The following is a 57,671-nucleotide window of genomic DNA, read 5'->3' as shown; positions in this document are numbered from 1 at the left end:
GCGGGCCGGAACGCCGACCGGGAGAACCCGAACGGCTCCACGAGCTGCGCGAACACCTCCAGCGCGTGCGGGTCGATCGGCTCCGCGCCGATCAGCGCCATCTTCCAGCCGGACAGGTCGAGCCCTTCGAGCTGCTCCGGCTTCACCCGGCGCGCGCAGTACGCGTACGCGAACGGCGGCGCCGCCGTGTGCGCGGCCTCCGCGAAGCAGCGGATCCAGCGCGCGGGGTCGCGGATGAAGTGGTCGGGCCGCATCAGCCGCAGCATCCCCTGCCGCGCGATCGGCGTCAGGAACGTCCCGATGAGCCCCATGTCGTGGTAGAGCGGCAGCCAGGACGCGACGACGTCGTCGTCCTCGAACCCGGCCGTCCGCGCGATCAGGTCGCTGTTGGCCTCGAGGTTGTCCCAGGTGACCATCACGCCGCGCGGCGAGCCGCTCGACCCGGACGTGAACTGCAGCAGCGCCAGCTCCCCGGCGGGCTGCACCGCGACGTCGTCGCCCTGCCGGGGCCGCCACGGCGTCCCCTCGATCCCCGCGTCGGCCATCGCGCGTCCCGCGTAGTCCGCGAGGTCGTCGGACGCCACCACCAGCACGGGGCGCGCCTGCCGCAGGATCGCCGCGACGTGCGCCACGTAGTCGTCGCCGTCCTGGAACAGCGGCGGGGTGATGAGGCACACGGTGGCCCCGGCCGCCCACACCCCGTAGTAGGTCTCGACGCAGGTGAAGTCGGTGGGCAGGATCAAGCACACCACGTCGCCGGGCCGCACGCCCTCCTCGATCAGCGCCCCGGCGGTGCGCCGCGCGGCGGCCGCCAGCGCGCCGTAGTCGCGGAAGTCCCACCCGCCGTCGTCGGTCGCCAGGTGAACGCCGCGTCCGGGGTTCGGCTTGTCCAGCCAAGCGCGCAGCGCAGATGCCATCGTGTCCCTTTCGACATGCCGAGATCGGTCACCCACGTGACTCGTGGGTAACTTCACCAGCGCCCGGCAGTCCGCGTCAACCGGGAGGAATCACTAAAAAGACCGCCCGGTCATTTGGCGGCGGCGACCTTCCGCGCCCGCAGCCGCGCGACCCCGCGCCAGCCGAGCATCGTCGCCCCGAGGAAGATCAGCGACACGATCACGAAGGCGAGCGCCGTCCCCTGCCCGGACACCGCCCGCAGCAGCATCCCGACGGCGACCGTCGACGCCCACACGACCACCCCGGCGGGCACGACCGCCTCGGGCCGCCGCCACACCCGCCCGATCGCCCATCCGGCCGCGCCGCCGACGACGAACGGCCAGAGCGTCGTGGCGAACCCGCTCAGCCCGCCGGACCCGTCATGCTCGGCCCGCCCGATCACCACGAAGGCCACCACGCAGACGACGTCCGCGAGACCGGCCAGAACACTGCGCTGCATGCCCATCACGCTATCCGGCCGACCACCGTGGTCGAGGCCCCACCGGAGCACGGCTCCGAGGGCGGGCCGTCCTCGCTCGGGGCGGAAAGCAGAAGGTCCTCCGGCCGTCTGGCCGGAGGACCTTCTCTTGGTAGCGGGGGCAGGATTTGAACCTGCGACCTCTGGGTTATGAGCCCAGCGAGCTACCGAACTGCTCCACCCCGCGTCGCGTTGATGTCTTAACTCTATGGGGGGGCCGGTGGCTTGCGCAAATTGATTAAGGACGTGGCGTTGCGGCGGCGTTAACGGGGGCCTGCAAGGCGGCCGTGAGCATGGCGGTGAGGTCGGCGACGAAGGCGTCGTGCCCGAGGAGGGAGCCGTCGTCGCCGCGGACGGCGCGGTCGGCGAGGGCGGTCGTGAGGAAGCCGATGACGTTCGCGATCCGTTCGAGGGCGAGGGGTTCGGGGAGGGCTGCGCGGCACGCGGCCTCGAGGAGGTCGAGCTGGCGGGCCAGCCTCGTGCCGTGCAGGAGGGCGGGGAGGCTGTGGTCGCGGACGCCCGCGCGGCTCGCGAGCTGGGCGATGACGCGCAGGAAGTCGCGGCCGTGGTCGGTGCGGAGCTCGTCGGCGGTGGGCCCGACGACGGCGGCGACGATGCCGGGGAGGTCGGCGGGGTCGAGGTCGGTGGCGCGGGCGGGCTCCATCCGCTCGACGCCGGCGCGCAGGATCGCCTCGAGGAGCCCGGCGCGGGAGCCGAAGTGGTAGGTGATCGCGGAGTCGTTGCCCTGCCCGGCGAGGGCGACGATGTCGCGGGTGCGGGCGGCGTCGATGCCGTCGGCGGCGAAGCGCCGGGCGCCGGCGCGCAGCAGTCGGTCGCGGGTGGCCCTTGCGTCTCTCGGCACGCGGATGATACTAACAGGAGGCGTTAATAACGGCGGTCGTTACAACCTCGGGAGGGCCGCGATGGCGGACGTCTACGACCCGTTCGATCCCGCGTTCCAGGCCGACCCCTATCCCGCGTACCGGCGGCTCCGCGACGACGAGCCCGTCCACCGGCACGCCGATCCCCCGTTCTGGACGCTCTCGCGGTTCGACGACGTCTGGGACGCGACGCGGGACCCGCGGACGTTCTCGTCCGCGCAGGGCCTCACGTTCTACCCCGACGAGATCGGCACGCTCGGCCTCGCGCCGACGATCGTGATGCTCGACCCGCCCCGCCACACGGCGCTGCGGCGGCTGGTCGCGCACGGGTTCACGCCGCGCCGGACGGCCGCGCTCGAAGGGACGCTCCGGGAGTTCGTCCGGGCGCGCATCGCGGACATGGAACGCAAGGCCGCCGACGGCGCGACCCCCGACCTGCACCGCGACTTCTCCTCGCCGCTCCCCACGTTCGCGCTCGCGCACCTGCTGGGCGTCCCGGAGGCCGACCGGGCGCGGTTCGACCCGTGGGTGCGGGCGCTGACGACGCTGCAGGACGACGGGTTCGCGCTGACGTCCACGGCCGGGGACGCGGTGAACGCGGTCGCGGAGATGTTCGCGTACTTCTCCGACGTGATCGCGGCCCGCCGCGCGGCGCCGTCCGACGACCTGATCAGCGCGCTCACGGCCGCCGAGGTGGACGGCGAGCGGCTGACCGACTGGGACGTCCTCGGCTTCTGCTTCGTGATGGTCGCGGGCGGCAACGACACGACCGGGAACCTGATCTCGCACGGGGTGGCGCTGCTGGACGGCGACCACGCGCAGCGGGAGCGGCTCGCGGCGGACCCGGCGCTGATCCCGAACGCGCTGCTGGAGTTCCTGCGCCTCGAAGGCTCCGTGCAGGCCCTCGGCCGGACGACGACGCGTCCGGTGACGCTGCACGGCACGGAGATCCCGGCGGGCGAGAAGGTGATGATGCTGTTCGGGGCGGCGAACCGGGACGAGCGCGAGTTCGGGCCGTCCGCGGACCGGCTCGACGTGACCCGGGAGATCCCCCGCCACCTGGGCTTCTCCAGCGGCGTCCACTTCTGCATCGGCTCCCACCTGGCGAAACTGCAGGCCAGGGTGGCGCTGGAGGAGCTGCTCGCGGCCCACCCGCACGTCGGCGTCGACCTGGAGAACGCGGAACGGATCGCGTCGCCGTTCACCCGCGGCTGGGTGTCGCTCCCGGCGACGGGCGTCGGCTGACCGGCGTCCGGTCCGGGAGGCGGGTCAGGAGGCGGGCTCCTGGTACTGGCAGCTCACACTGGCGAACTGCCCCTCGGACGAGCGCCGCTGCACCACCTCGCCGTCCACGCCGATGGCGCACCGAAGCGTCCCGGACCCCGCCCCGCCGTTCGCGCTGACGCCGAGGATGACGAAGCTCTCGACCTCGTACTTCCCGGTCCACGGCAGCTTCACCGTCCGCGTGGACGTGCCGCCGTCCGGGTGGAAGACCTGCACCTGGGCCTCCGGCAGGCTCCCCGTCACCGTGTAGACGATCTTGCGGACGGCCGGCGCGGTCGGGGACGCCGAGGCCGGTCCGGGCGTCGTGGGCGTCGTGGACGGCGGCCGGACGTCCGCGGCGGTCGCCCGCCGGTCCGGTGCGCGGTCGACGATGACGAAGGCGGCGACGCCGAGCAGGACGGCCGCGACCGCGAGCACCGCGCACACCGCGACGATCGCCCGCGCGGACGGCCCGCCCCCGCCGTGCGGGCGCACCGGGGGCGGCGGGAGCGTCGCTGGCGGGAAGCCCGGCGGCGGCCCGGCGGGCGGGGGCGCGACGGGCGGCGGCGCGACGGGCGGGGGCGGGGCGCCCAGCCGGCCCGTCTCGCGCAGGAGGGACGCGACGGCCTCGGCGCTCGCGGGACGCTCGTCCACCGCCTTGGCCAGGAGGTCCCGGACGAGCCGCTCCAGCCGCGGCGGCACGTCCGGACGGGCGGCCGAGACCGGCGGCGGGACCTCGTTCAGGTGCGCGTACATCAGCCGGGGCAGCCCGGAGGCGGCGCGGAACGGCGGGGCGCCGGTGAGGAGTTCGTGGAGGACGCAGCCGAGGGCGTACAGGTCCGACCGGGCGTCGGCGGCTCCGCCGCTGAACTGCTCGGGCGCCATGTAGAGGGGCGTGCCGACGGTCCCGCCGTCCCGGGTGAGGCGGGTGGCGGCGTCGGCGAGGCCCGCGATGCCGAAGTCGCACAGCTTGAGGCGTCCGCCGGGGAGGACGAACAGGTTCGCGGGCTTGATGTCGCGGTGCACGATGCCGCGCGCGTGGGCGGCGGCGAGGGCGTCCGCGAGCTGGACGCCGAAGCCGACGGCCTCCGCCACCGGCAGGCCGGACGGGTGCCGGCGCACGACCGCCCGCAGGTCCTCGCCCTCGAGGAGCTCCATCACCAGGTACGCGAGGCCGCCGGTGCGGCCGACGTCGAACACGACCGTGATGCCGGGATGCTGGAGCGCGGCGGCGGCCTCGGCCTCCCGCTCGAACCGCTCCATCGCGCCCGGGACGTCCGCCAGCTCGGCGGGCAGCACCTTCACCGCGACCGGGCGGCGCAGCCGCAGGTCGACCGCGCGCCAGACCTCGCCCATGCCGCCGCGGCCCAGCACGCCCTCCAGGCGGTACCGGCCGTCGAGTTCGGTCCCGGCGGCGAGGCCCGGCCCGTCCGTCACGCCCGCCCCCGCACGGCCCTCGGCCGGTCGGCCCTCGGCCGGTCGGGCGTCGGCGAACGGTCGGCGCGGCGACATGTCGTGAACACGACCAAAGATTACAACCTGCACGAATTCGTTCTGCTGGATCGAGCACGACGCCCGCGACCGGGGGCCTCGGGGGCCCCCGGTCGCGGGCGTCGGGCACGGGCGTCGCGCGGGCGCGTCAGCCCATGTGCGGGTAGCGGTAGTCCGTCGGCGGGACGAACGTCTCCTTGATCGAGCGCGGGGACGTCCACCGCAGCAGGTTGAACACCGACCCGGCCTTGTCGTTCGTGCCGGACGCCCGCGCGCCGCCGAACGGCTGCTGGCCGACGACCGCGCCGGTGGGCTTGTCGTTGACGTAGAAGTTGCCCGCGGCGAACCGCAGCACCTCGGCAGTGTGCGCGACGGCGGCCCGGTCGGTCGCGATGACGGCGCCGGTCAGGGCATAGTCCGACACCGACTCCATCTGCGCGAGCATCTCGTCGTACCGGTCGTCCTCGTACACCAGGACGCCCAGGACCGGCCCGAAGTACTCGGTGCGGAAGATCTCGTTCTCGGGGTCGTCCGACACGAGCACGGTCGGGCGCACGAAGTACCCGACGGAGTCGTCGTAGGTCCCGCCCGCGACGATCTCGACCGTCGGGTCGTCCTCGGCCCGGTCGATCGCGGCCTTGTTCTTCGCGAACGCCCGCTCGTCGATGACGGCGCCCATGAAGTTCGACAGGTCGGTGACGTCGCCCATCGTCAGCCCGTCGACCTCCTCGGCGAGCCGCTCGCGGAACCCGCTCTCCCAGATCGACCGGGGGACGTACGCGCGCGACGCCGCCGAGCACTTCTGCCCCTGGTACTCGAACGCGCCCCGCACGAGCGCCGTCCTGAGGACGTCCGGGTCGGCGGACGGGTGCGCGACGACGAAGTCCTTGCCGCCCGTCTCACCGACGAGCCGCGGGTAGGACCGGTACTTGTCGATGTTCGCGCCGACCGTCTTCCACAGGTGCTTGAACGTCGCCGTCGAGCCGGTGAAGTGGATCCCGGCCAGCTCGGGGTGCTCCAGCGCGACGTCGGAAACCTCGATCCCGTCGCCGGTCACCAGGTTGATGACGCCCGGCGGCAGCCCGGCCTCCTCCAGGAGCCGCATGGTGAGGACGGCCGCGTACGTCTGGGTCGGGGACGGCTTCCAGACCACCACGTTCCCCATCATCGCGGGCGCGGTCGGCAGGTTCGCCGCGATCGCCGTGAAGTTGAACGGGGTGATCGCGTAGACGAAGCCCTCCAGCGGACGCAGGTCCGACCGGTTCCACACGCCCGGAGAGCTGATCGGCTGCTCGGCGATGAGGTTCCGCGCGAAGTGGACGTTGAACCGCCAGAAGTCCGCCAGCTCGCACGGGCTGTCGATCTCGCCCTGCTGGACGGTCTTGGACTGCCCGAGCATCGTCGCGGCGAGGATCGTCTCCCGCCACGGGCCCGACAGCAGGTCGGCGGCCCGCAGGAAGATCGCGGCGCGGTCGTCGAACGACATCGCGCGCCACGCCGGCGCGGCGTCCAGCGCCGCGGCGATCGCGTCCCGCGCGTCGTCCCGCGTGGCCGTGCCGTACGTCCCGAGCACCGCCGCGTGCCGGTGCGGCTGCACGACGGCGACCTTCGGGCCGGCGCCGAGCCGCCGCTCGCCGCCGATCGTCATCGGCAGGTCCACCGGCGCGGCGCCGCCGAGCTCGGCGAGCTTCGCCTCCAGCCGGGCCCGCTCGGCGCTGCCGGGGGCGTAACCCCGCACCGGCTCGTTCACCGGCGTCGGGACGTTGGTGACGGCGTCCATGAATGTGCCTCCTGGTCAGCGTGAGACGAACGAACGGAGAAAGAAGACGAGGTTGGCGGGACGCTCGGCCAGGCGCCGCATGAAGTAGCCGTACCAGTCGGCGCCGTACGGCACGTAGACCCGCATCGTGTGGTCCTCGGCCAGCCGGCGCTGCTCACCGGCGCGGATGCCGTAGAGCATCTGGAACTCGTACGAGTCGGGCTTGCGGTCGTTCTCGGCGGCCAGCGCCAGCGCGATGTCGATCATCCGCGGGTCGTGGCTGCCCACCATCGGGCGTCCGTCGCCCGCCATCAGCAGCTTCAGGCCCCGCACGTAGGCGCGGTCGACCTCGTGCCTGCCCTGGTACGCGACCGACGACGGCTCGGCGTAGGCGCCCTTGACGAGCCGCACCCGCGACCCCTCCCCCACGAGGTCGCGCAGGTCGCCCTCGGTCCGCCGCAGCATCGACTGGATCGCGACGCCGACCCACGGGAAGTCGGCCCGCAGCTCCCGCAGCACGCCGAGGGTCGAGTCGACCGTCGTGTGGTCCTCCATGTCGAGCGTGACCGTCATCCCGGCCCGCCCCGCCGCGGCACAGATCGTCCGCGCGTTGTCCAGCGCCAGCCGGTCGTCCAGCGCCTGCCCCAGCGCCGACAGCTTCAGCGACGCGTCCGCCCCCGGCGCGGACTCCCCCAGCGCCTCGAACAGCGCCAGGTACGCGTCCCGCGTCGCCTCCGCCTGCGCCCGGTCGAGCGTGTCCTCGCCCAGGTGGTCGAGCGTGACCTGCAGGCCGTCCCGGTTCAGCTCCCGCACCGCCCGCACGGCCGCGGCGAGATCCTCGCCCGCCACGAACCGGTCGACGACGCCCCGCGTGACGGGTACGGCGGTCACGAGACCGCGCGCACGCTTACTGCGCGCGGCCGCCAGAAGGAGCGGACTCAACATCAGGGCCTCCGAACTGCGATGGACACTCCGAACGTAAACCGGCCCTGCCCGACCGCGTATAGTCAGATGCCACTTTCGGAAGCCGAACTCTTCATACAAATGTCACAGGAGCCATGGACCTTCAAGAGATCGTCGAACTGTCCGCGGACCTGCTCGGCGCGCCCGCCACCCTGGAGGACCGCGACTTCCACCTCGTCGCCTACGCCGCGCACGGCGACACGATCGACCCCATCCGGATGGAGTCGATCCTGCACCGCCGCGCCACCGAGGCCGTCCGGACCCGCTTCGAACGGCACGGCATCGCCCGCGCCACCGGCCCCGTTCGCATCCCCGCCGACGCCGCCCTCGGCCAGCTCGGCCGCCTCTGCCTGCCCGTCCGCTGGAACGACGTCACCTACGGCTACCTGTGGCTCCTCGACGACGAGGAGAAGATCAGCGCCGCCGAGGCCGCCCGCGCCATGCCGCTCTGCGAACGCGCCGGGCTCCTCATGGCCCGCCGCGCCCGCGAACGCGACGACCTCGGCTGGCGCGTCGCCGACCTGCTGTCCTCGCAGCCCGACGTCCGCGCCCAGGCCGCGGCCGAACTCGCCGAGTCCGCCGCCCCCGAACCGCCCCTCGCCGTCGCCGTCCTGCGCACCGACGCGCCCGTCCCGCTGAACCCCTGGATGCTCCCGCACTCCGTGCTGCCCACGCTCTGGCAGCGCGACCACGTCCTGCTGATCCCGTCCGGCGTCGCGCCCCGCCCCGTCATCGACCGCGCCCGCCGGCTCCTCGAGGAGCGGGGCGCGCCCGTCCGCGCGGGCCTGCACACCGGATCGTCCGCCCTCGACGCCGTCCACGAGGGCTGGCTCCGCGCCCGCGTCGCCGCACGCGTCGCGGCCCCCGGCGAGACCCGCACCTGGACGTCCCTCGGCGCCCTGCGGCTCCTCCGCACCGCCCCCGACGACGCGCTCGCCGAGGCCGTCCGCGTCCCCGGCACCCTGCACGACCACCCCGACCTCGAGGCGACCGCCCGCACCTACCTCGACCACGCGGGCAACGTCCAGGCCACCGCCCGCGCGCTGAACGTCCACCGGCAGACGCTCTACCACCGGCTGCGGCGCATCGAGGAACTGACGTCCCTATCCCTCGCCGACGGCCAGGACCGCCTCACCCTCCACCTGTCCCTGACCCTGGCCCCCCACCTGGACTACTCCTGAGCCAGGGACGCGTGCGCCGCGCGCAGTTCGCGCTTGAGGATCTTCCCGCTCGGGTTCTTCGGCAGCGCCTCGGCGATCACCACGTACTTCGGCCGCTTGTAGGGCGCGAGCCGCTCCCGGGCGTGCGCGTTCACGTCGTCGGCACCGAGGGACGCCCCCGCCTTCGGCACCACCACCGCCGTGACGGCCTCGATCCAATGCGGGTGACTGATCCCGAACACCGCCACCTCGGCGACGCCCTCCAGCTCGTAGATCGCCTCCTCGACCTCGCGGCTCGCGACGTTCTCGCCACCGGTCTTGATCATGTCCTTCTTCCGGTCGACCACCGACAGGTAGCCGTCCGCGGTCATGATCCCGAGGTCGCCCGAGTGGAACCACCCGCCGCGGAACGCCTCGGCGGTCTTCTCCTCGTCGCGGTAGTAGCCCAGCGCCGCATGCGGGCTGCGGTGGACGATCTCGCCGATCTCCCCCGGGGCCACCGGGTTCCCGTCGTCGTCCACCAGCATCGTCTCGACGTTGATCGCCGCGCGCCCGGCGCTCCCCGCCCGCTCCAACTGCTCGTCCGGCCGCAGGATCGTGGCGAGCGGCGCCATCTCGGTCTGCCCGTAGAAGTTCCACAGCCGCACGTCCGGCAGCCGCCGCTGCAGCTCCCGGAGAACCTCCACGGGCATCGGCGACGCACCGTAGTAGCCCTTCCGCAGGCTCGACAGGTCACGGGTGTCGAAGTCGGGGTGCCGCAGCAGCGAGATCCACACGGTCGGCGGGCAGAACAGCTTCGTGACCTTCTCCCGCTCGATCGTCTCCAGCAGCAGCGCGGGATCGGGCCCCGGCAGGATGATGCTCGTCGCCCCCAGGTACACGTCGACGCTGAAGAAGCAGTCGAGCTGCGCGCAGTGGTACATCGGCAGCGCGTGCACCTCGACGTCGTCGTCGCTCATCTCCCCGTCGACGATGCAGCTCACGTACTGGCTGATCAGCGACCGGCTCGTCAGCATGACGCCCTTCGGCCGCGACTCCGTGCCCGACGTGTACATCAGCCGCAGCGGATCGTCGTCCTCCACCAGCACGTCCGGCGCCTCGTCGGGGCCCTCCGCGGCCCACCCGTCGACGTCCTCCCACCCGTCCACCGGCGCGCCGATCACCCCGCGGACCCCGCCCTCGACCCCCGCGATCGCGAGCGCCTTTTCGGCCGCGGGCACCAGCACGTCCTCGGCGACGATCCCGGACGCCCCGGAATGCCCGACGATGTAGCCGATCTCGTCCGCGTTGAGCATGAAGTTCACCGGGACGAGCACCACACCGAGCCTCGCCGTCGCGAACGCCAGCACCGCGTACTGCCTGCAGTTGTGACTCACCAGCGCGAGCCGGTCACCCTTCCCGAACCCCCGCGCGGCGAGCGCGTGCGCCGTCCGGTTCACCGCCGCGTCGAACTCCGCGAACGTCCACCGCACGTCCCCGTCGACGATCGCCGCCTTCCCGGGGCGCCGCCGAGCCGTCCGATGCAGCAGATCACCGTACGAGTGCTGCCGGGCACGAGCGACCGATCCGGACATGGGCGCCTCCACGAAACCGCTGCTTAGGCCCATTTTCGGCCATTTCGGCGATCATAACCACGCCCCCCGGACGGCCACCAGGGTCAGCCGTCGACCATCCGCTCCATCACCTCGACGGGCAGGGCCGGGTTCGCGGCGGCCGAGGCCGCGGTGCCGGGTTCGTCCAGGAGCACGAGAAGCCGACCGAGCGGCAGCCGGGGTGAACGGGCCATCGCACGCCGCACCCGCATGTCGTCATCGTGACTGAGCCGCTCGACGACCTCCGGCGAGGCGTCGGGGTCCATGGCGACGAAACTCCGCAACCGCGCGTCCGGCGAGTCGGCGAAATACCGCAAGGCGACCCGAGGGAAATTCGGATGCCGCGGCATGTCGTCGACCGTGTAACTCTCGTATTCGAGAACCGACCAGAGCAGGAGCGAACCGGGCGGGTCCGGATGGTTCTCGGCGAGGAACAACCGGACGAGCGGATCCTCGTCGTCCGCGAGCCGCGCGACGACATCGTCCGGAAGGTGCGGGCAGCAGGCGGCACTGCGCCGCAGCGCCGGGTGAGCGGACGCCGCACATTCCCGCATGGCCCGAACGTCGTCGCACAAAGCCCGCACCCAATCCAGCGGACGGAATCGCGCGTTCGGGTCGTCGTGGTAGTCGATCGCCGCGCGCTCCCGTTCGGTGAGGCCCGGACGTCGGGAAACCGCCAGCCGCACGGCCGGGTCGGAGTCGACGGCGAGTTCGTCCACGAGGTCGGCCGGAAGACTCGCGTTCGCCGCGGCGGCAGCACGTTTCCGTGCGTCGCCGTCCCGGACGAGGCTCTCGGCGAGCGAACGAGGCAGTATGTCCGCAGCCTTATGGGCCTCCGCCCGCACATTTTCATCGGGGTCGTTGAGGAGCGCGTCCCTGACCTCGCCGGCGAGGAGTTCCCAACGGAACGTGAGCCGGCTCCGCACACTGGGGTTCGGGTCGCCGGCCAGCCGGGCACGAACATGCTCGGGCGTGAAGGGCTGGATGGCGACCTCTTCACGGATCCTGACGTCCGGATCGGCGGCGAGCTTCTCGTAAGCGTGGACGGTCAACGGCAGCCGCTCGGCCGTCCACCCCCCGCGGAAACCGCATTGCTCCACCAAATTGCCGCGCACTCCCGGATCGGGGTCGTCGGCGAGCCGGGATCGTCGTTCAGGCCCGAGTGAGAGATTGAACGTCAGCGCTTTCCGCAAGGACCGGTCCGCATGACCGAGGATCGCATCCAACAACGCGTCCGGCATGTCCACTCGACTGCACAGTGCGACTTGGACGTCCTGGATTCCCGAATCCAGGAGCCTCAAAAGTAGCTTCGCCGGAGCCCTCGGATTCCGCGCCAGCCCCACCAACCGTTCCGCAACCAAGTCACCCGCCACAACCACGATCGTAAAACCGACGAGGAAAAGGGGGTCTAGGGGCGAAGCCCCAGGGGTGGGCGGGCGGGGGAGGCTGGTGGCACGGGGGGTTCGGGGGGTCGCCCCCCGGCAAAACGCGAAGAATCCCCTGGGAGCAGGCGCCAGCCTGCGACCAGGGGATTCCCGATTCGTAGCGGGGGCAGGATTTGAACCTGCGACCTCTGGGTTATGAGCCCAGCGAGCTACCGAACTGCTCCACCCCGCGTCGTTCACCCGTGTTGGCGTGATGTCTTAACTCTATGGGGGTGGGGGGGCTTGTGCAAATTGGTTTCAGCCGGTGGTGCAGGAGGGGACGGTGCCCTTGCCGGTGGTGAGGGCGTCGAGGGCCTGGCGGGCGCTCTTGAGGGTGTCGGCGCGGACGAGGCGGAGGCCGTCGGGGCGGGCCTGGGCGGCGGCGGCGCAGTTGCCCTTGGGGGTGAGGAAGACGGTGGCGCCGGCGTTGCGGGCGGCGATCATCTTCTGTTCGATGCCGCCGATGGGGCCGACCTGGCCGTCGGGGGTGATGGTGCCGGTGCCGGCGATGAACTTGCCGCCGGTGAGGGCGCCGGGGGTGAGCTTGTCGATGATGGCGAGGGAGAAGATGAGGCCGGCGGAGGGGCCGCCGATGTCGCCGATGCTGATGTCGATCTCGAAGGGGAACTTGTAGTCGCCGGCGAGGACGACGCCGACGATGGCGCCGCCGTCGGGGCCCTTCGCGGTGGTGATCCGCTGGTCGGCGTTCTTGCCGTCGCGGCGGACGGTGAGGGTGACGGTCTCGCCGGGCCGCACGCCGTTCATGACGTCGCTGACCTGCTGCACCTTGGTGACGGCGGTGCCGTTGACGGCGGTGATCTCGTCGCCGGCCTTGAGCTTGCCGTCGGCGGGCTGGCCTTTCTGGACGCTGTCGACGACGACGCGGGTGCCGACGGGGATGTCGAGTTCGTGCAGGGCGGCGGCTTCGGCGTCCTGCTGGGAGTCGCGCATCTGCCGGGTGTTCTGCTCGTCGACCTCTTCCGGCGACTCGTCCTCGGGGAAGATCGTCTCCTCGGGGACGACGGCGGTGTCGCCGTCGAGCCAGCCGCGGAGGGCGGTGAGGAGGTCGATGCGGCCGCCGGGGCCGCCGCGGTAGGTGACGGTGGTGAAGTTGAGGTGGCCTTCGGTGGGGTAGGTCTGCCGCCCGTCGATGGCGATGAGGGATTCGCCCTTGGCGTTGTCGGCGAGGGTGTTCTGCGTCGGTCCCGGCATCAGCGTGACGTACGGGACGGGCATGAGGGAGCCGACGAGGGCCAGCACCAGGACGAGCACGCTCGCGACGGTGAGCGTGGCGGCACGACGAGACATGGTCGGAACTCTATGCGGCACGGCGGTGTCAGCAGGCCCCGACCCATTCGTCGCCTCCGTCGGCGAACGTCTGGTGCTTCCAGATGGGGACCTGCGCCTTGAGGTCGTCGATGAGGCGGCGGCACGCCTCGAACGCCTCGGCGCGGTGCGGGCAGGACGCGGCGACGACGACGGCGAGGTCGCCGATCTCGAGGTCGCCGACGCGGTGGACGGCGGCGAGGGCGCGGACGGGGAAGTCGGCGGCGACCTTCTCCATGACGGCGCGCAGTTCGCGTTCGACGGTGGGGTGGGCGCTGTAGGCGAGGGCGCTGACGGCGCGCGCGTGGTCGTGGTCGCGGACGGTGCCGACGAACAGGGCGGTGCCGCCGGCGGCGGGATCTCCGACGGCGCCGAAGACCTCGTCGACGGACAGTGGCGTCTCGCGGACGCCGATGAGCCGGATGACGTCGGGTGCTTCGGCGCTGTCGTCGTTCACGTCTCGCACATTACCTTCAGGACGGATCTTCGGGTTCGTCCGGTTCGAAGGTGCCGGCGAGCGCTTCGGCTAGCGCGGGGACGAGGTCGGGCCCGGCGAGGACCTCGTCGTCGGCGTCGTGGCGGCGGAGCCGGAGGGCGGAGTGCCGGGCGCCGTCCCGGAGCACGCCGACGATCATGCGGACGTCCTCGCGCTGCGGGTGCTGCGCGGCGAACGCGGCGGCTTCGTCCTCGTCGTCGGGGATGTCGTCCTCGACTTCGGGGGGCAGGACGACGCGTTCGATGACGAGGGCGCAGCCGTCGACGGCGTCGGGCCAGGCGATGGCGGCGAGGGCGTCCTCGACGGCGGCTTGTTCGGGGAGGGCGGGCTGTTCGAGGGCGGCGAGCGTGTCGGCGTCGGCGGGGAGGCCGAGCTGGTCGGCGAGCTCGGGTTCGGCGGCGCGCAGTTCGGCGCTGCGGACGAGGGCGTAGAGGCGGGGCGCGGCGTCCCATCCTTCCTGTGCTGTATGGCGTTCGAGGTCCAGGACGACTTCTTCCAGAAGGCTCACGGGCCCATCTTTCCCCCAATCGGTCCGGGGACATGCGGGAACCGTCCCTAAACAGAATGCGGAAGAGGGTCTTGGACCCGCTTCCTGGCGCTGCGCGCGTCCCGAACGGTGTTGGATGCGCTGGTCGCCCGCGTTCTGGTACCCGTCCGGCGGGGTGCAGCGCGTGCACGGTCCGGGCCGGGGTGGCGGGGTCCCTCACGTCCTGGGGTGTCCGGTGGGGCCTGGACGGTCCGATGCCCCGCACGATCGCTCCGGTCGTGCGGGGGCGGTGCCGTCCGTCGCCGGATCGGATGCCCCAGGGCGCGTCGCCCGATCGCGATGCTCGCCGCATCGTGCCGGGAAACCTCACGATCAGGGGTGCACAGCGGCTTCTGCCAGTGCTGGGCACCCCATTTGCTGGTGTATGCGGGGTCGACGGCAACGATCGCCAGCCCCTGCTCGGCCGCCATCGACACCAGGCGGGCCTTCAGCTTTCCGGTGGGAAAGCCGGAGATCAACTGCCGGAACCGTTTACGGCGCCCGTGCTTCTCACGGGTCTTCTCGGCCGTGAAGTCCAGATCCTCGATCGCGATCGCGGCCACACCACGGGATGCGGCCCAGTGCAGCAGACGGGTGACGGCGTGCCGGATCTGCGCGTCACGGTGAGAGGCGGTACCGGTCAGGTCATACCCGAACCGCATGGGGTCCCCGACCGGGTTGCCGTGCCGGTCCAGACACCACGCGGCCAGGTGGTCGGCATTGGCGTCCACCCCGACCACACCCCGCGCGCACGCCGCCCGCAGGGGCATGGTGGGGACGGTGCGGCGCTGCCAGGACGCGGTCAGGTACCAGCGGTCGCGTTCGGGGTCGTGGTGGATGCCGTAGGCCACCGCCCGGCCAGCCTCGACCCGGTCGGCCCACTCGGCCCCCTGATGCTGGAACGCGACGCGGCCGGACAGGACGTACCGGCCGTATGGCGCGTTCGCCAAATGGGTCAGCGGGGCGGGGAATCGGATCGACACCCGGCCGTCGGGGGTGACGCGGATGGTCTCGTTGCCGTATCGCTTCCCGCTCTCGCCGTCTGCGGCCAAGAATGACCGTCCGGCCTCCCATCGTTCACGCCACTGCGCTTCGGTGAGCCCGGCGTGGTCCAGATGGTGGCGGGCGCGGGCAAGCCTCTTGCCGCCGCGCACCACCTGCACCACCCCGGCGTCCCGGTCGGCCCTGGCGGTCACGAGCCGGTCTTTCAGGACACCCAGGCGGCGGGACTTGGCGAACCATTCCCGCCGGGACCGGTACCCGCCCGGCGCACGCCCGGTGCCCTTGGCGCCGATCGGCGGGGACAGCCGATGTTCCAGCGTCCGCACTCCCGCTTCCAAGCCCTCGATGTGGGCGTGCTGGGCGCGGCGGGCCAGCGCCCACTGGTCATGGGTGGCCTTGGTGATCGACCCGGCCCACCGCGCCGACGACTCCCCGGTCAACTCCCGCTTGCGCGCCGCCCACTTGCCCGCGTCATGCTCCAGACCGTCGCGACACCGCGCCCTCAGGTCCCGGGCGGCCAACGACCCCAGATGTGCCCCTACGAGCCGCAGCACCCGCTCGTCCTCAGCAGTGAGGCCCTTGAGGCGGTCGCGCACCGCCACCCCGGACGCGCCCGCCACAACGAACGACGCCGCGATCACACGCACCCCGCCGACCATGGCGCGCGCCTTGCGATCTGGTGAGCCGTGGCGAGTCGGCGTCTCAACAACCTCGCCATCGGCGGCACGTGACACAATGAATACTTTAAGTGACAATATTAGAACATGCAATCGATTTTTGTCGCTCACGCCATGTGACTACGCGTCATCACGGGCATCCCCGGCTGCCCGTACGCTCAGGGACACCCTCCTGCCATCAGACCAAACCCCCGTTCCAGTCGGTAAGTTGCTTACACAGCACCGGCGGGCGGCCGGTGGGCGCGATCTCGATCGGAGTGGGGCCTTGACCTTCCGGACTCCCGGCCTCGGACGCCGAGCCGGCGGTGGGCGGACGCGGCTGTTGCTGCCTGTGCTGGTGGCGCTCGCGGTGTTGCTGGTGGCCTTCGTGGTCTTCACCGCTTTCTATACGGACCTGCTGTGGTATCGGTCGATCGGTTTCGAGACGGTCTTCACGACGCAGTTGCAGGCGCGGGCCGTCCTGTTCTTCGGGGCGGGTCTGCTGATGGCGCTCCTGGTGGGCGCGAACGTCCTGGTGGCCTACCGGCTGCGGCCCGCGTACCGGCCGCTGTCGGTGGAGCAGCAGGGGCTGGAGCGGTACCGGGCGGTGATCGATCCGCGGCGGCGGCTGATCGCCGTCACGATGCTGGGGCTGCTGGGCGTGTTCACGGGCGCGTCGGTGTCGGGGCAGTGGCCGACGTGGCTGGCGTTCATCAACCGGACGTCGTTCGGCGTCGAGGACCCGCAGTTCCACAAGGACGTCTCGTTCTACGTCTTCACGTACCCGTTCATCCGGCTGCTGCTGGGCGTGGTGTTCGCGACGATCATCCTGTCGATCCTCGCCGCGGTGATGGTGCACTACCTGTACGGGGGGCTGCGGCTGCAGGGGCCGGGCGACAAGGCGAGCCCGCCCGCGCGGGCGCACCTGTCGGTGCTCGTGGGGCTGTTCGTCCTGCTGAAGGCCGTCGCGTACTGGTACGACCGGTACGGGCTCGTCCATTCGGAGCGGGGGGTGACGACGGGCGCGTCGTATACGGACGTGAACGCGTTGATGCCCGCGAAGACGATCCTGGCGGTCATCGCGGTGCTGTGCGCGATCATGTTCTTCAGCAACCTGCTGCGCCGCGGGATGATGCTGCCGGGCGTGGGCTTCACGCTGCTGGTGCTGTCGGCGATCCTGCTGGGCGGGATGTACCCGCTGCTGATCCAGCAGTTCCAGGTGAAGCCGGACGAGCTGGCGAAGGAACGCCAGTTCATCGAGCGCAACATCAAGGCGACGCGTCAGGCCTTCGGGGTGGAGGGCGCGCAGCTCATCTCGTACGGCTCGCAGCCGAAGACCGATCAGGCGACGATGCGCGCGGAGGCGGAGAAGCTGGGCGGCGCCCGCATCCTGGACCCGAACGTCGTGGGCGAGACGTTCAAGCAGCAGCAGCGCATCCGGCCGTTCTACAACTTCCCCGACATCCTCGACGTGGACCGGTACGAGATCGACGGCGAGATGGTCGACACGGTGGTCGCGCTCCGCGAGCTGTCGGGTGCGCCGGAGGGCCAGCACAGCTGGATCAAGGACCGGATGGTCTACACGCACGGCTACGGGTTCGTGTCGGCGTACGCGGACCGGCTCGCCGGGGGCGGGGTGCCGGACTACATCACCCGTGACATGCCCGTCTCTGCGAACCAGCGGATCAACGTGACGCGGCCGGAGATCTACTTCGGGGAGCGGACGCCGGCGTACTCGGTGGTCGGCGGGAACGGCCAGGAGGAGCTGAACTACCCCGACAACAGCGAGAACGGCCAGCAGACGAGCAACTACGACGGTGACGGCGGCGTCTCGATCGACTCGTTCTTCCACAAGCTGCTGTACGCGACGAAGTTCCAGGACAAGAACCTGCTGCTGTCGGGCGCGATCAACGACGAGGCGAAGATCCTCTACGACCGGTCGCCGCTGGAGCGCGTCCAGAAGGCCGCGCCGTGGCTGAAGCTGGACGGCGACCCGTACCCGTCGGTGGTGAACGGACGGATCGTCTGGATCGTCGACGGCTACACGGCGTCGAACAGCTACCCGTACTCGGAGGAGATCAGCCTCGGCGAGGCGACCCGGGACACCATCACCGACACCCGGTCGGCGGTGGCGCGGCAGGCGGACGACCACGTCAACTACATGCGCAACTCGGTCAAGGCCACGGTGGACGCCTACGACGGCTCGGTGCGCCTGTACCAGTGGGACGACAAGGACCCGATCCTCAAGACGTGGATGAAGGTCTTCGACGGGACCGTCCAGGCCCGCTCGCAGATCCCTCCGGAGCTCGAGAAGCACTTCCGCTACCCGCAGGACCTGTTCAAGGTGCAGCGGACGATCCTCGCGAAGTACCACGTGACCGACCCGGCCGCCTTCTACAGCGGCGAGGGTTTCTGGGAGGTCCCCGAGGACCCGAGCGCCAAGGGCAAGCGGCAGCCGCCCTACTACCAGAGCCTGCGGATGCCGGGGCAGGACCAGGAGTCGTTCTCGCTGACGACGGTGTTCAACCCGCGCGACAACCAGCAGCTCGCGGCGTTCATGGCGGTGGGCTCCACTCCCGGGCGCGACTACGGGAAGATCAGCGTCCTGCAGATGCCGCGGAACGCGCAGCCGCCGGGTCTCAGCCAGGTGCAGAACGAGTTCGAGACCGACCCTCGGGTCAAGGAGGATCTGAACGCGCTGCGGCTCGGTCAGACCGACACCATCGGCGGCAACCTCCTGACGATCCCGTTCAGCGGCGGGCTGCTGTACGTGGAGCCGATGTACGCGATCCAGGAGAGCGCCAAGCAGCCGTATCCCGTCCTCGGCGCGGTCCTGGCCAGGTACGGCAACACGATCGTCCTGGCGAACACGCTGGAGGAGGCGCTGAACCAGATCGTCGGGGGCAGTCCCGCGCCGGCCGATGAAGGGGACGGCGAGAAGCCGGCGGACGGCGATGCCGGGGCCGGGGGCGCCCTGACCCCGGAGGCGCAGCAGGCGATCAACGATCTGAAGAAGGCCGTCACCGACTACGAGGACGCGCAGAAGAACCTCGACTACGACAAGATGGGCCAGGCCTGGGAGGCGATCAAGAAGGCGCGGGACGCGCTGGCCACCGCCCAGCAGGCCAAGCCGGAGTCGTAGCCGGGGCCGCGAGGACGATCGAGGGCCGCCGCCCGCACCCGGGCGGCGGCCCTCGCCGTGTCGCGGGCGGTCAGACCCGGCGGCGCTTGCGGGCGCGGCGGATCGCGGCGGCGGCGCCGATCGCGGCGACGGTGGCGCCCGCGGCGGTCGCGGCGGCGGCCTCCCGGCCGCCGACGCGGCGGCCGACGACCGCGTGCCGTCCGGCGATCTCGTCCATCAGCCCGCGCAGGGCGGCGGCGTTGTCGTACATGGGTTTCCAGCCGGCGGCGCGCAGCCGGGCGCAGTCGACGACCCACGGGTAGGCGACGTAGCGCAGCTCGGTGGCGGGCGCGGGGGTCATGCCGAGCCGGTGCAGCCGCTGCGCCGTCCCGAAGGTGAGGGCGGCGGGCAGTTCGAAGCCGCGCTTGCCGGTGATCTCGGCGACCTCGTCGGGGCCGATCCAGCCCTCGCAGCCGACGGCGACCGGGCCGGGGACGTGCTCGGTGACGATCAGGTCGAGGGCGGACGCGAGGTCCTCGATGTGGCAGAACTGCCAGCCGGGGGTGCTGCCCTTGACCGACAGCAGCCGCGGCGCCTCGAAGTGGCGGGTGACGAGGGTGTCGACGCCGGGCCCGACGAGCGCGGCCGGACGGACGACGGTGATCTCGAGCCCGGGGTGGGTGAGCGGCGCGGTGGCGGCCAGTTCCTCGATCTCCAGGTGGTCGCCGGCGATGCCGGTGTCGGCCTCGGCGAGCAGCGGCGCGTCCTCGGGGAGCGGGACGTCGTTGCCGGGTTCGGCGCCGTACACCATGGCGCTGGTGACGAGGACGACCCGGCGGACGCGCGCGGCGGCCGCGGCGGTCACGACGGTCTGCGCGCCCCGCACGTTGTGGGTGCGGCGTTCCCGCTGGTCGATCTCGGGCGACTGCTCGACGTCGAGGTGGACGATCACGTCGACGTCCGACAGCCGCCCCGACAGCAGCGGGTCGCGGACGTCCATGACGCGCCATGTGACGCCGGGCACGTCCCCGCGCTGCCCGTCGATGGCCACGACCTTGCGGATCTCCTCGCGCTCGGCGAGCCGGGCGGCCAGCAGCCGCCCCGCCCCGGTGGCCGCGCCGGTGACCGCGACGACCGGGCCCTTGCTACGCCGAGGGCGAACCTTGCCCGTTGCCACGGAGGTGCCCCCTTCCTTTTGTTCGCGACCTTGCCGGGACCGGCTAACGTTGCGGATATGAGCCCATCATGCATCCCAGGGGCGAACCGATATGAGTGACACTCCCTTCGGCTTCAACCGTCCCGGTGACGGAGACGACGACCGGCCCCAGGATCCATTCAAGGCCATGGGCGGCGACATGGCGCAGTTCGCCGACATGCTGCACCGGTTCGCCGACATGATCGGCGGCCAGGGCGCGGCCGGTGCGGGCGGCCCGGGCGGCGGCCCCCTGAACTGGGATCTGGCCAAGAACATCGCCCGGCACGCGGTGGCCGAGAAGGGCGACCCGTCGATCGTGGACGCCGAGCGGCGCCAGGTCGAGGAGGCGCTGCGGCTGGCCGAGCTGTGGCTCGACGAGGGCACGACGCTGCCCGCCGGCATCCGGACGCCGCAGGCGTGGAGCCGGTCGGAGTGGATCGAGCAGACGCTGCCGGTGTGGGCGAAGGTCTGCGACCCGATCGCGGCGCGCATGGTCGAGTCCATGGGCGGCGCGCTCGGCGGCGGCGAGATCCCCGCGGACGTCCAGGCGATGGCCGGGCCGCTGATCGGCATGGTCAAGCAGATGGCCGGTGCGATGGTCGGCGGGCAGGCCGGGCAGGCGCTCGGCGAGCTGGCCCGCGAGGTGACCGGTTCGGCGGACGTCGGGCTGCCGCTGGCGCCGGACGGCGTCGGGGCGCTGCTGCCCGCGGGCGTCGAGGCGTTCGGGTCGGGCCTGGAGGTGTCCGACGACGAGGTGCGGCTGTACCTGGCGCTGCGCGAGGCGGCCCACCAGCGGCTGTTCGCGCACGTCCCGTGGCTGCGGTCGCATCTGCTGGGCGCGGTCGAGGAGTACGCGCGCGGCATCACGGTCGACCTGTCGGGCATCGAGCAGGCCGTGCAGGGCCTCGACCTGAGCAACCCGCAGGCGATCCAGGACGCGCTGGGCGGCGAGATCTCGCTGCAGCCGGAGGAGTCGCCGCGGCAGAAGGCGGCGCTGGCGCGGCTGGAGACGACGCTGGCGCTGGTCGAGGGCTGGGTCGACACGGTCGTGAACCGGGCGGCGGACAACCGGCTGCCCGAGGCCGGGAAGCTGGCCGAGGCGGTGCGGCGGCGCCGCGCGACCGGCGGGCCGGCGGAGCGGACGTTCGCGACGCTGGTGGGGCTGGAGCTGCGGCCCCGGCGGCTGCGCGAGGCGGCGGCGCTGTGGCGGACGCTGACGGACGTGCGGGGCGTGGACGGCCGCGACGCAGTCTGGGACCACCCGGACCTGCTGCCGACCTCGGACGACCTGGACGACCCGGACGGGTTCGTGCACGGCCGCGAGGAGGGCCTGTCGGACCTGGACCTGTCGAAGCTGACCCGCGGCGAGGACGTCAAGGACACCGAGGACGCGCCCGAGGGCGAGGAAGTCAAGGACGCCAAGGGCGAGGACGCCAAGGGCGAGGACGACGGGCCGGACGAGGGGCCCGACGGCGACGCGGGGCCGCGGCGGTGAGCCGGCAGCGGCCGCACCGGGTGAGCGGCTGCCGGTACGAGCCGGGCTCGTCGACCAACGTGATCCGGCGGCGGGTCGCGCGGGCGAGCCTGTGCTGGCAGCGACCCATCGACCAGGAGCGACGGCGGCGCCATCTCGTCAACTCTCGGTATCCGCGCATCGGGCGCGCATGACGGACGACGCGGAACGCGTGCTCGCCACGGTGACGCTCGGCAAGGACGTGACCGACGTGCTGCGCCGCTGGCGCCCGCCGGACGACGCGCAGCGCGAGCTGGCGCTCGGCTTCCTGCGGCACCTGCGCGATCACACGCTGGACGGCCTGTGGCGCGAGTGCGCCGCCGGGCACATCACCGCGAGCACGCTCGTCCTGGACGCGACGCGCACCCGGGTGCTGCTGACCCTGCACTCGAAGATCAAGGCGTGGCTGCAGCTCGGCGGGCACCTGGAGCCGGGCGACGCGACGCTGGCGGACGCGGCGCTGCGGGAGGCGACGGAGGAGTCGGGCATCCCGGGCCTGCGGCTGCTGGGGCGCGGCCCCGTCCAGCTCGACCGGCACGCCGTGCGCTGCCATCCGCAGGGTTCGTGGCACCTGGACGTCCAGTACGCGGCGATCGCGCCGCCGGACGCGCGGCACGTGGCGAGCGACGAGTCCGACGATCTCGCGTGGTTCCCGGTGGACGCGCTGCCCGAGCCGACGGACGACGCGCTGCGCCGTCTCGTCGCGCGGGCCGTCCGGGCCTGACCGGGGCTCAGCCGCGCAGCGGGTGCCCCTCCAGCAGGGCCCGGGTGTTCTCCCAGCCCTCCAGCCCGGGGTCGAGGAACCGCAGGTCGGCGGTGGTGCGGATGCGGTGCCAGCCGGGTCCCTGCGGGACGAGCCCGGGGCGGGGCGCGGCGGCGCGGAGCCGGGCGAGCGCGTCGGGGGTGTCGAGGTCGACGTCGCCGAGGGCGGCGGCGAGCCAGCCGGGCAGCGGGAGCCGGGCGGCGAGCGCGACGAGCCCGTCCGGACGGGCGGCGCACGCGGCCGCCGGGGCCTGCCCGAGCGCCCGGAACAGTTTGCCGATCAGCAGCGGCGGCAGGTCGGGGGCGTCGCCCGCGACCAGCACGGCCTCCGCGGCGCCGGCGGCGTGCAGCGCGGCGAACGCGTCCGGCGGGGTCGCCGCGCGGACGATCAGCGTGCCGGGCCACGTGACGGCCTCGGCGTCCGGCTGGTCGGGCGGGTCCAGCACGAGGGCGGGCGCGACCAGGTCGAGGCCGGCGACGACCTCGCACGCGTCCTCGAGCAGCGCGAGCCGGAACGCCTCGGGGTCGACGCCGGGCGGGGCCGCGCCAGGACTGCTGCGGGCGTGCGACAGCACCGCGGCGTGGCGGGCCGAGCTCAACCGGCGACCCCGTACCGCTCGTCGCGGTGCAGGGCGTCGCCCCGGTGGGCGTCCTTGCCGATGTCGTCGCCGGGCGCGTCCGACTCCATGGGCAGGTGCGCCGCGGCGGCGACGCCCTCGAGGTAGCCGCGGGCGCGGTCGGCCTTCGGGTAGTTGCCGACCAGTTCCCAGAAGTCGGCGCCGTGGCCGGGGATCAGCAGGTGCGCCAGCTCGTGGACGAGGACGTAGTCGACGACCCAGCCGGGCATGCCGCGCAGCCGCGTGGAGAGCCGGATCGTCCCGTCGTCGGGGGTGCACGATCCCCAGCGGGTGCGCTGGTTGTCGACCCAGCGGACGCTCACGGGATCGGCACGGCCGTCCAGGTAACGGCGGGACAGTTCGCGGGCGCGGGACTCAAGGTCGGCGTCGCTGGGACGCCGCTTGCGTTCGCGCTCCTCCAGCCGTTCCAGGATGGTCGCGATCCACTGTTCCTCTTCGGCCTTGCTCAGCCTGGACGGAACCATCACCACCACCTTGTCCCCGTCGCGGTAGGCGGACACCGTCCGCCTGCGGCGGGAGCTGCGGCGGACCTCAACGTTTGGGGGCACGCCAGAACCGTACCCAAAAATTTGCGTCCGCCACAGGGGGTGTTTGACGTTTTCGCAGGTCAGACGCCATGTTTTAACTAGCCCATAGGCGTGCGCACACGTCCGCGCAACCTTGACGGGGCCGTTCGCGGCCGCTACGCCCCCCGATCCGTGGTATTGATCATTCGCCGGTGAAGCGCGGGGCGCGGCGTTCCCGCTGCGCGGTGAGGCCCTCGACCATGTCCGCGGTGGCCATCGTGACGGGCTGCGCGAGCGACTCCCAGCGCAGCGCGGACTCCATGTCGGGGTGGCCGCCTCCGGCCAGCGCGACCTTCGTGAGCCGGGTCGCGACGGGCGCCTGCGCGGCGACGCGTCCGGCGACCTCCAGCGCCTCCGCCAGCACCCGCTCCCGGGGGACGGCACGGTTCACCAGGCCGGACGCCTGGGCCTCGGCCCCGGTGAGGACGCGTCCCGCGAGCAGCATCTCGCGGGCGAGCGGCAGCCCGGCGACCTCGGGGAACAGCCAGGTGGCGGCCATGCCCGGGTGCAGGCCGAGGGCGGTGAACGGGGCGAGGAGCTTGGCGTCCTCGGCGGCGTACCGCAGGTCGCAGGCCAGCGCGAGGCACAGCCCGGCACCGACGGCGTGCCCGTTGACGGCGGCGATCGTCGGGACCTCCAGGTCCCGGACGGCGAGCCACGTCCGGTAGAACTCCAGCATCCGGTCGCGCAGCGCGGGGACGGCCACGGAGTTCGTGTCGGCGAGCCAGGAGAGATCGCCGCCGGAACTGAACGCGCCGCCCGCACCGGTGATCACGACACACCGCACGTCCTGATCGGCGCGCAGATCCGCGACGGCCTTTTTCCAGGCGGCGGTCATGTCATCGGCCATCGCATTGCGGCGGTCCGGGTCGTTCAGCGTGAGAACGGCGATTCCGTCCGGGCGGCGTTCGACGAGCAGCTCTTCGGGCACGGGACGCACCGTACCCTGCGGCCCGCGGGCGCCGCGCGGCGGGGCGCGAGGACGCGTGAGAAAGCGCACACTTACCACATTTCCCCTGGTCATGCGAGTGCGCCGTTTCCGGCCATGTCGATTGTTCATCCGGCACTGTGGCGGAAACGGCGGCCGATCGCGGAGAATGGCCGGGTGAGCGATCTTCCCCGCCGCGCGGTGACGCGGTCAGCAAAGCTGGCGTCCCTCCCCCTCGGCTTCGCGGGGCGTACCGCCCTGGGCGTGGGGAAGCGGACCTTCGGGCGGCCCGCCGAGGTCGTCGCGATGGAGATCCAGACGCGCACCGCCGAGCAGCTGTTCAAGGTGCTCGGTGAACTCAAGGGCGGAGCGATGAAGCTCGGCCAGATGCTGTCGATCTTCGAGGCGGCGCTGCCGCCGGAGATCGCCGGCCCGTACCGCGCCACCCTGACCAAGCTGCAGGAGGCCGCTCCCCCGCTGCCCGCCTCGGCCGTCCACAAGGTCCTCGCCCAGGCGCTCGGGGACGACTGGCGCGACTCGTTCGCCGAGTTCGACGACGAGCCCGCCGCCGCGGCGTCCATCGGGCAGGTGCACAAGGCCGTCTGGCACGACGGCCGCACGGTCGCCGTCAAGGTGCAGTACCCCGGCGCCGGCAAGGCCCTGATCAGCGACTTCAACCAGCTCGCCCGTGTCGGCCGGCTGTTCGGCGTGCTGATGCCCGGCCTCGACGTCAAGACGATGCTCGCGGAGCTGAAGGAGCGCGTCGCCGAGGAGCTCGACTACGAGATCGAGGCCGAGTCGCAGACGATCATCCGCGAGGCCTACCTCGACGACCCCGACTTCTACATCCCCGAGGTGATCGCCCAGTCCGGCGACGTCCTGGTCACCGAGTGGATCGACGGCACCCCGCTCTCGCAGATCATCAGCGAGGGCGACCAGGAGACCCGGAACCACGCCGCGCTCCTGTACTGCCGGTTCCTCCTGTCGGGCCCGAAGCGGTCCGAGCTCCTGCACGGCGACCCGCACCCGGGCAACTTCCGCCTGCTCGAGGACGGGCGCCTCGGCGTCATGGACTTCGGCGCCGTCGACCACATCCCGGGCGGGTTCCAGCAGCGCCTCGGCCTCCTGCTGCGCATCGGCACGATGGCCGACATCGACGAGGTCGAGGAGGCGCTGCGCCGCGAGGACTTCATCCGCGAGGGCGTCGACATCGACGCCGAGTCGCTGCAGGGCTTCCTCGCGCCGATCACCGAGCCGTTCGTCACCGAGACGTTCCGGTTCAACCGGGAGTGGCTGCGCGAGCAGGCCGCCCGCGTCACCGACCTGCGCCCGACGAACGTCGTCCGGCAGCTCAACCTCCCGCCCGAGTACGTGATCATCCACCGCGTCCTGTCGGCGGGCACGGGCGTGCTGTGCCAGCTCGACTGCGAGATCCCGGCCCGCGCCGAGTCGCTCAAGTGGATCCCCGGCTTCGCCGACGACGAGGACGGGGAACTCGTCACCGGCTGAGTGCGCATGGCAAGGCCCGGCCCTAGGCGGCCCGGCCGAGGAACGTGCGAAGGGCCCCGCACGCCGACACGGCGTGCGGGGCCCTTCTCGGTGGCGTCCGGCAGTGGGGGGCCGGACGCCTCCTGGCGGGTCCGCCGGGAGGCGCTCCGCTCTCGCGCCCGGAACAGGGCGCGGACGCGCGGCCGCCTGCGACCTCGCGGACCCCGGGTCAGGCCCGGCCGTGCCTCCGTGGACGGCCGCGCGGGCTCGCGTAGGGGTCGGGTGCCGCCGTCGGGGCGAGCAGGACGCGGCGGACGCGGGACGCGCGGATCTGCGCGTCCCGGCGGGCGCGGCGCAGGGCGCGCACCCGGACGGCCAGGTCGTCGGCGGCGATCGCGGTCGCCGGCTCGGGCTCGGTGCCGAGTCCTTCGGTCATCGTCGTCATCTCGTCCTCCCGGGAGTGAAATGCCTTCCCGGGTGTTATTTCCCCTTTGGGGCCTTTGTGTTTCCATTCGGCGGCGGAGGGCGCGTATCGATTCGGAAACGCGCCCTCCGCCGGCGGTCGGGTCCGGTGAGCGACCCCGGGCACATCACCCGCGGTCGCCGCGCCGATGCTCGTGTGAGCGGCTGCCGCCGTCCGTCCCTCAGACGGTCACGTCCTCCGGGCGCGGGTGCTTGCGCGGGCGGCCGCGGGGCCGCTTGCGGGGCACGATCACGCCGCGGACGAACAGTTCACCGCCCCAGACGCCCCAGGGCTCCTTCCGCTCGAGCGCCCCGGCGAGGCACTGCTTGCGGACGGGGCACTCCTGGCACAGCGCCTTGGCGAGCTCGACGTCGGCGGGGTCCTCGGCGAAGAACAGCTCCGGGTCGGTCCGGCACGGAAGCGTGAGGTCCTCCTCGCTCACTGCGAGAGCCCCCTGCATCACAGTCACCCTTGTTCCTCTCGTTGGATCTCAACGGGCGTGTCGGTGGGTTGTCTGGGCAAAAGAGAAGGCCGCGGATCCGGTGTCTGGATCCGCGGCCTGGGGGCTTGCCGGTGTCTTGCTAGACCGGTCGCCTCCAGGGGTACGGACCCGACACGCCGCCCATCAGGGTGGCGCCCTTGCGGGCCGTGGCCGAAGCCTGGATGGTCACGTCTCCGAGAAGGTGTTCGGAGACACTCCACCCCTGCTCGTCCTGGAATCGCTGCGCACGACGGACGCCGCGCAGATCACAGAGATCGCGCAGGTCACGCGGCTGCTCGCCGAGCTCGGCGCGAAGCCGGACGGCAGGGATCGCCTCGTTGCCGAGGATTGATCCGCTGATCGGCTCATGACCGCCGGTGCCGGCGGACGCGCCGCGCAGTCTGAACTTGCGCGGGACGTCGGCGGACACCGGGGAATAGGCGGTCGAGGAGCCGGGGCATGCGGCATTCCGGGACGGCATGTTCGAGAACATCGTGAAAATCACCGGACTGCACACCACCTCTCTGGCTCCTCGGGCCGGACCGGGCGGATCAAGATCCACCAGGCGGCCGCCTGATTGCTCGCGTACGAGACTACGGGGACATCGGCAAATCGAGCAAGATATTTTTGACCTGCGGTTTTGTGGGTCACTTCACCGCGATCAAGGGGAACCCGAGCCGTTCGGACGGCGTCGAACCTCTCGGGAGAGCCCTGCGGGACGATCAGTCCGAAACGCGGACGAGCCCCTCCTGCATCACCGACACCACCAGCTCCCCGGAACGGGTGAACACCTGCCCCCGGGCGAGCCCGCGCGCGCCCCCGGCGAACGGGGTGTCCTGGTAGTAGAGCAGCCAGTCGTCCGCGCGGAACGGGCGGTGGAACCACATCGCGTGGTCGAGGCTGGCGCCCATCGTCCGCTTGTCGCCCCACGCGAGACCGTGGTTGAGCAGGACGGTGTCGAGGAGCGTCATGTCGGACGCGTACGTCATCAGGCACACGTGCAGCAGCGGGTCGTCCGGGAGCTCCCCGTCGACCTTCAGCCACACCTTCGACTCCGGCGTGGCCAGCGCCGGGTCCTTGGCCGCCTCCCAGGTCAGCGGGGTGGCGTGCCGGATGTCGATGGGCCGCCGGTTCACGAACTCCTCGGCGCCGCGCCGTCCGAACAGGGGCGTCAGCCGGGTGAGGGAGTCGGGGAGGGTCTCCGGGTCGGGCGCGTCCGGCATCGGCGCCTGGTGCGCCGGGCCGTCCTCGACGATCTGGAACGACGCGGACAGCGTGAAGATCGCCTTGCCGTGCTGGACGGCCGTGACGCGGCGCGTGGTGAAGGACCGGCCGTCGCGCACCCGGTCGACCGTGTAGACGATCGGGACGAGCGGGTCGCCCGGCCGCAGGAAGTAGGCGTGCAGCGAGTGCACGGGGCGGTTGACCGGGACGGTGCGGCCGGCGGCGACGAGCGCCTGCCCGGCGACCTGCCCTCCGAAGACGCGTTGCCGCCGCTCGTCCGCCGTGCGGCCGCGGAAGATGTCGTTCTCGATCTGCTCGAGGTCCAGCAGGTCCAGCAGAGCCTTCAGAGTCTCCTTCACGCCCGCCAGTCTCCCCCATCCGGCCGTGTGACCGGCCTCTCACCCCGGGCGGGCCCGCCCCCGGGCGTCCCGAAAGGCCCGCTCAGACGCCGCAGAGGCCGAGGACGGCGTCGCCGTAGCGGTCGAGCTTGACCTTCCCCACACCCGGGATCCGGGCGAGCTCCTCCCGCGACTCGGGCCGGTGCTCGGCGATCGCCTGCAGGGTGGCGTCGGTGAACACGACGTACGCGGGGATCCGCTGCTCGGCCGACACCCCGGCGCGCCAGTCCTTGAGGGCGATGAGCAGCTCCTCGTTCAGCTCGGCCGGGCAGTCCTCGCAGCGGCCCAGCTTGCGCTCGACGGCCGCGGTCAGCGGACGTCCGCACACCCGGCACGGCTGCGGCCCCTTCGCCGGACGCCGCTTCACCGACCGGTCGAGACGGGCCGGGACGTGCGTCGCGGTCTTGCCGGTGAGGCCGTCCAGGAACCGGGACGGGCGCCGCGCCTGCGCCCCGCCCGGCGACCGCGACAGCGCCCACGACAGGTGCAGGTGGACGCGCGCCCGGGTGACGCCCACGTAGAGCAGCCGGCGCTCCTCCTCCACCTGGGCGGGCGTCTTGGCGTAGATGATCGGGACGGTGCCCTCGACGAGCCCCACGAGGAACACCGCGTCCCACTCCAGGCCCTTCGCGGCGTGCAGCGACGCGAGCGTGACGCCCTCCAGCGGCGGCGCGTGCTGCGCGGCGGCGCGCTCCTCCAGTTCGGCGACGAACTCGGGCAGGCCCGCCTGTGGATCGTCGGCGGCCATGTCCTCGGCGAGCTGCGCCAGCGCGGCGAGCGACTCCCACCGCGCGCGCGCCACCCCGGCCCCTTCGGGTGGACGGTCGGAGAACCCCGCGCCCGACAGCACGTGCCGCACCGTCCGGATCAGCCCGGTGCCGTCGGTCTCGGCGTCGGCGCCCGCGCGGGCCGCGCCCCGCAGCCGCACGACCGCCTCGCGCACCTCGGGCCGTTCGAAGAACCGTTCCGCGCCCCGCAGGACGTACGGGACGTTCGCGGCGGCGAGCGCCGACTCGTACGTCTCCGACTGCGCGTTCGTCCGGAACAGGATCGCGATCTCGCGCGCGGGGACGCCCTCGTCGACGAGTTTGCGGACGCGCCGCGCGGTGTCGTCGGCCTCGGCGATCTCGTCGTCGTACTCGTTGAACACCGGCGCGGGCCCGTCCGGGCGCTGCGCCACCAGCTCCAGCGCGTGCCCGGACGCGGGCGCCCGCCCCAGCAGCCCGTTCGCCAGCCCCACCACCTGCGGCGTCGACCGGTAGTCGCGGACGAGCCGGACGACCTTCGCGCCGGGGTGGTCGGCGGTGAAGTTCAGCAGGTGGGCGGCGCTCGCGCCGGTGAACGAGTAGATCGTCTGGTTGGGGTCGCCGACGACGCAGATGTCGTCGCGGTCGCCGAGCCAGGTGTCGAGCAGCATCTTCTGCAGCGGGTTGACGTCCTGGAACTCGTCGACGACGAAGTACCGGTACTGGTCGCGGACCTGCCTGGCGACCTCGTGGTGCTCGGTCAGCACGGCGGCGGTCAGCTCGAGCATCCCCTCGAAGTCGAGCAGGTTGCGCTGCCGCCGCAGCTCCTCGTACATCGCGTACGTCCGGGCCACGTCGGCGATCTCGACGGACGGCCGCCGCGCCGCCCGCGCGGCCGCCGCCGCGTAGTCCTCGGGGCGGTTCTGCGTGACCTTCGCCCACTCGATCTCGCCCGCGACGTCCCGTAGCTCGCCGCCGCCCAGCGACACGCCGATCTCGCGCGCCGCGTCCGCGACCACCCGGATCTTGGACTCCAGGATCTTCGGCGGCTCGCCCCCGACCACGCGCGGCCAGAAGTAGGTGAGCTGCCGCAGCGCCGCCGCGTGGAACGTGCGGGCCTGGACGCCCGGCGCGCCGAGCGCCCGCAGCCGCCCGCGCAGCTCCCCCGCCGCGCGGGTGGTGAACGTCACGGCCAGCACCCGCTGCGGCGCCACCACCCCGGTCCGCACCGCGTACGCGATGCGGTGCGTGATCGCCCGCGTCTTGCCCGTCCCGGCCCCCGCCAGGACGCACACCGGCCCCCGTACCGCCTCCGCGACGGCCCGCTGCTCGGGATCGAGTCCCTCCAGCACCGACTCCAACGACATCCCCCCATGTTCGCAGCAGTCACCGACCGGGTCGGCCCGCCTCACGAATTGTGGACGACCGATGTCCGCACGGAATGCGAATCGGGCATCTAGTGTTCTTCCGTACGCGCGATCACGCGCGACCGTACGAACGACGAGGGAGGACGACGCACCGATGGCGACGCCCACCGCCGACCGGGCCGAGGTGCCCGCCGGGCAGCTCACCATGTACACGACGACCTGGTGCGGCTTCTGCCGGCGCCTCAAGAGCCAGCTCGCCCGGGACGGGATCGAGATGGTCGAGATCGACATCGAGCGCGACCCGAAGGCCGCCGAGTTCGTGATGAGCGTGAACGGCGGGAATCAGACCGTGCCGACCGTCGTCATCGGGGGCACCGACATCGTCCTGACGAACCCCAGCGCGAAGGAAGTCAAGCGCCACCTGGCGGAACTCGCCGCCGACGCCTGATCCCACCGCTCCCCGACGGCCCGCCGCGCCCACGCGGCGGGCCGTCGGCGTGGAGGGAGCCCGTTCAGAACGGGGGCATCTTGGGGAGGTCGCCGCCGTACCAGCGCATGATGAGCTGGGCGGCGATGGACAGGGGGCCGGGCGCGACGATGTCGCCCGCGTCGAGCGCGGCGCGCAGGTCGTCGCGGGTGTACCAGGCGGCGTCCAGGATCTCCTCCGGGTCGGGGCGCAGCGCGGTCTCGTCGGTCACGGCGGTGAAGCCGAGCATGAGGCTCTGCGGCATCGGCCACGGCTGGCTGCCCAGGTAGCGGACGTCCCGGACGTGCAGGCCGACCTCCTCGTGGACCTCGCGGGCGACGGCCTGTTCGAGGGACTCGCCGGGTTCGACGAACCCGGCGAGGATCGAGCGGCGGTCGGCGGGCCACTGGGGCCCGCGGGCGAGCAGGACGCGGTCGTCCGGATCGGTGACGAGCATGATCACCGCCGGGTCGACGCGCGGGAACTGCTGGGCGCCGTCCCGGGGGCAGACCCGGACGTGCCCGCCCTGCGTCACGCGGGTCTCGGCGCCGCAGCGGGGGCAGAACCGGTGCGTGGCGTGCCAGTGCGCGAGCGCGACGGCGTGGGTGAGCAGCCCGGAGTCGCGGTCGCCGAGGACCGCGCCGACGCGGCGCAGGCCGGCGCGTTCGGCGCCCTCGACGGCGACGTCTCCGGCGACCGCGAAGTAGGCGGTGCCGTCGGCGTCGACGCCGAGGAAGAGGCGGTCGCCGGCGGGGGCCTGGGCGGGCGGGACGAAGACGAGCGCGGGCGCGGGCTCGTGGACGACCGGGGCCCGGCCCTCGTGGACCGGCAGCACGCGGGTGCGCGGGTCGTCCCAGGCCGCGGCGAGCCAGGCGTCGTCGCCGCGCCGCTCGGCGGCCCGGTCCAGGGTGCCGCGCGCGAGCGCCAGCCATTCGAGCGGGCCGTCGGTCACCGTCATGTGTCTCCCCCCAGTTCGTGTCGCCGCGGGCGTGTCAGCGCAGGGCGGCGGCGAGTTCTTCCCACAGGTGCGCGGCGGTCTCGGCGCCCTTGAGCAGCAGCGGGATCTCGACCTTCTCGTTCGGCGCGTGGATGCGGTCGTCGTCCAGCCCGACCGCGACGAAGATCAGCGGCGCGTCGAGGACGTCGGCGAGGTCGGCTTCGGGGCCGCTGCCGCCCTCGCGGGTGAACAGCACCTCGCGGCCGAAGGCGCGCTCCATGGCGCGGCGGGCGGCGAGCACGCCGGGCGAGTCGATCGGCGAGAAGCAGGGCCGGACGCCGCCGCCGGGGATCCGGACCTCGGCCTCGACGCCGGGCGGGGTGCGCTCGGCGACCCAGGCGCGGAACGACTCCTGCACCTTGCCGGGGTCCTGGCCGGCGACGAGGCGGAACGAGATCTTGGCGTGCGCGTCGCGGGGGACGATCGTCTTGCCGCCGGCGCCGGTGTGCCCGCCCCACATGCCGTTGATCTCGGCGGTGGGGCGCGCCCAGATCCGTTCGAGGGTCGTGTAGCCCTTCTCGCCGTGCGGGGCGCGGCTGTTCCCGGCGGTGCGGAGCCATTCGGCCTCGTCGAACGGGAGTTTCGCGAACAGGGCGCGCTCGTCGGCGGTGAGCGGGACGACGTCGTCGTAGAAGCCGGGGAGGGTGACGCGCCCGTCGGCGTCGTGCAGGCCGGCGAGGAGCGCCGCCATCGCGTGCAGCGGGTTCGGGACGGCGCCGCCGAACGAGCCGGAGTGCAGGTCGGTGGCGGGGCCGCGGAGGGTGACCTCGGCCTCGGTGAGCCCGCGCATGCCGGTGCACATGGACGGGACGTCGGCGGCCCACATCGTCGTGTCGCTGATGACGATCGCGTCGCAGGCGAGCCGGTCGCGGCGGGCGCGCAGCAGGTCGGCGAAGTGCAGGGAGCCGGACTCCTCCTCGCCCTCGACCAGCAGCTTCACGGTGACGGGCGGGGCCTGCGCGCCGGTCGCGGCGAGCAGGGCGCGGAGCCCGAGGGTGTGGAAGAACACCTGGCCCTTGTCGTCGGACGCGCCGCGCCCGATCAGGCGGTCGCCGTCCTCGACGGGGGCGAACGGGTCGGTGTCCCATTCGCCGAGGGGTTCGACGGGCTGGACGTCGTGGTGCCCGTAGACGACGACGGACGGTGCGTCCGGGTCGGCGGCGGGCCATTCGGCGAACACGGCGGGCAGTCCGGGCGTGTCCCAGATCTCGACGGTGGGCCAGCCCTGGCCGCGCAGGTGGTCGGCGAGCCAGGCGGCGGACCGGCGGACGTCGCCGGCGTGGGCGGGGTCGCCGGAGACGGAGGGGATCGCCAGCCATTCCTTCAGGTCCGCGACGAACCGGTCGCGCTCGCCGCGGATGTATCCGACAACGTCGATGTTCTCGACTGCGTCGTTCACTTCCCATGCCCCTTTGCATGTCGTCGTACTGTCGTGCACAGTACGGGATCGCCGCACTCGCCCACGGGAGGGCCTCTTGATCCTCATCGATCCGCCGCTGTGGCCGGCGCGCGGCCGGGTGTGGTCGCACATGGTCAGCGACGTGTCGTACGCGGAGTTGCACGCGTTCGCCGAGGAACTCGGGATGCCGCCGCGCGCGTTCGACCGCGACCACTACGACGTCCCGTCCGAGTTGTACCAGGCGGCGGTCGCGCAGGGGGCGGTACCGGTGGGTTGCCAGGAGTTGCTGTCGCGTCTGACGCGTGCGGGGCTGCGGCGCCGGAAGGTCGTGCGGGAGTCGCTGCGCGCGCGCACGGCCGTGGCCGATGCGTCAGGTGTTCAGTAGGGCCAGTTCCGTCTGGATGTTGTGCCGGGCGGTCATCTCGAAGCGCGCGCGGGCCGGTGGCGTGTTGAACAGGGACGGCAGCGCGAGCAGGGAGCCGAGCACCTGCGCGCGTCCGGCCCGGTAGAGCTCGTCGGGGACGAACGCGTACTCCTCGCGGACGGCGGCGGCGTAGGCGGCGTACGCGTCGGGTTCGGCGCCGAGGATCGCGAGGTCGGCGTCGCACAGCACCTGGCCGTCGCGGTCGCCGGGGCCGGGCGCGTGCGCGGCGGTCAGCTCGACGAGCCGGACGACCTGCGCGACGTCGTCCGGGGACAGGTCGGTGTCGGTGAGCATGCGGTCGGCGAGGCGGGCGCTGCGCTCCTCGTTGTCGGCGCGCTCGGGGTCGTAGACGGCGTCGTGGAACCAGGCGGCGAGCCGCACGACGTCGGGGGACGCGGCGTGGTCGGCGAGTTCCTCGACGAGGTCGAGGACGGCGGCGAGGTGCTCGCGCGTGTGGTACCGGCGGTGCGGCTCGCCGTAGCGGGCGTCGAGCTCGGCGCCGATGTGGCGGGTGTGGGGCCCGGCCAGCGCGACCCACCGCTCGATGAGATCCATGTCTTCATCTTGGCGGATCAGGGGACGGTGGGAGACACGCGGTGCCATCGTTCTTGCCCGGGGGGTGTCGCGCCGCCACTATGGTTGGCGATCTAGAGTTAGGCAAGGCTTACCTCACTGGAAAGGGCCCCTCGTGGCCGCCTCCCTCTACCTGGTCGCCGGCAAGGCGACCGACTCGGTGACGCACGGGTTCCTGCCCGCCGCCGCGCGCCTGGGGCTGGACGTGGTCCTGCTCACCGACCGCCCCGCCGAGCACGCGGACGTCCCGCCGCCGGTCCGCGCGGTCGTCGAGTGCGACGTCTCCGACTTCCGCGACGTCATCGACCGGATCGACCGGATCGACCGGATCGACGGGACCGCCGCGCGCGGGAGGCCCGCCGGGATCTTCTCCAACAGCGACTTCCTCCAGGCACCGGCCGCCCTGGCCGCCGCGTACTTCGGGCTGCCCGGCAAGGACTGGCGGGCGGCCGCGCGGGCGAAGAACAAGGCGCTGGCCCGCCGCCACCTCGCGCGCCTCGACCCCGTCTTCTCCGCGGACGCCCGCGCCGTCCCGCCGGACGCGCCGTACCCGCTGGTCGTCAAGCCGCGCGAGGGCGTCGCCAGCGAGGACGTCTTCCTGGTGCGGGACGCGGACGAGCTGCGGGCCCGCGTCGCGGAGATCGGCGCGCGCCGCGCTGACCCGCTCGTCGCCGAGGAGTACCTGCCCGGGACGCTGCACACCCTGGAGACCCTCGGGGACGGGCACGAGGTGCGGGTGCTCGGGTCGTTCCGCACGGACGTGTCCCCGCCGCCGCACTTCGTCGAGGAGCGTCTCGAATGGGCGCCTCCCCCGCCGGAGACGCCGCAGGTCCTCGCGCAGCTGGAGGCGCTCGGCGCGGGGTTCGGCGCGTGCCACACCGAGTTCGTCGTCCACGCGGGCCGGGCGCGGATCATCGAGGTGAACTACCGGCTGATCGGCGACCACTGCGACTTCCTGCTCGCCGACCTGCTGGGCGTCCCCCTGCACGAGCAGATCCTGCGGGTGCACCTCGGGGAACGCCTGGCCCCGGCCGTCCCGCGCCCGCGCGGGCACGCCGTCGCCGAGCCGGTCATCGCCGACCGCGCCGGCCGGCTGACCGCCGCGCCCGGACCCGTCGAGCTGGACGACGGCGGCGTGCGGCTCGCGTACCGGCCGCAGCGCACCGTCGGCGACACGATCGCCCTCACCCGTACGAACCGGGACTACCTGGGCACCGTGCGCGCGATCGGGCCGGACCCGGACGGCGTCCGGGCGGCCCTCGCCCGCTTCCGCGCCGCCCGCGAGTGGACGATCGCGTGACCGAGGGCGACGCTGCGTCCATGGACTCCCCCGCCACCGGCCCCGCCGACCCCGCCCGCTCCGCCCGCACCGCCGCCCCCACCGACATCGAGGGGCCGCTCGCCGCGCGCGTCCTGGACGCCCTGCTGCGGGAGGACTACGCGGGCCTGCGGGGGCTCGTCCGGGAGGAGACCCTGCGGCTGCCGGGTCGTCCCGTACGGCTGGTGAAGGCGTGCCCCGCGTTCCTGTCGGACGTCGAAGTGGACCCGGCGCAGGGCCTGAACCTGGAGGACGTCTTCCGCGCCGTTCGGGTCCTCGCCGATCCCACGGACGACGTCACCGCGTTCGAGCGCGAATGCCGGGACGCCCTGGCCGCCGCCAAGCTGCACCTCGACGCGCGCCCCGCCGTGTACCGGCGCCTCGCCCGCATCCCGGACGACCTGCGCACCGGGCCGGGCACGTTCTACGAGACCCTCGCCGCGTACAACGGGCACCCGGTGCATCCGGCGGGCCTCGGCCGGGCGGGCCTGAGCCCGGCCGACCTGAGCCGGTACGCGCCCGAGTTCGGTCCCGTGTTCCCGCTGCGGTGGGCGTCCGTCCGCGGCGCGGTCCTCGCGGGCGACCCGCCGCCGTGGTGGCCCGCGCCGTCCGACGTCGGGCTGCCGCCCGGCGGCGCGCTGTTCCCCGTGCACCCGCTCGCCGTCCCGCACGTCCGCGAGCGGCCCGGCGCCGTCCTCGCACCGGACCCGTACCTGCGGGTCGGGCCGACGCTGTCGATGCGGACGGTCGCCGCGGCGCCGCTCGAGCACGTGAAGGTGCCGCTGCCGACGAGCACGCTCGGGCTGCGCAACCGCCGCACGATCGTGCCGGGCACGCTGCCGGACGGCGCGCTCGTCGAACGGATCCTGCGGCGCGTCCTCGACCGCGAACCGTCCCTGCCCGTCCTGCTGGCGGACGAGCAGACGTACGGGCACGCGCAGAACCCGCTGCTGGGCTACCTCGTCAGGCGATTCCCGCCCGAGACGGCGCGCGCGCACGTCGTTCCCGTCGCGGCGTTACTTGCCGAAGCACCCGAACACGGCCACGTCATCGAACGCTGGGACGTCGAATCCCTCTTCGCCTCCTACCTCGACGCCCTCTTCTCCTGGAACGTCACCCTGTTCCGCTACGGCATCGCCCTCGAAGCGCACCAGCAGAACGTGTCGCTCGTCTTGGGGGACGGCCCGCTGCGCCTCCTGCTCAAGGACAACGACGGCGCGCTCATCGACCCGGCCCGGCTCCGCGAGCGCCTCCCGCCGGTCCCGGACGCCGACCCGCGCGACCTCATCGACCGCCGCATGACGACCGGCGACCCGGACGCCCTCGCCCGCGTCTTCGTCACGATCACGCTGCACCTGTGCGCGGCGGCGCCCGCCGTCGGCCTCGCCGAGCGGGGCCTGCTCCCCTGGCGGACGGGACGCGCGCTCGTCCGCGACCGGCTCGCCGCGGCGCTCGGACCCGGCGACGCGTTCCTGCGCTCGCGCACCCTCGACGCCGCCGCGCTGCCGGGCAAGGCCATGGTCACCGCCGGAACCCTCGTCGCCAAGGCCAGGACCGGCTCCGCCGACATCAACAAGCACTACGGCCCGGCCGGGCCCAACTATCTACGGGACACCACGTGCTGCTGACCGACCCCGCCCTCTCGGCCGACGACGCCACCGCGACGGCACTGCTGAACTGCCTGATCCGGGAGGTGTGCGCGCCCGAGCAGCAGGTCCGCGCGGACGGCCGGCACCTCGTCGTCCGGCTGCCGCGGGTGGGCGTCGTCCTGCGCACCCGGCTGGCCCGGCCGCCCGCCGGCCCCACCTACCGGCTCGAACCGCCCTACGAGGAGCGGCGCGGCGACGCCTGGACGCCCGCGCCGTGGCACCGGCTCGCCGACCTCGTCGCCGGCGAGCTCGAACTCGCGACCGGGCGTGCGAACCCCGAGTTCCTCGCCCAGGTGGACGACAGCCGCACCGCCCTCGCCGCGATCATCGAGGCGCGCGAGGACTCCGCCGCGCGGGACGACCGGTACATCGCGTCCGAACAGTCGCTCGTCGCCGGGCACCGTTTCCACCCGTCCCCCAAGGCGCGGCAGGGCGCACCCGGCGACTGGCTCAAGTACGCGCCGGAGGCCCGCGCGCGCTTCCGGCCGCACTGGCTCGCCGTCCCCGAGGAACTCGTCGCCGAGGAGGGCGACCCGGACGCGTTCGCGACGCTGGAGAAGCACGGCCCGCCCCCGGGCCCCGGCCGCCGCCTGATCCCCGCGCACCCGTGGCAGCTCACCCTGCTCGCCGACCGCCTGCACCGCGCCTTCCAGACCGGACTGCTCACCGACCTGGGGCCGTCCGACACGGAAGCCGTCCCGACCTCGTCCGTCCGGACCGTTTACCTTCCGGACGCAGACGTCTTCTGCAAGTTCAGTCTCGACGTGCGCATCACCAACTGCGTGCGCAAGAACGCCTGGTACGAACTCTCGGGCGCGGTCGCACTGAACGACCTCCTGGCCCCGGTGTTCGCGTCCATGGGCGTGACCCTCCTGACGGAACCCGCCTACCGCACCGTCACGCTCGCGGACCGCCGCCTGTACGAAGGCTTGGGCGTGATCCTCCGCCAAGGCGTGAAGCACCTACCCGGTACACCGCTGCTCGCGGGCGCCCTGGCCGACCCCTACGGCACCCTCCTGCGCTCCTTCCCCGCCCTGTCGACCCCCGAGGGCGCCCTCGCCTGGTGGGACGCCTACGTGGCCGAGGTGGCGCCGCCCGTCCTCCGCGCGTACCTGGAGCACGGGATCGTCCTGGAACCCCACCTGCAGAACGTCTTGATCTGCGTCGACGCCGACGGGACGCCGGTCCGCGCCGCGTTCCGCGACCTTGAGGGCACCAAGCTCGTCCAGGGCCGCCGGGACCTCTCCCACCTCCCGCCCCGCGTCGCCGAGAGCATCACCTACGCGCCCGACCGGGGCTGGAACCGGGTCGTCTACTGCCTGCTGATCAACCACCTCACCGAGATCGCCGCCGCCGTCGCCGACCTGCACCCGGGCATCGACCTGTGGTCCGCCGCCCGGCGCCACTTCGCCGCGCACGACCACCACCCGCAGGTCCGCGCGCTCCTCGCCGGGGTGCCGCTGCCCGCGAAGGCGAACCTGCGCGCCCGCTGGTCCCGCACCGCCGATCGCGGCGCCACCTACGTCCCCGCACCCAACCCGCTGGCGAGGCCCCTGTGAAACTCGACGACGTCCCCGGCACCCTCCCCGCGTACGTCTACGACCTGCGCGGGCTGGCCGGACACGTCGCGTCCGTCCGCGCGGCGCTCGGCCCCACCGAGCTCTACTACGCCGCGAAGGCGAACCCGGACGCGGAGATCCTCCGCGCCGTCGCACCCCACGTGGACGGCATCGAAGTCGCGTCGGGCGGCGAGCTGACGCACGTCCGGGAGACGCTCCCGCACACCCCCCTCGCGTTCGGCGGCCCGGGGAAGACCGACGACGAACTGGCCCTCGCGCTCCGCCTCGGCGTGGACCGCGTCCACGTGGAGAGCCCCCGCGAACTGTCCCGCCTCGCCATGCTCGGATCGGCGGACGTCCTGCTGCGGGCGAACCTCCCGATCCACACGACGGACGCCGCCCTCCGCATGAGCGGCCCCTTCGGCATGGACGAGGACGCGCTCGCCGAGTGCGCCCGCCGCATCCGCTCGACGAACCTCACGCTGCGCGGCGTCCACGCCCATCTCGCCTCCGGCCTGGACGCCCCCGCGATGATCGACCTCGCGACCCGGATCGTCGACTGGGCGGTGCCGTTCCTCAAGGAGCACGGCGTGGACGACCCGGAGATCAACGTCGGCGGCGGCATGGCCGTCGACTACGCCGCCCCCGGCGCCCGCTTCGACTGGGAGACCTACGGCGCGGGCCTCCCGCCCGGCCACCGCCTCCGTGTCGAGCCCGGCCGCGCCCTCACCGCCTACCACGGCTGGTACGTCACGGACGTCCTCGACGTGAAGACGACGCGCGGCGAGACCTACGCCGTCCTGCGCGGCGGCACCCACCACCTGCGAACCCCCGTCACCAAGGGCCACGACCAGCCCTTCGACGTCCTGACCTCGCAGGACGCCCCGGCCACCCGCGCGACGCTCGTGGGCCAGCTCTGCACCCCGAAGGACGTCTTCGCGAGCGATGTCCCCGTCCCGCCCCTGACCCCGGGCGACATCGTCGCCTTCGCGATGGCCGGCGCCTACGCGTGGAACATCTCCCACCACGACTTCCTGATGCACCCGAACCCCACCTTCCACTACCTCCGCTGACCGTCGCGCCGGCCGTGTGCCGGACGGGCGAGTCCGCGCGCCCGCGGTGGGCGGGTCAGCAGGTCTCGGGGAGGTGGGCGGACGGGCCGTAGTTGATCTTCCAGTCGGCGTAGACGCCGGTCAGGCCGTCGGTGGTGCAGCGGAGGCCGATGCTGATCCAGCGGACCTCGCGGTCGGGGTGCAGCGAGAAGCCGACGGCGATCTCGAACTCGGCCTCGCCGCAGCCCGGGCACTCGCACATGTACAGTTCGGCCTCGTCCAGGTAGTCGGCCCCGTCGGCGATGTACGCCGACGTCCGGCACCGGGCGCAGGTGCGCCGGACGACGCCTTCATCGTCGTCCAGGCGCACCTCGAACGCGCGGTGGCCGCACTCGCCGCACACCGGCTGGACGACCTGATCGACGCGGTATCCCTCGGCCTCGAAGGCCCGGACGTACTCGGCGAGGCCCGCGAAGCCGTCCGTATGCGCGGGCTCGTACGCGGGCTCGTGGGCGGTCGTCATCGGGGGGTGCCGTACCAGCGCCATTCGGTGACGCGGGGGTGGCCGGGGAGGTCGGCGCGGCCGGTCGCCCAGAGGAGCGTCCGCCACGGGGGCGTGTCGCGCGGGGCGTCGGGGAACAGGCGGGCCAGCGTGCGGGCGCACACGTCGGCGGGCGGGTCGTACGGGATGTCCAGGCCCTCGATCAGGTCGTGGGTGTGGACGAGCGTCTCCACGACGCCCATCGCCGCGAAGCCCTCGGGGTCGGACGCGCCGTACACGTGGTACGCGCGGACGTGCGGCGGTGTGACGCGCACCTTCGCGACGAGCAGTGCGCTGCACGCCTCGAAGACCTGCAGGAGGCCGTCCGGTCCCGCGGCGGTGTCGGCGCGGAGGATGGTGGAGGGCGCGGCGGGCCTGCGGCCTTCGCGCGCGAACGGCACGTTGCCGTCCATGGGCGGCTGCGCGGGCGCCAGGTTCATGGCGTACAGCGTGAGCGCGTTGCACATGTGCTCGACGGTCTCCCAGCGGGTCCAGTCGAGCGAGGCGGGGTCGCCGTCCCAGGCGGAGGACGGCGCCGCGCGGAGGGCGTCGAGGGCGGTCCGGACGGCGGCGTCGAGGTCGTCCGGGGTGACGGGTTCGGTGTTCGCTGGCATCGACGCCACCCTAGCCTTTGCGCGCCGTTGAACATCTCGTCTAATGGGTATGGCGACCATCCCGACAAAGGAGAGATTTCGGTGCTCGAGCGGGTGCGTTCGTTCGCGAGCCAGGGAGTACGGGCGGCGCGCGCGGTCCGGGACGTCGGCGCGCTGCGCCCGGTCCGTCCGGACCGGGCGGTCCGGATGCCGCTGGCCTACCTGCGCTACGGACCCGTCCCGGCGACGATCGGGGCGATGTCGGCGCTGCGGTGGCCCGACCGGACGGCCATCGTGGACGAGCGCGGCACGCTCACCTACGCGGAGCTGGAGGGACGGGCGGCGGCGCTCGCCACGGCGCTGCGCGACCGGGTGCGGGACGACGACCGCATCGGAATCCTGTGCCGCAACCACCGGGGGTTCGTCGAGGCGGTGCTCGCGGCGACCAGGCTCGGCACCGACGTGGTCCTCCTGAACACCGACTTCTCCGCGAAGCAGCTCGCGGACGTCGCCGGGCGCGAGGGCGTCGGGCTGCTCGTCCACGACGAGGAGTTCGGGCCGGTCGTGGACGACGCCAGGTTCGGCGGCGCGCGGATCCTCGGCTGGACGGACGCGCCCGCCCTCGAGACGATCGACGCGCTGGTCGAGCAGACCGGCGCCGAGCCGCTGAAGCCCGCGCGGACCAGCAACGTGATCATCATGACGTCCGGGACCACCGGCACCCCGAAGGGCGCGCGGCACGAGATGTCGGTCGCGGCGCTGATCCCGGCCGCGCTGACACACCTGATGCGCGTCCCGGTCCGGTCGGGCGCCCCGATCGTGATCACTCCCCCGCTGTTCCACCTGCTCGGGTTCGCGTACTCGACGGTCGGGCTCGGCATGGGCATGCCGCTGGTGCTGTCGCGCCGCTTCGACGCCGCGAAGGCGCTGCGGCTCATCGCGGACACGGAGGCGGAGGCGCTCGTGGCCGTCCCGGTCATGCTCCAGCGCATCCTGGACGCCCCGGACGTCCCCACGCCGTCGCTGCGGGTGGTCGTGTGCGGCGGTTCGGCGCTGCACCCGCACGTGTCGGACGCGTTCATGGACCGGTTCGGCGACGTCCTCGTCAACGTGTACGGGGCGACCGAGATCGGCTGGGCGACGATCGCGACCCCGGACGACCTGCGGGCGGCGCCCGGCACGGTCGGGCGCCCGTCGCTGCGGCTGACGATCCGGATCCTCGGCGAGGACGGGCGCGAGCTGCCGCCCGGCGAGCCCGGCGAGATCTTCGTCGGCGGCGGGCTGCGGTTCGCCGGCTACACCGGGGGCGGCGGCAAGGAGGAGCGGGACGGCCTGACGAGCACCGGCGACCTCGGCCACTTCGACGACGCGGGACGGCTGTTCGTCGACGGGCGCGCCGACGACATGATCGTCTCGGGCGGGGAGAACGTGTTCCCCGGCGAGGTCGAGGCGCTGCTCGGCGGGCACCCGGACGTCGCGGACGCGTCGGTGACCGGGGTGGACGACGCCGAGTTCGGGCAGCGCCTCGCCGCGTACGTGGTGCGGGCGCCCGGCGCCGACATCGGCGCCGACGACCTCAAGGCGTACGTCAAGGAGCACCTCGCGCGCTACAAGGTGCCCCGGGACGTCCACTTCGTCGACGAACTGCCCCGCACCAGCACCGGAAAGGTCAAGGCGAAGGCGCTGCACGCGTGACGGAGATTCACCGAACAGGCCCTGGCAGAAAACGCACGGTTCCGATCTAATCGGGAGATCGTCCGTAGTTGACTGCGAAATCGAGAATAACGAGAGACGGGGCTGCGGTGGACGCTTTGCGACCTGGGGATCCTCGTACGATCGGCCGTTACACGCTCTCGGCCCGGCTGGGCGCGGGCGGAATGGGGCAGGTGTTCCTCGGCTCGTCCCCCGGCGGCCGGCCGGTCGCGGTGAAGCTCGTCCATCCCGGTTTCGCGGCCGACGCCGAATTCCGGAGGCGTTTCAAACGCGAGGTGGAGGCGGCCCGCCGGGTCGGCGGATTCCACACCGCGCCCGTCGTGGACGCCGATCCCGACGCGGACACTCCATGGCTGGTCACGGCGTACGTGCCCGGGCCTTCCCTCGCCGCCGCGATCGCCGAACACGGACCGCTGCCGCCGGACTCGGTCATCGCTCTCGGGGCCGGGCTGGCGGAGGCGCTGGAGGCCGTGCACGGCGCCGGCGTCGTCCACCGCGATCTCAAACCGTCCAACATCCTGCTCGCTCCCGACGGCCCGCGCGTCATCGACTTCGGCATCGCCCGGGCGGTCGACGCGTCCGGGATCACCGCCCACGCGGGCACGCCCGGCTTCATGGCGCCCGAACTGATCTCCGAAGGGACGATCACCGCGGCGTGCGACGTGTTCGCGCTCGGCGCCGTCCTCGCCTACGCCCTCGGGGTCCGGCCGTTCGGGGAGGGGCCGGTGGAGACGCTGACCTATCGGGTCGTGCACACGCCGCCCGCCCTGGACGGGCTGCCCGCCCCGTTGAGCGGCGTCATCGGGGACTGCCTCGCCAAGGATCCGGCGGCGCGGCCGACGCCCGCCGCCCTGCTGCGGGCACTGTCCTCGGCGGGTGAGGACGGCGACTGGCTCCCGCCGCCCGTGCGGGAGATGCTGACCCGGTATCCCGTCGCCGCTCCCTCCGCGCCCGCGCAGCCGATCACCGGGACGCGGCCCTACGAGGAGGCTCGCGAACAACCGCCGCCGCCCGCCACCGGCCATTTCGTCCAATTCAAGGGGAGCGTTCTGCCCGTGGTCCTCGCCCTTGTGGGGTACGCGGGCCGGTTTCTCATGGGAATCGCCCTCGGGGCGGCCCTGCTGTCCATCACCGTGGCCGCGCAGGGCGGGGACGTCGGCGCGGAATTCGCGCTTTTCGCCGCGATTCTCGTCGTGGTGACGTTCTGGCTGGTCCGTTCCTCGGTCGCGTGGATGATTTCGCAAGTCACGGCGCTGCGGAAACCGTGCGAACTGGACGTCGGCACGGCCGGCGTCGAACTCCGGTACGGCGGTCGCCGCGTCGTTTACCGCTGGCACGAGATCGGCCGGGTCGTGGTCCGCCGCGCGGAGGACGTCGGATGGGCGGTCTGCGTTTTCCCCCGGCCCGGCACCGCCTTTCCCGCGGTCCGCAGCCCGCGGACGCCCCTGTGCTTCCTGGAGAGGAAGACGGGCTGGATCGTGGTCGTGCCCGTCCACCGCCTCAAGGGCTCCCGCCAGGAGATCGAGACGTCCATCGCCCGTTACGCGGGGCCCCTGTGGGGCGGCAACGCCTGACCGGTGCGGCGGCCGGCCGGGGGAACGCCGTCAGGCGGCGCGGCGTTTGGCGGCCATGCAGATGCGGGCGAGGTCGTTCAGGGCGTCCGCGCGGCGCTCGTCCAGCGGCCGGTCGTCGCCAGGGGCGGCCTCGGCGAGGGTGTCGATGACCAGGGAGAACAGCGGCCATTCGGCGGGGCCGATGGCGCCCTGGAAGTCGACGCCGTCGGCGAGGTCGTCGACGTCGAGGTTGCGCGCGAAGGCGGCGAGGGCGGCCTCGGCCGCCACGACGCCGATGCGCATCGCCAGCGCGGCCGGCTCGCGCTCCAGAGGCCGGTCGAGGGGAAGGGTGCTGGAAGCCATGCGCGACAACATAGAACACATGAGCGAGCGGCGTCGAACGTTTGCTCGAAAAAGTGCCCCGTGTCGCGCCCGGAACGTCGGGACGCTCCCGGTTCGCCGTCCGTCAGCCCGCGATGGCGTGCAGGAAGAGCAGCGAGTGCGTGAAGTGCAGCTCGCCGTCCCGCTCGCTCGGCCGCATCCCGGTCGGGGGCCCGCCGCCCAGTTCGTCCCGCAGTTCGCGGCGGATCGGCTCCCGCACGTCCTCGGGCGTGCCGGAGAACTCGAGCCACGGCTCCAGCGGACGGACGATCTCGAACCGTTCGGCCCGCTTCACCTCGGCGCCCGCCCCGGTGACCAGCTCGACGACCTGCGCCTCGGTGAGGATCGTCCCGTGCGAGGGGTCGCGGAGCCGCTCGATCCGGTCGGGATCGCCGTCGAGGTCGTCGGGGCGGACGAGGTCGGCGACGAAGATCGCCGCACCGGGCCGGCTGACCCGCTCCATCTCCTTCACGACGGCCTTCGGGTCGGCGACCTGGTGCAGGGAGAAACGCGTGACGACGAGGGTGAACGACCGGTCGAGGTAGGGCAGGGCGGCGGCGTCGCCGTGCGCGAAGGTGACGTTGGTGACGCCGTCGCGGTCGACGGCGCGCTTGCCCTCGGCGAGCATCGCGGGCGTCAGGTCGAGGGCGGTGACGTGCCGGACGTGGCGCGCGATCGCCCGCGACACCAGCGCGGTCCCGGCGGCGACCTCCAGCACGACGTCCTCGAGATCGAGTTCGGGGTCCATGAACCGGACGAGCCGGTCCAGATGCCGGGTGAACGCCTCGTTGCGGCCCGGGTCGGCGAATCCGGCCGCCTGCTTGGAGAACTCGCGGACCACCTTCGCGTCATGGGATTCCGTCATGCCGCAGCCTCCCTCGTCGGTTCCCCGGATCATCCCCGAAAGCACCGGCGGTGAACAGAGCCGCGTGATGATGATCACCCGCGCGGGCGCGGCGGGTCAGCCCGCGGGGACGCCGTCCAGCAGCGCCGCGAGCCCGTCCGCGTCCAGCAGGTCCGCCGGACGGACGGTCACGCCCGCGCGCACGTAGTGGAACGCGGCGCTCACCCGCTCGACCGGGACGCCCGCGAGCTGCGCCCACGCGACCCGGTACGCGGCGAGCTGGACTGCCGCGAACCGCGCGTCGTCGCCCGACGGGGGCCGCCCGGTCTTCCAGTCGACGACCTCGTAGCCGCCGTCGGAGGACCGGAACACCGCGTCCATCCGGCCCCGGACCAGCCGGTCGCCGATGATCGTCTCGAACGGCACCTCGATGTCGAGGGGCTCGCGCGCCGCCCACTCCGACGCCTCGAACGCCTCCCGCAGCCGCTCGAAGTCGGCGTCGTCGGCCGCACCCTCGTCCGCCGCGCCGGGCAGCTCGTCCGGGTCGAGGAGCCGCTGCTGCCCCCAGCGTCCCTCGAGCCAGGTGTGGAACGCGGTGCCGCGCCGCGCGTACGGGGCGGGCGGGCGCGGCATCGGGCGGCGGATCTGCCGGGCGAGCGCGGCGGGGTCGCGGGCGAGCACCACCAGCGACGACACCGACAGGTGCCCCGGCAGCTCGACGAGCGTCCCGTCGCCGCCGCGCCCCCGGTCGCGCTCGGCCAGCAGCAGCTCGACGTCCCGCGCCCACGCCGACATGCGGGCCCGGTCGGCGTCGGCGAGGCCGCCGGTGCCCGCCCAGTGCAGGACGCGGCCCGCCATCGCGTCCTCGACCATGCGGGCGCCCTCGACGACGGCCTCGTAGCGTTCCCGCGCGGACAGGTCGGTGTGCCCGCGGTCGCCCGGCGCCGCCGGCCACGGCGCCTCGTCGGGGTCGGCGAGCAGCGGGTTCGTCGCGTCCGGCGGCGGCCGGTCGGCCCACGCGACGATCTTCCCGGAGCCCGCCGCGCACACCTCCCGGACCTCCTCCAGGAACGGCGACGGCCCCAGCGGGCGGCCCGACGACCCCCACCAGTAGCCGGTGGCGATCAGCAGGCTGGACGCGCGCGTCACCGCGACGTACGCGAGCCGCCGCTCCTCGCGCACGTCCCGTTCGGCGCACGCCTGCTCGAACGCCGCGAGGTCGTCCTTCTCCAGGCCCGCGAGGTTCGGCAGGTCGGCGCGGTCGCCGCGCAGCGGGAACGGCAGGACGCGCGGGTTCGCGGTCCAGCGGGTGGCGTTCTGCGGCGGCGACGGGAAGATCGACCCCTTCGCCGGGTTCCCGTTCTTCTGCGCCGTGTACGCGAGCCCGGGGACGATCACGACCGGCCATTCCAGGCCCTTGGACGCGTGCACGGTCAGCAGCTTGACGCTGTCGGTCTCCCCCACGCGCCCGGCCTCGAGCCCGAACTCCTCGGTCTCGGCGGCCTTGAGGTAGGCGAGGAACGCGCCGAGCGTCGGGTCCTCGGCGTCGCCGGCGAACCGCGCGGCGGCGTCGATGAACGCGTCGAGGTCGGCGCGCGCCGTGACCGGGTCGAGCCCGGACCGGGCCGCGACCTCGATGTCGAGCCCGAGCGCCCGCTCGACCTCGTTCACCAGGTCGGGCAGCGGCAGCCCGACCTGCCCGCGCAGCACCCGCAGCTCGTCGCGGAGCCGCCGCAGCCGCCCGTACCCCTCGGGCGAGTACGCGGCCGGGTCGCCCAGGTCGTCGAGGGCGTCCACGAGGCTGCCGGTCTCCTGGTTCAGCTCGCTGACGAGCTGCCGCAGCGGATCGTCACCCGGCTCCGGGCCCGGCTGTTCGGCGCCCCCCTCTTCCGCGCCCCCCATGTCGATCATCTGGGACTTCAAGGTCTTCGACGCCCCGCCCTCGCCGGGCTCCTCGTCGCGCGCGGGTGGCGGGGTCACGTCGCGCGCCTGCTCCTGCGCCAGCGCGCGCGCCCGCCGCCCCAGCGCGACGAGGTCGCGGGGGCCGAGCCGCCAGCGCGGCCCGGTGAGCAGGCGGGCGAGGGACGCCCCGGCCGACGGGTCGTGCATGACGCGCATGGTCGCGACGATGTCCTGCACCTCCGGGACGGTCAGCAGCCCGCCGAGCCCGACGACCTCCACCGGGATCCCGCGGGCCTCCAGCGCCCGCCGCAGCAGCGGGAACTGCGACCGCTTGCGGGCCAGCACGGCGACGTCGGAGAACCGCAGCGGCTCGGGCTGCGGCTCCCCGTCCGGCGCCGTGCCGGGGTCGGCGGCCAGCAGCGCCGCGATCCGGCCCGCGATGCGCTCGGCCTCCTCCTCGACGGTCTCGAACAGCGCGCACTCGACGCGGCCGCGCCCGTCCCGCCCGGCGCCCGGCACGAGGACCGGCACCGCCTTGGTGTCGGCGCGCAGCTCCTCCTGGATGCGGGCCGCCGCGTCGAGGATCCGCTCCCCGTTCCGGAACGACCGGCTCAACTGGACGACCGGCGCCGGAACCGGCTTCCGCCCGGCGACCGGGGGCTGCGCCGGGAAGTCGTAGGCGAACCGCAGCAGGTTGCCCGCGCTCGCGCCCCGCCACCCGTAGATCGACTGGCACGGGTCGCCGACGGCCGTGACCGGGTGCCCGCCCGCGAACAGCGACCGCAGCAGGACGAGCTGCGCCTGGCTGGTGTCCTGGTACTCGTCGAGCAGCACGACCGAGAACCGCGACCGCTCGATCATCCCGACCTCGGGATGCCGCGCCGCGATCCGGGCGGCAAGGGCCATCTGGTCGCCGTGGTCGATGACCTCCTTCGCCGCCTTCGCCCGCCCGTACGCCTCGATGAGCGGCATGAGCTGCTCGCGGACCGCCTGCTTGGCGAGGACGTCGCGCTGCGCCTTCAGCGGCTTGCGCAGCGCCGCGAACATCTCCTCCAGCCGCGCCCCGACGCCCCGGACGTCGTCGGCCGTCCGCAGGTGCTCGGCCAGGTCGCCCGACAGCTCCATGACCGCCTTCGTGACGGTGTCGGGCGACCAGTCGATGCGGTCCATCGGCCCGTTGTAGGCGTCGACGACCCGCGAGCAGATCTGCCACGCGACCGCCGGGGAGATCAGCCGCATCGTCGGCTCGAGGGCCTCGCGCAGCGCGTGGTCGCCGAACAGCCGCGCCGCGTACGCGTGGTACGTCGACACCATCGGCTCGCCGTCGAACAGGGACTCGCCGCCGAGCCGCTCCAGCTCGTCCGCGGGCAGCACCTCCCGCAGCGCGTCGAGCCGCTTGCGGACGCGCGCGCCCAGTTCGGCGGCGGCCTTGCGGGTGAACGTGAGCCCGAGGACGCGTTCGGGCCGGACGAACCCGTTCGCGACGAGCCACACGACGCGCGCGGCCATCGTCTCGCTCTTGCCGGACCCGGCGCCCGCGACGACCGCCATCGGCGCCATCGGCGCCTCGATCACGCGGGCCTGCTCGTCGGTGGGCTCGGGGATCTCCAGCAGCCGCGCCAGCTCGGCCGGGGTGATCACCGAAGGCCCCCCGCGTCCGCCCGCCTACTCACCGACCTGCCCGCCCTCGTCGTGGACGGGGCAGCAGGAGCGTACGGGACACGTCCGACACTTGTCGTTGGCGCGGGCCTGGAAGACGTCCGAGGCCATGCCGGTCGCGACGACCTCGATGAGCTTCTTCGGCCACTCGGGATCCGGGTCCTCGGACGGGGGCGGCTGCTCCTGCTCCCGCGCGCGCGCCGCGAACGCCGCCTTGCCCACCTGGATGAGCTTCGCGCCGCCGGGCTCGATCAGCCCGTGGCGCTCGAACGCGCCCAGCATCACCGCGTACTGGTACACGCCGAGCTGCGGGTGGCGCGCCAGGTCGTCCTTCGGCACCGCGGTCGTGGACGTCTTCACGTCGATGATCACGGCGCGTCCGTGCTCGTCCCGTTCGGCGCGGTCGATGCGGCCCTTGATGACGACGCGGCCGAGGTCGACCTTGAACGACTCCTCCAGCGCCACGACCTCGTTCGGGTTGTCGCGGTGCCAGGTCAGGAACTTGTCGACCATCTTCGCGGCCTGCTCGCGCTGCTTGTCGGAGTACCACGAGCTGCGGAACTCCAGGTCGTTCCAGATGTCGTCGAGCCGCTCGGCGACGTGCACCTCGTCGATGCCGTCGTCCGCGCCCGCCATCTCGGCGACCGCGTGCACCACCTTGCCCATGGTGCTGAACTCGTTCGGGCCGCCCTCCTGCGCGCCGACGGCCGACGCCAGCAGCCACCGCAGCCCGCAGGTGGTGAACGCCTCCACCTGCGACGGCGAGATCGTGATCTGCTCGTCCTCGGTGAACGCGGGACCCGGGTCCGACAGCGCGGTGATGGCGTACCAGTTCTCCGGACGGGCGCCGCGCACGCCCGCGCGCGCGAGGCGCGCGAGGTGGCCGGCGGCCGCGCGCCGCAGCGGCTCGGGCCGTCCCGCGTCGGCGACGACCGAGCGGAGGTCGGCGACCAGCGCCGACAGGGAGAGCCAGCGCGTCTTCTCGTCGAGCTGCGACTGCTCGATCGCGCCCGGCAGCAGCTCGTTCAGGAACCGCGACGGCCGCTCCTCCGCGTCGTCGCCGCCGACCGCCGTCACGACGAGCCGCCTGCGCGCGCGAGTGACCGCGACGTAGAAGAGCCGGCGTTCCTCGTCGAGCATCTTCGCGGCCATCGACGCGCCGACCGCGGGCCCGTCCGCCGGGCCGTCCTCCTGGGAGCCCGCGTGGTGCTCGACCAGTTCCTCGACGCCCAGCAGGGAGCCGCGCAGCCGCAGGTCCGGCCAGACGCCCTCCTGCACGCCCGCGACGACCACGACGTCCCATTCGAGGCCCTTCGAGCGGTGCGCGGTGAGGATCCGGACGGCCTCGCCCTCGGGCGCCTGCTCGGCGAGCGTGTCCCCGGCGATCTCCTGGGCGGCGATGTTGTCGACGAACAGCTCCGGGCCCGCCTGCGGCAGCCGGTCGACGAACCGGGCCGCGTGGTCGAACAGCGCGACGACGGCGTCGAGGTCCCGGTCGGCCGCGGCGCCGCGCGTCCCGCCCCGCATGCTCTGCTCCAGCAGCGCGTCGGCCTGCCCGCTCTCGCGCCACACGTCCCACAGGACGTCCTCGGCGGTGCCGCCCTCGGCGACGCTGCGGCGCGCCGTCTCGATCAGGTGGGCGATCCGTTCCGCCGGGCCCCGCACCCGCTCGTGGACGAGCGCGACTTCCCGCGGGTCGTTCACCGCCGCCACCAGCAGGTCCCCCAGCGGACGGTTCCCGCCCGAGAGCTCCTCCAGGTCGCGCAGCGCGCGCTTGAGACGGCGCATGCCGAGCGCGTCGGCGCCCCCGAGCGGGCCGGTCAGCAGGTCCTCGGCGACGGCGTCGTCCAGGTAGTCCTTCTTCAGCGCCGCCCGCAGCAGCACCAGGAACGGGCGCACGGCGGGCTCGGACACCAGCGGCACCTCGTCGCCCGCGACGACAACCGGCACCCCGGCCTGCGCGAGCGCCCGCCGCAGCACCGGCACCTGCCGGACCGCGCTGCGCACCAGCACCGCCATCCGCGACCACGGCACCCCGTCGAGCAGGTGCGCGCGCCGCAGCTCGTCCGCGACCAGCGCCGACTCCTGCGACTCCGAGTCGGCGATCACCGCCCGGACCTCGCCCTCCTCGGCGTCCTCCGGCGGGACCAGCGCCCGGTGCTCGGCGGCGAGCGACGACCCGGCGGGCAGCCGCCGCGCGATCCGCCGCGACGCCTCCAGGATCTCCGGCCCCATCCGGCGGCAGTTCCGCAGCGCCACCACGGGCGCCGGGTCGCCGTCGAGCGTCCGGAACCGCTCGGGGAACTCCAGGATCCCCCGCACGTCGGCGCCCCGGAACCCGTAGATCGACTGGTCGGGGTCGCCCACCGCCACCAGGTCGCGGCCGCCGCCCGCCAGGTGCCGCAGCAGCGCCTCCTGCGCGGGGTCGGAGTCCTGGTACTCGTCGACGAACACGACGTCGTAGGCGTCCCGCTCGCGGTTCCGCGCGTCCTCGTCGGCGAGGGTCTCCGCCGCGATCTGGATCAGCTCGCCGTAGTCGTAGGTCGGGACGGGATCAAGCGCGAACCGCTCCTCGTACCGGTCCATGAACCCGGCGATGGCGTGCCAGTCGTCCCGTCCCCGGATGCGGCCGAGCGCGTCCAGGTCGTCCGGCAGGTAGCCGCGCTCGACGGCCCGCAGCACGAAGTCCCGCAGCTCCTCGGCGAACCCCCGCGTCGCCAGCGCCGCGCGCAGCCGCTCCGGCCAGCCGAGGGCGCCGTCCGCCAGCTCGCCCTCCAGCAGCCGCCGCACCTCCAGGAGCTGCTCGGGCCCCGACAGCAGCCGCGGCGACGGCTCCTCGCCCTCGACGGCCTCCCGCCGCAGCACCGCGTACGCGTACCCGTGGAACGTCAGCGCGAGCGGCGTCCGCGTCGTCCGGTGCAGGCGGCCCGCGATCCGCTGCCGCAGCTCCCCGGCCGCCTTCCGGCTGAACGTGAGGACGAGCACCCGTTCGGGGTCGACGCCCCGGTTCTCGATCCGGTCGACGACCGCCTCGACGATCGTCGTCGTCTTCCCAGTGCCCGGCCCCGCCAGCACCAGCAGCGGACCCCCGGCGTGCTCGACCACGCGCCGCTGCCCGTCGTCCAGGACGGGCGCGACGGCGCGCGCGGGACCGGCGCGGCGCACGAGACGGTAGGAAGCAGGCGGCACAACAGTTCATTGCAGCAGATCAACGAGCATGATCGGACCACAACGCACCCATGTCGCGGAAGTGTGCAGGGTGGAACGCCGAAGTAAATGTGACGGGACTGGTTCAGGCGGGTTCGTCCGGGTTCCAGCGGGCGCGGGCCATGTCGACGCGGCGGCCGTCCGGACGCAGCGGGGTGCCCTCGGCCCGCCACCGCTCGTGCGCGCGCACCTCGTCGCAGCGCGGCGGGCTCCCGTCCGCGCGAATCACGCGCCACCACGGCACCCCGCCGCCGAACAGCGACATGACCCGGCCGACCTGGCGGGGCCCGCCGCGCCCGATCAGCTCGGCGATGTCCCCGTACGCCAGCACCTTGCCGGGCGGGATCCGCTCCACCGTCTCGAGCACGGCCTCGGAGTACTCGTCTGGGTCCATCACCCGATCGTCTCGCGTCCGCCGGGCCGCCACGGCCCGGGCGCGGGATCCGGGCCGGTGTGCCGTCCGGGCCGGAGGCCGGGCAGCGGAAGGCCGGGCCGGGCGAGGCCGGGCGGGCCCGCGCCGGGTCCGGGTCCACCGCCGGGGACGGACGGGCGCGTGTCGCGCGGGTGGCGGCGGGCGAACAGGGCCGAGATCCACACCGCGGCGATCGTCCCGCCCAGGATCCCGCCGACGATCAGGACGAGCGCGCCCGTGAACCAGGCGGGGCGCTCGATGACCCGCACCGGCTCCGGCTCGGCGGCGCCGAACCGCCGCCCCGGCGGCTTGCCCGCGGTCGTCGTCGCCCGCTCCCGCACCAGCTTCGCCGCGGCCGTCAGGGACCGCGCCGCGTGCACCACGCCGAACCCGATCTGGGCGTCGTAGGTCTCCGCCGGCCCGTTGCGGGTGCCGTCGACGATCGCCTGCGCGACCAGCGCCGGCGGCAGCTCCGGATACTCCGCCTTGATCAGCGCCGCGATGCCCGACACGAGCGCGCTGGAGTCGCTCGTGCCGCTGCTCAGCGCGTACCGTCCGCCCGGCAGCGCGACCGGCAGCCCGGTGCCGGGCGCCGCGACGAGCACCGAGTAGTTGCTGTTGGAGAACGGTGCGCGCGCGCCGCCGGGCCGGGACGCCGCGACCGCGATCACGCCCGGGTACGACGCCGGGTACGAGTACGGCGCGAACCCGTGGCCGTCCAGGACGTCCGGGTCGTCGCCGTCGTTGCCGACCGCCGACACCACCACGGCGCCCTTCGCCATCGCGTACGCGATCGCCTGCCGCTCCGCCGTGATCTCGCCCTCCTTGCCGAGCGAGAGGTTGATGACGTCCGCGCCCTGGTCGGCGGCGTGGCGGATGCCGCGCGCGACGGCCTCCTCCGCCTTCTTCGAGCGGCGGAACCGCGCGTACGAGGCGTCCTCCTCCTCGGCGATCGACCGGATCGACAGGATGCGCGCCTCCGGGGCGACGCCGATGATGCCGTCGCGGCGGCCCGGCCCGTGGCCGCGGCCCGCGATCAGCGACGCCATCCCGGTCCCGTGCAGCCGCTCCGGCTCCGTCCCGGCGTCCTCCTCCGCGAGCATGTTGGGCCCGACGGTGACCGCGCTCCGCAGATCGGCCTGGTCCGGGTCGACGCCCGAGTCGACGACCGCGACCGTCACGCCCTCCCCGCGCGTCACCTTCCACGCCTCGTCCACGCCGAGGACGTCCAGGGCCGGCTGCTGCCGCGCCCGCACCTCGTCCGCGCGGGCCGGGGCGGCCGGCAGCCACGCCACGGCGCACGCGGTCAGCACCGCCGCCGCGCGCCTCAGCACTGCCACTCGCGCTTGGAACAGTCCGGCAGCGCCGGCGTGGACAGCGACTCCTCCAGGGCGTTCGCGAGCTGCGGCGCCAGGACGAACGGGCGCCCGGGGCGCTCCCGCTCGACGGCCGCCGCGGGGCGCCCGTCGGTGTGCCCGGACGTCGTCAGCAGCACGTACGGGCCGCCGCGGTCGCTCCCCCGGGCCTGCCGGGCCTCGTCGGTGAACCGTCCGGAGGCCGTCCCGGGGAACGCCGCGGCCTTCAGCGCGGGCCGCACCCCGCCGGACCCGTCCGGTCCCTTCGCGCCCGGGAGTTCCTTGAACGCCCGGTCGGCCTTGAAGGCGTCCGGGAAGACGACGACGCCGACCGTCGTCACGATGCCGTTCAGCGCCCCCACGTACGTCGCGCGCAGGACGGCCCTGCAGCCGTGCCGGACGAGCGTCTTCACGAGCGCGGGGTCCACGGCCTGCGCGCAGTCGGTGTCGGGCACGATGCCCGTCCGCGTCGCGTACTCGGTGACGCCCTTCTCGACCCGGTACGGGACCCGGTCGGGGAAGATCCGCTCCGCGGGCCACGCCTGCCACCGCCGCGCCACCTCGGTCCGGGACGCGATCTCCAGTTCGGCGTCCGTCGGGTCGCGGGTGTAGGAGTTCCACACGCTGCCCAGCGCCGCCACGGACGCCAGCAGGTAGCAGCAGCCGACGACGATCGCGACGGCCATCCACTGCCGCCCGCGCAGCCCGAGCACGGTGACGCGCGGGGGCGGTTCCGGTGGGGGGAACGGCACGGGAGGCTGGGGGGAAGGGGGCAGGAACGCCACAACAGCCTAGATTAGCTGCGGTTCCGGCATTCCGCCCCTCTCGTCGGGGTGACGGCGGGGAATGCGGCCGGTCATGGCAAGGTTGTGCGAGTGGGGACGACGATGTCCCGCCCCCTTGAACAGCCGAGCGTCAGCACAGGAGCACCCACCGTGTCGTTGCCACCTCTGGTCGAGCCCGCAGCGGAGCTCACCCGTGACGAGGTCAACCGCTACTCGCGGCACCTGATCATCCCCGACGTCGGAATGACCGGTCAGAAGCGACTCAAGAACGCGAAGGTCCTGGTCGTGGGCGCGGGCGGCCTCGGCTCCCCGGCCCTGCTCTACCTGGCCGCCGCGGGCGTCGGCACCCTCGGCGTCATCGACTTCGACGTCGTCGACGAGTCGAACCTGCAGCGGCAGATCATCCACCGGCAGTCGTCCCTCGGCAAGCCGAAGGTCGAGTCCGCCGCCGACACCGTCCGTGAGATCAACCCGCTGATCGACGTCGTGGTCCACAACACGGCGCTCGACCGCGACAACATCATGGACATCTTCTCCGGCTACGACCTCATCCTGGACGGCACCGACAACTTCGCCACCCGCTACATGGTGAACGACGCGGCCGTCCTGCTCGGCAAGCCGTACGTGTGGGGCTCCATCTACCGTTTCGACGGCCAGGCGTCGGTGTTCTGGGCCGAGCACGGCCCCTGCTACCGCTGCCTCTACCCCGAGCCCCCGCCGCCCGGCATGGTCCCGTCGTGCGCCGAGGGCGGCGTCCTGGGCGTCCTGTGCTCGTCCATCGGCTCCATCCAGGTCAACGAGGCCATCAAGCTGCTGACCGGCATCGGCGAGCCCATCGTCGGCCGCCTGATGATCTACGACGCCCTGGAGATGACGTACCGCTCGGTCAAGGTCCGCAAGGACCCCGAGTGCCCGCTCTGCGGCAAGAACCCCACGCAGACCGAGCTCCTCGAGGACTACGAGGCCTTCTGCGGCGCCGTGTCCGAGGAGGCCACCGCGGCCGTCAAGGACTCGACGATCTCCGTGCACGACCTCAAGGCCATGCAGGACCGCGCCGACGACATCTTCCTCGTCGACGTCCGCGAGCCGAACGAGTACGAGATCGTCTCGATCCCGGGCGCGACCCTCATCCCGAAGGGCGAGTTCCTGAACGGCTCGGCCCTCGAGCGGCTGCCGCAGGACAAGAAGATCGTCCTGCACTGCAAGTCGGGCGTCCGCTCCGCCGAGGCGCTCGCCGTGGTGAAGAGCGCCGGCTTCGCCGACGCCGTCCACGTCGGCGGCGGCGTCGTGGCCTGGGTCAACCAGATCGACCCGAGCCTCCCGTCCTACTGACGCACCGGCGGAGGCCCCCGGAACCGCGCGGTTCCGGGGGCCTTCGTCATGCCCGGGCGCACCATGGCGATCCTCACGCGCCGCTCGCGCGTCCCCGAGGTGGGTAGCGTGGCGCCGCGACCGGGTGCTTCGACGCGGCCGAGGAGGCCGTGCAGGAGGCGCTGGCCGACGCGGTGGCGCAGTGGCCCTCCGAGGGGCTGCCGGACAGCCCGCAGGGGTGGCTGGTCACGGTCGCGTCCCGGCGGCCGGCCGACCGGGTGCGCGGCGAGGAGGCCCGCAGGCGGCGGGAGGCCCGCGCCGCGGCGCCCGGCGGGGACGACACCCTCACGCTGCTGTTCCTGTGCTGCCATCCCGCGCTCTCCGAGCCGTCGCGGGTGGCGCTGACGCTGCGGGCGGTCGGCGGGCCGACCACGGCGCAGATCGCCCGCGCGTTCCTGGTACCGGAGGCGACGATGGCGCAGCGCATCAGCCGGGCGAAGCGGCGGCCCCGCTGGGACCAGGATCGCGCCCGCTGGGACCGGGACATGAGCCGAGAGCCTCGGCGGCCGCCGGGTGATGGGCCCGACGGGCGGGGACGGCTTCGCGGTCGGGCGGTTCACCGACCCGGAGGGCAACCTCGTCGGGGTCGCGGGACCGAAGTAGGAACGGAGGCCAGGGGCGACGTGAAGTACCTGATCCTGATCTACGGCAATCCGGAGAACTGGGAGCATCCGCTGTTCCTGCGGGATCCGGCTACCTGGCGCTGCCGCAGGAGGAGCGGGACGAACTGGCCGGGCGGGCGGCGCGATGGCACGACGAGATCACCGAGTCCGGTGAGCTGGTCGAGGGCGTGGCGCTCGCCGATCCCGCGGCGCCCGGACCGTCCGGGCGTCCATGACGACGGACGGCCCGTTCCCGGAGGCGAAGGAGCAGCTCGCGGGGTACCTGCTGGTCGACTGCGCGACCCCGGAACGCGCGCTCGAGTCGCGGCGGGCCTGCCCGACGCGCGGCTCGGCGCCGTCGAGGTGCGCCCGGTCGTGCACGCGCCCGCCCCCGGCGGGTGAGCGTGGACGCGGGGCCCCCCCCCGCGGGGGGGGGGCGCGGCCGGGCGCGGGGGGGGGGGCAGCGGGGGCGG

At 73.3% G+C, this 57,671-nt stretch carries 49 protein-coding genes, 2 tRNA genes and 1 pseudogene (1 of these 52 running past the window's edge); 17 read left to right on the top strand and 35 right to left on the bottom strand.

What is annotated here, in order from left to right; all coding sequences use genetic code 11:
- From AB0L25_RS32620 to AB0L25_RS32605, 4 genes are all read right to left on the bottom strand, one after another.
- Nucleotides 1-917: the 5' portion of an AMP-binding protein gene (locus AB0L25_RS32620; RefSeq protein ID WP_500176591.1), read on the bottom strand. It extends 730 nt beyond the left edge of the window; the window shows 917 of its 1,647 coding nt (coding positions 1-917); the start codon lies at nt 915-917; its stop codon lies off the left edge, out of view.
- Nucleotides 918-1,027: 110 nt separating this feature from the next.
- Nucleotides 1,028-1,396 carry a DUF3054 domain-containing protein gene (locus tag AB0L25_RS32615; RefSeq protein ID WP_500176590.1) on the bottom strand — a complete coding sequence of 123 codons (369 nt, stop codon included), beginning with the start codon at nt 1,394-1,396 and terminating at the stop codon, nt 1,028-1,030.
- 128 nt (nt 1,397-1,524) lie between these two features.
- Nucleotides 1,525-1,601, bottom strand: a tRNA-Met gene (locus tag AB0L25_RS32610).
- Between the two features lie 51 nt (nt 1,602-1,652).
- The gene (locus AB0L25_RS32605) at nt 1,653-2,276 is read right to left on the bottom strand and encodes a TetR/AcrR family transcriptional regulator (protein ID WP_500176589.1); all 624 of its coding nucleotides are present in this window, start codon (nt 2,274-2,276) and stop codon (nt 1,653-1,655) included.
- Between the two features lie 61 nt (nt 2,277-2,337).
- Here AB0L25_RS32605 and AB0L25_RS32600 point away from each other — a divergent pair, with 61 nt between their 5' ends.
- Nucleotides 2,338-3,540, top strand: a complete 1,203-nt coding sequence (locus tag AB0L25_RS32600; RefSeq protein WP_500176588.1) for a cytochrome P450 — start codon at nt 2,338-2,340, stop codon at nt 3,538-3,540.
- Nucleotides 3,541-3,564: 24 nt separating this feature from the next.
- On the opposite strand, the gene AB0L25_RS32595 is transcribed toward AB0L25_RS32600, so the two are convergent.
- The 3 genes from AB0L25_RS32595 to AB0L25_RS32585 all read right to left on the bottom strand — a co-directional run bounded on the left by AB0L25_RS32595 (nt 3,565) and on the right by AB0L25_RS32585 (nt 7,753).
- Nucleotides 3,565-5,070 (bottom strand): serine/threonine-protein kinase, encoded by a 1,506-nt coding sequence (locus tag AB0L25_RS32595; RefSeq protein ID WP_500176587.1) that lies wholly within the window; start codon nt 5,068-5,070, stop codon nt 3,565-3,567.
- Between the two features lie 127 nt (nt 5,071-5,197).
- Complete coding sequence (pruA, locus tag AB0L25_RS32590; protein ID WP_500176586.1) at nt 5,198-6,829, bottom strand: L-glutamate gamma-semialdehyde dehydrogenase; 1,632 nt, start codon at nt 6,827-6,829, stop codon at nt 5,198-5,200.
- A gap of 15 nt (nt 6,830-6,844) precedes the next feature.
- Nucleotides 6,845-7,753 (bottom strand): proline dehydrogenase family protein, encoded by a 909-nt coding sequence (locus tag AB0L25_RS32585; protein WP_500176585.1) that lies wholly within the window; start codon nt 7,751-7,753, stop codon nt 6,845-6,847.
- 113 nt (nt 7,754-7,866) lie between these two features.
- Between AB0L25_RS32585 and AB0L25_RS32580 the strand changes: the two genes are divergently transcribed.
- Complete coding sequence (locus AB0L25_RS32580) at nt 7,867-8,952, top strand: PucR family transcriptional regulator (protein WP_500176584.1); 1,086 nt, start codon at nt 7,867-7,869, stop codon at nt 8,950-8,952.
- On the opposite strand, the gene AB0L25_RS32575 is transcribed toward AB0L25_RS32580, so the two are convergent.
- The 7 genes from AB0L25_RS32575 to AB0L25_RS32545 all read right to left on the bottom strand — a co-directional run bounded on the left by AB0L25_RS32575 (nt 8,943) and on the right by AB0L25_RS32545 (nt 16,085).
- Nucleotides 8,943-10,505 carry an acyl-CoA synthetase gene (locus AB0L25_RS32575; RefSeq protein ID WP_500176583.1) on the bottom strand — a complete coding sequence of 521 codons (1,563 nt, stop codon included), beginning with the start codon at nt 10,503-10,505 and terminating at the stop codon, nt 8,943-8,945. The two genes, AB0L25_RS32580 and AB0L25_RS32575, sit on opposite strands and share 10 nt — an antisense overlap.
- A gap of 83 nt (nt 10,506-10,588) precedes the next feature.
- Entirely contained in the window at nt 10,589-11,770 is a 1,182-nt protein-coding gene (locus AB0L25_RS32570; protein ID WP_500176582.1) for a hypothetical protein, read from the bottom strand.
- Nucleotides 11,771-12,066: 296 nt separating this feature from the next.
- Nucleotides 12,067-12,140 (bottom strand) — tRNA-Met (locus tag AB0L25_RS32565).
- Nucleotides 12,141-12,205: 65 nt separating this feature from the next.
- Entirely contained in the window at nt 12,206-13,255 is a 1,050-nt protein-coding gene (locus AB0L25_RS32560) for a YlbL family protein (protein WP_500176581.1), read from the bottom strand.
- Between the two features lie 28 nt (nt 13,256-13,283).
- Complete coding sequence (locus tag AB0L25_RS32555) at nt 13,284-13,730, bottom strand: molybdenum cofactor biosynthesis protein MoaE (RefSeq protein ID WP_500176580.1); 447 nt, start codon at nt 13,728-13,730, stop codon at nt 13,284-13,286.
- A gap of 16 nt (nt 13,731-13,746) precedes the next feature.
- Complete coding sequence (locus AB0L25_RS32550) at nt 13,747-14,277, bottom strand: PPA1309 family protein (RefSeq protein WP_500176579.1); 531 nt, start codon at nt 14,275-14,277, stop codon at nt 13,747-13,749.
- A gap of 47 nt (nt 14,278-14,324) precedes the next feature.
- On the bottom strand, nt 14,325-16,085 hold the full coding sequence (locus AB0L25_RS32545) for an IS200/IS605 family accessory protein TnpB-related protein (RefSeq protein ID WP_500176578.1): 1,761 nt from the start codon (nt 16,083-16,085) through the stop codon (nt 14,325-14,327).
- A 220-nt stretch (nt 16,086-16,305) separates the two neighbouring features.
- Here AB0L25_RS32545 and AB0L25_RS32540 point away from each other — a divergent pair, with 220 nt between their 5' ends.
- Entirely contained in the window at nt 16,306-19,095 is a 2,790-nt protein-coding gene (locus AB0L25_RS32540; protein ID WP_500176604.1) for a UPF0182 family membrane protein, read from the top strand.
- Between the two features lie 70 nt (nt 19,096-19,165).
- Here AB0L25_RS32540 and AB0L25_RS32535 read toward each other — a convergent pair whose 3' ends face one another.
- A complete protein-coding gene (locus tag AB0L25_RS32535) occupies nt 19,166-20,251 on the bottom strand; it encodes an NAD-dependent epimerase/dehydratase family protein (protein ID WP_500176577.1) in 1,086 nt (361 codons plus the stop codon).
- A gap of 91 nt (nt 20,252-20,342) precedes the next feature.
- On the opposite strand from AB0L25_RS32535, the gene AB0L25_RS32530 reads away from it, so the two are divergent.
- Both AB0L25_RS32530 and AB0L25_RS32525 read left to right on the top strand, forming a co-directional pair.
- The gene (locus AB0L25_RS32530; protein ID WP_500176576.1) at nt 20,343-21,764 is read left to right on the top strand and encodes a zinc-dependent metalloprotease; all 1,422 of its coding nucleotides are present in this window, start codon (nt 20,343-20,345) and stop codon (nt 21,762-21,764) included.
- Nucleotides 21,765-21,966: 202 nt separating this feature from the next.
- Nucleotides 21,967-22,506 carry an NUDIX hydrolase gene (locus tag AB0L25_RS32525; protein WP_500176602.1) on the top strand — a complete coding sequence of 180 codons (540 nt, stop codon included), beginning with the start codon at nt 21,967-21,969 and terminating at the stop codon, nt 22,504-22,506.
- A 7-nt stretch (nt 22,507-22,513) separates the two neighbouring features.
- Here AB0L25_RS32525 and AB0L25_RS32520 read toward each other — a convergent pair whose 3' ends face one another.
- The 3 genes from AB0L25_RS32520 to AB0L25_RS32510 all read right to left on the bottom strand — a co-directional run bounded on the left by AB0L25_RS32520 (nt 22,514) and on the right by AB0L25_RS32510 (nt 24,679).
- The gene (locus AB0L25_RS32520; RefSeq protein ID WP_500176575.1) at nt 22,514-23,143 is read right to left on the bottom strand and encodes a DUF2064 domain-containing protein; all 630 of its coding nucleotides are present in this window, start codon (nt 23,141-23,143) and stop codon (nt 22,514-22,516) included.
- Complete coding sequence (locus tag AB0L25_RS32515) at nt 23,140-23,682, bottom strand: M48 metallopeptidase family protein (protein WP_500176601.1); 543 nt, start codon at nt 23,680-23,682, stop codon at nt 23,140-23,142. Before AB0L25_RS32515 ends, AB0L25_RS32520 begins: the two co-directional genes overlap by 4 nt.
- A gap of 208 nt (nt 23,683-23,890) precedes the next feature.
- Nucleotides 23,891-24,679 (bottom strand): enoyl-CoA hydratase/isomerase family protein, encoded by a 789-nt coding sequence (locus AB0L25_RS32510; protein WP_500176574.1) that lies wholly within the window; start codon nt 24,677-24,679, stop codon nt 23,891-23,893.
- 174 nt (nt 24,680-24,853) lie between these two features.
- Here AB0L25_RS32510 and AB0L25_RS32505 point away from each other — a divergent pair, with 174 nt between their 5' ends.
- A complete protein-coding gene (locus AB0L25_RS32505) occupies nt 24,854-26,185 on the top strand; it encodes an ABC1 kinase family protein (RefSeq protein WP_500176573.1) in 1,332 nt (443 codons plus the stop codon).
- Between the two features lie 208 nt (nt 26,186-26,393).
- Here the strand turns inward: AB0L25_RS32505 and AB0L25_RS32500 are convergent, their stop codons facing one another.
- The 5 genes from AB0L25_RS32500 to AB0L25_RS32480 all read right to left on the bottom strand — a co-directional run bounded on the left by AB0L25_RS32500 (nt 26,394) and on the right by AB0L25_RS32480 (nt 30,843).
- A complete protein-coding gene (locus tag AB0L25_RS32500; RefSeq protein WP_500176572.1) occupies nt 26,394-26,609 on the bottom strand; it encodes a hypothetical protein in 216 nt (71 codons plus the stop codon).
- A gap of 199 nt (nt 26,610-26,808) precedes the next feature.
- Complete coding sequence (locus AB0L25_RS32495) at nt 26,809-27,087, bottom strand: WhiB family transcriptional regulator (RefSeq protein ID WP_051300364.1); 279 nt, start codon at nt 27,085-27,087, stop codon at nt 26,809-26,811.
- A 121-nt stretch (nt 27,088-27,208) separates the two neighbouring features.
- Nucleotides 27,209-27,613 (bottom strand): hypothetical protein, encoded by a 405-nt coding sequence (locus AB0L25_RS32490; protein WP_500176571.1) that lies wholly within the window; start codon nt 27,611-27,613, stop codon nt 27,209-27,211.
- Between the two features lie 217 nt (nt 27,614-27,830).
- Nucleotides 27,831-28,691 (bottom strand): acyl-CoA thioesterase II, encoded by an 861-nt coding sequence (tesB, locus tag AB0L25_RS32485; protein WP_500176570.1) that lies wholly within the window; start codon nt 28,689-28,691, stop codon nt 27,831-27,833.
- A gap of 82 nt (nt 28,692-28,773) precedes the next feature.
- A complete protein-coding gene (locus AB0L25_RS32480) occupies nt 28,774-30,843 on the bottom strand; it encodes an ATP-dependent DNA helicase UvrD2 (RefSeq protein WP_500176569.1) in 2,070 nt (689 codons plus the stop codon).
- A gap of 154 nt (nt 30,844-30,997) precedes the next feature.
- On the opposite strand from AB0L25_RS32480, the gene AB0L25_RS32475 reads away from it, so the two are divergent.
- Nucleotides 30,998-31,291, top strand: a complete 294-nt coding sequence (locus AB0L25_RS32475; protein WP_500176568.1) for a mycoredoxin — start codon at nt 30,998-31,000, stop codon at nt 31,289-31,291.
- Nucleotides 31,292-31,355: 64 nt separating this feature from the next.
- On the opposite strand, the gene nudC is transcribed toward AB0L25_RS32475, so the two are convergent.
- Complete coding sequence (gene nudC / locus AB0L25_RS32470; RefSeq protein WP_500176567.1) at nt 31,356-32,267, bottom strand: NAD(+) diphosphatase; 912 nt, start codon at nt 32,265-32,267, stop codon at nt 31,356-31,358.
- Nucleotides 32,268-32,301: 34 nt separating this feature from the next.
- Nucleotides 32,302-33,684, bottom strand: a complete 1,383-nt coding sequence (locus AB0L25_RS32465; RefSeq protein ID WP_500176600.1) for a dipeptidase — start codon at nt 33,682-33,684, stop codon at nt 32,302-32,304.
- A 97-nt stretch (nt 33,685-33,781) separates the two neighbouring features.
- On the opposite strand from AB0L25_RS32465, the gene AB0L25_RS32460 reads away from it, so the two are divergent.
- The gene (locus AB0L25_RS32460; protein WP_500176565.1) at nt 33,782-34,090 is read left to right on the top strand and encodes a DUF4031 domain-containing protein; all 309 of its coding nucleotides are present in this window, start codon (nt 33,782-33,784) and stop codon (nt 34,088-34,090) included.
- Here the strand turns inward: AB0L25_RS32460 and AB0L25_RS32455 are convergent.
- Entirely contained in the window at nt 34,076-34,684 is a 609-nt protein-coding gene (locus tag AB0L25_RS32455; protein ID WP_500176564.1) for an HD domain-containing protein, read from the bottom strand. The genes AB0L25_RS32460 and AB0L25_RS32455 overlap by 15 nt on opposite strands.
- Nucleotides 34,685-34,817: 133 nt before the next feature.
- Here AB0L25_RS32455 and AB0L25_RS32450 point away from each other — a divergent pair, with 133 nt between their 5' ends.
- The 4 genes from AB0L25_RS32450 to AB0L25_RS32435 are packed head-to-tail and all read left to right on the top strand — an operon-like array spanning nt 34,818 to nt 40,301.
- Nucleotides 34,818-36,002: an ATP-grasp domain-containing protein gene (locus AB0L25_RS32450; RefSeq protein ID WP_500176563.1), complete on the top strand. Its 1,185-nt coding sequence runs from the start codon at nt 34,818-34,820 to the stop codon at nt 36,000-36,002.
- A gap of 20 nt (nt 36,003-36,022) precedes the next feature.
- The gene (locus tag AB0L25_RS32445) at nt 36,023-37,648 is read left to right on the top strand and encodes an IucA/IucC family protein (RefSeq protein ID WP_500176562.1); all 1,626 of its coding nucleotides are present in this window, start codon (nt 36,023-36,025) and stop codon (nt 37,646-37,648) included.
- Nucleotides 37,639-39,228: an IucA/IucC family protein gene (locus AB0L25_RS32440; RefSeq protein WP_500176561.1), complete on the top strand. Its 1,590-nt coding sequence runs from the start codon at nt 37,639-37,641 to the stop codon at nt 39,226-39,228. The genes AB0L25_RS32445 and AB0L25_RS32440 overlap by 10 nt, the downstream gene beginning before the upstream one ends.
- Nucleotides 39,225-40,301, top strand: a complete 1,077-nt coding sequence (locus AB0L25_RS32435; RefSeq protein WP_500176560.1) for an alanine racemase — start codon at nt 39,225-39,227, stop codon at nt 40,299-40,301. The genes AB0L25_RS32440 and AB0L25_RS32435 overlap by 4 nt, the downstream gene beginning before the upstream one ends.
- 55 nt (nt 40,302-40,356) lie before the next feature.
- On the opposite strand, the gene AB0L25_RS32430 is transcribed toward AB0L25_RS32435, so the two are convergent.
- The gene (locus AB0L25_RS32430; RefSeq protein ID WP_500176559.1) at nt 40,357-40,803 is read right to left on the bottom strand and encodes a hypothetical protein; all 447 of its coding nucleotides are present in this window, start codon (nt 40,801-40,803) and stop codon (nt 40,357-40,359) included.
- Nucleotides 40,800-41,435, bottom strand: a complete 636-nt coding sequence (locus AB0L25_RS32425) for a maleylpyruvate isomerase N-terminal domain-containing protein (protein WP_500176558.1) — start codon at nt 41,433-41,435, stop codon at nt 40,800-40,802. Before AB0L25_RS32425 ends, AB0L25_RS32430 begins: the two co-directional genes overlap by 4 nt.
- An 81-nt stretch (nt 41,436-41,516) precedes the next feature.
- On the opposite strand from AB0L25_RS32425, the gene AB0L25_RS32420 reads away from it, so the two are divergent.
- Nucleotides 41,517-43,109, top strand: coding sequence for an AMP-binding protein (locus AB0L25_RS32420; protein WP_500176557.1), 1,593 nt, complete (start codon nt 41,517-41,519; stop codon nt 43,107-43,109).
- 107 nt (nt 43,110-43,216) lie between these two features.
- Complete coding sequence (locus tag AB0L25_RS32415) at nt 43,217-44,701, top strand: serine/threonine-protein kinase (RefSeq protein ID WP_500176556.1); 1,485 nt, start codon at nt 43,217-43,219, stop codon at nt 44,699-44,701.
- Between the two features lie 30 nt (nt 44,702-44,731).
- On the opposite strand, the gene AB0L25_RS32410 is transcribed toward AB0L25_RS32415, so the two are convergent.
- From AB0L25_RS32410 to AB0L25_RS32380, 7 genes are all read right to left on the bottom strand, one after another.
- Complete coding sequence (locus tag AB0L25_RS32410; RefSeq protein WP_191329913.1) at nt 44,732-45,043, bottom strand: hypothetical protein; 312 nt, start codon at nt 45,041-45,043, stop codon at nt 44,732-44,734.
- Between the two features lie 103 nt (nt 45,044-45,146).
- Nucleotides 45,147-45,926, bottom strand: a complete 780-nt coding sequence (locus tag AB0L25_RS32405) for a class I SAM-dependent methyltransferase (RefSeq protein WP_500176555.1) — start codon at nt 45,924-45,926, stop codon at nt 45,147-45,149.
- A gap of 96 nt (nt 45,927-46,022) precedes the next feature.
- Nucleotides 46,023-49,448: an ATP-dependent helicase gene (locus AB0L25_RS32400; RefSeq protein ID WP_500176554.1), complete on the bottom strand. Its 3,426-nt coding sequence runs from the start codon at nt 49,446-49,448 to the stop codon at nt 46,023-46,025.
- 24 nt (nt 49,449-49,472) lie between these two features.
- The gene (locus AB0L25_RS32395) at nt 49,473-52,655 is read right to left on the bottom strand and encodes an ATP-dependent helicase (RefSeq protein ID WP_500176553.1); all 3,183 of its coding nucleotides are present in this window, start codon (nt 52,653-52,655) and stop codon (nt 49,473-49,475) included.
- 103 nt (nt 52,656-52,758) lie between these two features.
- Entirely contained in the window at nt 52,759-53,067 is a 309-nt protein-coding gene (locus tag AB0L25_RS32390) for an MGMT family protein (RefSeq protein WP_500176552.1), read from the bottom strand.
- Nucleotides 53,067-54,425, bottom strand: a complete 1,359-nt coding sequence (locus AB0L25_RS32385) for a S8 family serine peptidase (RefSeq protein WP_500176551.1) — start codon at nt 54,423-54,425, stop codon at nt 53,067-53,069. Before AB0L25_RS32385 ends, AB0L25_RS32390 begins: the two co-directional genes overlap by 1 nt.
- Entirely contained in the window at nt 54,413-55,192 is a 780-nt protein-coding gene (locus AB0L25_RS32380) for a hypothetical protein (RefSeq protein ID WP_500176550.1), read from the bottom strand. The genes AB0L25_RS32385 and AB0L25_RS32380 overlap by 13 nt, the downstream gene beginning before the upstream one ends.
- A gap of 183 nt (nt 55,193-55,375) precedes the next feature.
- Between AB0L25_RS32380 and moeZ the strand changes: the two genes are divergently transcribed.
- The 3 genes and pseudogenes from moeZ to AB0L25_RS32365 all read left to right on the top strand — a co-directional run.
- Nucleotides 55,376-56,557: an adenylyltransferase/sulfurtransferase MoeZ gene (gene moeZ, locus AB0L25_RS32375; RefSeq protein ID WP_500176549.1), complete on the top strand. Its 1,182-nt coding sequence runs from the start codon at nt 55,376-55,378 to the stop codon at nt 56,555-56,557.
- A gap of 122 nt (nt 56,558-56,679) precedes the next feature.
- A pseudogene (locus AB0L25_RS32370) lies at nt 56,680-57,042 on the top strand (sigma factor-like helix-turn-helix DNA-binding protein); the annotation flags it as partial.
- A 388-nt stretch (nt 57,043-57,430) separates the two neighbouring features.
- The coding region (locus AB0L25_RS32365) for a YciI family protein (protein ID WP_500176547.1) at nt 57,431-57,671 on the top strand (241 nt) is incomplete at its 3' end.

Source organism: Spirillospora sp. NPDC052242 (genome assembly GCF_040679555.1).
Classification (GTDB): Bacteria; Actinomycetota; Actinomycetes; order Streptosporangiales; family Streptosporangiaceae; genus Spirillospora.
Note: the sequence above shows the minus strand (reverse complement) of the source record. Positions and strands in the feature narration are given on the sequence as shown.

Coding starts and splice junctions, on each gene's coding strand:
- AB0L25_RS32615 (WP_500176590.1), bottom strand. CDS start 1,396: ATGCAGCGCAGTGTTCTGGCCGGTCTCGCGGACGTCGTCTGCGTGGTG.
- AB0L25_RS32600 (WP_500176588.1), top strand. CDS start 2,338: ATGGCGGACGTCTACGACCCGTTCGATCCCGCGTTCCAGGCCGACCCC.
- AB0L25_RS32595 (WP_500176587.1), bottom strand. CDS start 5,070: ATGTCGCCGCGCCGACCGTTCGCCGACGCCCGACCGGCCGAGGGCCGA.
- pruA (WP_500176586.1), bottom strand. CDS start 6,829: ATGGACGCCGTCACCAACGTCCCGACGCCGGTGAACGAGCCGGTGCGG.
- AB0L25_RS32585 (WP_500176585.1), bottom strand. CDS start 7,753: ATGTTGAGTCCGCTCCTTCTGGCGGCCGCGCGCAGTAAGCGTGCGCGC.
- AB0L25_RS32580 (WP_500176584.1), top strand. CDS start 7,867: ATGGACCTTCAAGAGATCGTCGAACTGTCCGCGGACCTGCTCGGCGCG.
- AB0L25_RS32575 (WP_500176583.1), bottom strand. CDS start 10,505: ATGTCCGGATCGGTCGCTCGTGCCCGGCAGCACTCGTACGGTGATCTG.
- AB0L25_RS32560 (WP_500176581.1), bottom strand. CDS start 13,255: ATGTCTCGTCGTGCCGCCACGCTCACCGTCGCGAGCGTGCTCGTCCTG.
- AB0L25_RS32530 (WP_500176576.1), top strand. CDS start 20,343: ATGAGTGACACTCCCTTCGGCTTCAACCGTCCCGGTGACGGAGACGAC.
- AB0L25_RS32500 (WP_500176572.1), bottom strand. CDS start 26,609: ATGACGACGATGACCGAAGGACTCGGCACCGAGCCCGAGCCGGCGACC.
- AB0L25_RS32495 (WP_051300364.1), bottom strand. CDS start 27,087: ATGCAGGGGGCTCTCGCAGTGAGCGAGGAGGACCTCACGCTTCCGTGC.
- AB0L25_RS32480 (WP_500176569.1), bottom strand. CDS start 30,843: ATGTCGTTGGAGTCGGTGCTGGAGGGACTCGATCCCGAGCAGCGGGCC.
- AB0L25_RS32475 (WP_500176568.1), top strand. CDS start 30,998: ATGGCGACGCCCACCGCCGACCGGGCCGAGGTGCCCGCCGGGCAGCTC.
- nudC (WP_500176567.1), bottom strand. CDS start 32,267: ATGACGGTGACCGACGGCCCGCTCGAATGGCTGGCGCTCGCGCGCGGC.
- AB0L25_RS32455 (WP_500176564.1), bottom strand. CDS start 34,684: ATGGATCTCATCGAGCGGTGGGTCGCGCTGGCCGGGCCCCACACCCGC.
- AB0L25_RS32445 (WP_500176562.1), top strand. CDS start 36,023: ATGGACTCCCCCGCCACCGGCCCCGCCGACCCCGCCCGCTCCGCCCGC.
- AB0L25_RS32430 (WP_500176559.1), bottom strand. CDS start 40,803: ATGACGACCGCCCACGAGCCCGCGTACGAGCCCGCGCATACGGACGGC.
- AB0L25_RS32425 (WP_500176558.1), bottom strand. CDS start 41,435: ATGCCAGCGAACACCGAACCCGTCACCCCGGACGACCTCGACGCCGCC.
- AB0L25_RS32410 (WP_191329913.1), bottom strand. CDS start 45,043: ATGGCTTCCAGCACCCTTCCCCTCGACCGGCCTCTGGAGCGCGAGCCG.
- AB0L25_RS32405 (WP_500176555.1), bottom strand. CDS start 45,926: ATGACGGAATCCCATGACGCGAAGGTGGTCCGCGAGTTCTCCAAGCAG.
- AB0L25_RS32390 (WP_500176552.1), bottom strand. CDS start 53,067: ATGGACCCAGACGAGTACTCCGAGGCCGTGCTCGAGACGGTGGAGCGG.